The 57,671-nt window shown below is 43.5% G+C and carries 56 protein-coding genes (2 of these 56 only partly in view); 36 read left to right on the top strand and 20 right to left on the bottom strand.

Annotated features, from left to right (window positions below; genetic code table 11):
- The 6 genes from BMX95_RS02630 to BMX95_RS02605 all read left to right on the top strand — a co-directional run.
- Window positions 1–157: the final stretch of a potassium channel beta subunit family protein gene (locus BMX95_RS02630; RefSeq protein WP_081198973.1), read on the top strand. Its footprint begins 833 nt before the window's first position; 157 of the gene's 990 nt are visible here — the last part of the coding sequence; the start codon falls outside the window, past its left edge; its stop codon occupies window positions 155–157.
- A gap of 1,349 nt (window positions 158–1,506) precedes the next feature.
- Window positions 1,507–2,148 carry a TetR/AcrR family transcriptional regulator gene (locus BMX95_RS02625; protein WP_081198974.1) on the top strand — a complete coding sequence of 214 codons (642 nt, stop codon included), beginning with the start codon at window positions 1,507–1,509 and terminating at the stop codon, window positions 2,146–2,148.
- Complete coding sequence (locus BMX95_RS02620) at window positions 2,138–3,499, top strand: TolC family protein (RefSeq protein WP_081198975.1); 1,362 nt, start codon at window positions 2,138–2,140, stop codon at window positions 3,497–3,499. Before BMX95_RS02625 ends, BMX95_RS02620 begins: the two co-directional genes overlap by 11 nt.
- Before the next feature lie 30 nt (window positions 3,500–3,529).
- Window positions 3,530–4,585 (top strand): HlyD family secretion protein, encoded by a 1,056-nt coding sequence (locus BMX95_RS02615; RefSeq protein ID WP_081198976.1) that lies wholly within the window; start codon window positions 3,530–3,532, stop codon window positions 4,583–4,585.
- A 135-nt stretch (window positions 4,586–4,720) separates the two neighbouring features.
- Window positions 4,721–6,268 (top strand): DHA2 family efflux MFS transporter permease subunit, encoded by a 1,548-nt coding sequence (locus BMX95_RS02610; RefSeq protein ID WP_081198977.1) that lies wholly within the window; start codon window positions 4,721–4,723, stop codon window positions 6,266–6,268.
- A gap of 833 nt (window positions 6,269–7,101) precedes the next feature.
- On the top strand, window positions 7,102–7,923 hold the full coding sequence (locus BMX95_RS02605; RefSeq protein ID WP_081198978.1) for an SDR family oxidoreductase: 822 nt from the start codon (window positions 7,102–7,104) through the stop codon (window positions 7,921–7,923).
- 316 nt (window positions 7,924–8,239) lie between these two features.
- Here BMX95_RS02605 and lysS read toward each other — a convergent pair whose 3' ends face one another.
- The 3 genes from lysS to BMX95_RS02590 form a co-directional block, all read right to left on the bottom strand.
- A complete protein-coding gene (gene lysS, locus BMX95_RS02600; RefSeq protein WP_081198979.1) occupies window positions 8,240–9,766 on the bottom strand; it encodes a lysine--tRNA ligase in 1,527 nt (508 codons plus the stop codon).
- A gap of 69 nt (window positions 9,767–9,835) precedes the next feature.
- Window positions 9,836–10,717 carry a flavin reductase family protein gene (locus BMX95_RS02595; RefSeq protein WP_081198980.1) on the bottom strand — a complete coding sequence of 294 codons (882 nt, stop codon included), beginning with the start codon at window positions 10,715–10,717 and terminating at the stop codon, window positions 9,836–9,838.
- 11 nt (window positions 10,718–10,728) lie between these two features.
- On the bottom strand, window positions 10,729–11,739 hold the full coding sequence (locus BMX95_RS02590) for a fumarylacetoacetate hydrolase family protein (RefSeq protein ID WP_081198981.1): 1,011 nt from the start codon (window positions 11,737–11,739) through the stop codon (window positions 10,729–10,731).
- Window positions 11,740–11,982: 243 nt separating this feature from the next.
- Here BMX95_RS02590 and BMX95_RS02585 point away from each other — a divergent pair, with 243 nt between their 5' ends.
- From BMX95_RS02585 to BMX95_RS02570, 5 genes are all read left to right on the top strand, one after another.
- Complete coding sequence (locus tag BMX95_RS02585; RefSeq protein WP_081198982.1) at window positions 11,983–13,230, top strand: serine hydrolase; 1,248 nt, start codon at window positions 11,983–11,985, stop codon at window positions 13,228–13,230.
- Between the two features lie 4 nt (window positions 13,231–13,234).
- Window positions 13,235–14,395, top strand: coding sequence for a glycoside hydrolase family 9 protein (locus tag BMX95_RS02580; protein ID WP_262493565.1), 1,161 nt, complete (start codon window positions 13,235–13,237; stop codon window positions 14,393–14,395).
- On the top strand, window positions 14,316–15,707 hold the full coding sequence (locus tag BMX95_RS35610; RefSeq protein ID WP_262493566.1) for a glycoside hydrolase family 9 protein: 1,392 nt from the start codon (window positions 14,316–14,318) through the stop codon (window positions 15,705–15,707). Before BMX95_RS02580 ends, BMX95_RS35610 begins: the two co-directional genes overlap by 80 nt.
- Before the next feature lie 198 nt (window positions 15,708–15,905).
- Complete coding sequence (locus BMX95_RS02575) at window positions 15,906–17,003, top strand: fatty acid desaturase family protein (RefSeq protein WP_081198983.1); 1,098 nt, start codon at window positions 15,906–15,908, stop codon at window positions 17,001–17,003.
- A gap of 26 nt (window positions 17,004–17,029) precedes the next feature.
- Window positions 17,030–17,704: a sterol desaturase family protein gene (locus tag BMX95_RS02570; protein WP_081198984.1), complete on the top strand. Its 675-nt coding sequence runs from the start codon at window positions 17,030–17,032 to the stop codon at window positions 17,702–17,704.
- 39 nt (window positions 17,705–17,743) lie between these two features.
- On the opposite strand, the gene BMX95_RS02565 is transcribed toward BMX95_RS02570, so the two are convergent.
- Both BMX95_RS02565 and BMX95_RS02560 read right to left on the bottom strand, forming a co-directional pair.
- The gene (locus BMX95_RS02565; protein ID WP_081198985.1) at window positions 17,744–18,868 is read right to left on the bottom strand and encodes an N-acetyltransferase; all 1,125 of its coding nucleotides are present in this window, start codon (window positions 18,866–18,868) and stop codon (window positions 17,744–17,746) included.
- Between the two features lie 20 nt (window positions 18,869–18,888).
- Window positions 18,889–19,218, bottom strand: a complete 330-nt coding sequence (locus BMX95_RS02560) for a hypothetical protein (protein ID WP_081198986.1) — start codon at window positions 19,216–19,218, stop codon at window positions 18,889–18,891.
- A 211-nt stretch (window positions 19,219–19,429) separates the two neighbouring features.
- Between BMX95_RS02560 and BMX95_RS02555 the strand changes: the two genes are divergently transcribed.
- The gene (locus BMX95_RS02555) at window positions 19,430–22,150 is read left to right on the top strand and encodes an outer membrane beta-barrel protein (RefSeq protein ID WP_081198987.1); all 2,721 of its coding nucleotides are present in this window, start codon (window positions 19,430–19,432) and stop codon (window positions 22,148–22,150) included.
- Window positions 22,151–22,157: 7 nt separating this feature from the next.
- Here BMX95_RS02555 and BMX95_RS02550 read toward each other — a convergent pair whose 3' ends face one another.
- Both BMX95_RS02550 and BMX95_RS02545 read right to left on the bottom strand, forming a co-directional pair.
- Window positions 22,158–22,931: a TIGR02757 family protein gene (locus BMX95_RS02550; RefSeq protein WP_081198988.1), complete on the bottom strand. Its 774-nt coding sequence runs from the start codon at window positions 22,929–22,931 to the stop codon at window positions 22,158–22,160.
- Window positions 22,932–22,965: 34 nt separating this feature from the next.
- Window positions 22,966–24,105 (bottom strand): cystathionine gamma-synthase, encoded by a 1,140-nt coding sequence (locus BMX95_RS02545; RefSeq protein WP_081198989.1) that lies wholly within the window; start codon window positions 24,103–24,105, stop codon window positions 22,966–22,968.
- 346 nt (window positions 24,106–24,451) lie between these two features.
- Here BMX95_RS02545 and BMX95_RS02540 point away from each other — a divergent pair, with 346 nt between their 5' ends.
- Window positions 24,452–24,892: a hypothetical protein gene (locus BMX95_RS02540; protein WP_081198990.1), complete on the top strand. Its 441-nt coding sequence runs from the start codon at window positions 24,452–24,454 to the stop codon at window positions 24,890–24,892.
- Window positions 24,893–24,963: 71 nt separating this feature from the next.
- On the opposite strand, the gene asnB is transcribed toward BMX95_RS02540, so the two are convergent.
- The 4 genes from asnB to BMX95_RS02520 form a co-directional block, all read right to left on the bottom strand.
- Window positions 24,964–26,805: an asparagine synthase (glutamine-hydrolyzing) gene (gene asnB / locus BMX95_RS02535; RefSeq protein ID WP_081198991.1), complete on the bottom strand. Its 1,842-nt coding sequence runs from the start codon at window positions 26,803–26,805 to the stop codon at window positions 24,964–24,966.
- Between the two features lie 16 nt (window positions 26,806–26,821).
- The gene (locus BMX95_RS02530; RefSeq protein WP_081198992.1) at window positions 26,822–27,463 is read right to left on the bottom strand and encodes a DUF2911 domain-containing protein; all 642 of its coding nucleotides are present in this window, start codon (window positions 27,461–27,463) and stop codon (window positions 26,822–26,824) included.
- Between the two features lie 4 nt (window positions 27,464–27,467).
- Window positions 27,468–28,037, bottom strand: a complete 570-nt coding sequence (locus BMX95_RS02525) for a DUF2911 domain-containing protein (RefSeq protein ID WP_081198993.1) — start codon at window positions 28,035–28,037, stop codon at window positions 27,468–27,470.
- 196 nt (window positions 28,038–28,233) lie between these two features.
- Window positions 28,234–28,818 carry an acyl carrier protein phosphodiesterase gene (locus tag BMX95_RS02520; protein ID WP_081198994.1) on the bottom strand — a complete coding sequence of 195 codons (585 nt, stop codon included), beginning with the start codon at window positions 28,816–28,818 and terminating at the stop codon, window positions 28,234–28,236.
- A gap of 553 nt (window positions 28,819–29,371) precedes the next feature.
- Here BMX95_RS02520 and BMX95_RS02515 point away from each other — a divergent pair.
- From BMX95_RS02515 to BMX95_RS02505, 3 genes are all read left to right on the top strand, one after another.
- On the top strand, window positions 29,372–29,815 hold the full coding sequence (locus tag BMX95_RS02515) for a hypothetical protein (RefSeq protein ID WP_081198995.1): 444 nt from the start codon (window positions 29,372–29,374) through the stop codon (window positions 29,813–29,815).
- A 123-nt stretch (window positions 29,816–29,938) separates the two neighbouring features.
- Window positions 29,939–30,913 carry a deoxyhypusine synthase family protein gene (locus tag BMX95_RS02510; RefSeq protein ID WP_081198996.1) on the top strand — a complete coding sequence of 325 codons (975 nt, stop codon included), beginning with the start codon at window positions 29,939–29,941 and terminating at the stop codon, window positions 30,911–30,913.
- Between the two features lie 204 nt (window positions 30,914–31,117).
- Complete coding sequence (locus BMX95_RS02505; RefSeq protein ID WP_081198997.1) at window positions 31,118–33,226, top strand: LTA synthase family protein; 2,109 nt, start codon at window positions 31,118–31,120, stop codon at window positions 33,224–33,226.
- Window positions 33,227–33,359: 133 nt separating this feature from the next.
- On the opposite strand, the gene BMX95_RS02500 is transcribed toward BMX95_RS02505, so the two are convergent.
- The 7 genes from BMX95_RS02500 to BMX95_RS02470 all read right to left on the bottom strand — a co-directional run bounded on the left by BMX95_RS02500 (window position 33,360) and on the right by BMX95_RS02470 (window position 39,476).
- Window positions 33,360–33,716 carry a hypothetical protein gene (locus BMX95_RS02500; protein WP_081198998.1) on the bottom strand — a complete coding sequence of 119 codons (357 nt, stop codon included), beginning with the start codon at window positions 33,714–33,716 and terminating at the stop codon, window positions 33,360–33,362.
- Window positions 33,717–33,829: 113 nt separating this feature from the next.
- A complete protein-coding gene (gene rpiB, locus BMX95_RS02495) occupies window positions 33,830–34,276 on the bottom strand; it encodes a ribose 5-phosphate isomerase B (RefSeq protein ID WP_081198999.1) in 447 nt (148 codons plus the stop codon).
- Between the two features lie 41 nt (window positions 34,277–34,317).
- Window positions 34,318–35,175, bottom strand: a complete 858-nt coding sequence (tatC, locus tag BMX95_RS02490) for a twin-arginine translocase subunit TatC (protein ID WP_081199000.1) — start codon at window positions 35,173–35,175, stop codon at window positions 34,318–34,320.
- Window positions 35,176–35,343: 168 nt separating this feature from the next.
- Entirely contained in the window at window positions 35,344–36,627 is a 1,284-nt protein-coding gene (locus BMX95_RS02485) for a hemolysin family protein (protein WP_081199001.1), read from the bottom strand.
- A 50-nt stretch (window positions 36,628–36,677) separates the two neighbouring features.
- Window positions 36,678–37,244: a guanylate kinase gene (gene gmk / locus BMX95_RS02480; protein WP_081199002.1), complete on the bottom strand. Its 567-nt coding sequence runs from the start codon at window positions 37,242–37,244 to the stop codon at window positions 36,678–36,680.
- Between the two features lie 40 nt (window positions 37,245–37,284).
- Entirely contained in the window at window positions 37,285–38,589 is a 1,305-nt protein-coding gene (murA, locus tag BMX95_RS02475; protein WP_081199003.1) for a UDP-N-acetylglucosamine 1-carboxyvinyltransferase, read from the bottom strand.
- 140 nt (window positions 38,590–38,729) lie between these two features.
- Window positions 38,730–39,476, bottom strand: a complete 747-nt coding sequence (locus tag BMX95_RS02470) for a DUF4290 domain-containing protein (protein WP_242673078.1) — start codon at window positions 39,474–39,476, stop codon at window positions 38,730–38,732.
- A gap of 468 nt (window positions 39,477–39,944) precedes the next feature.
- Here BMX95_RS02470 and gldC point away from each other — a divergent pair, with 468 nt between their 5' ends.
- The 16 genes from gldC to yidD all read left to right on the top strand — a co-directional run bounded on the left by gldC (window position 39,945) and on the right by yidD (window position 53,512).
- The gene (gene gldC / locus BMX95_RS02465; RefSeq protein ID WP_081199005.1) at window positions 39,945–40,292 is read left to right on the top strand and encodes a gliding motility protein GldC; all 348 of its coding nucleotides are present in this window, start codon (window positions 39,945–39,947) and stop codon (window positions 40,290–40,292) included.
- Window positions 40,293–40,309: 17 nt separating this feature from the next.
- Window positions 40,310–40,762 (top strand): GatB/YqeY domain-containing protein, encoded by a 453-nt coding sequence (locus tag BMX95_RS02460; protein WP_081199006.1) that lies wholly within the window; start codon window positions 40,310–40,312, stop codon window positions 40,760–40,762.
- 135 nt (window positions 40,763–40,897) lie between these two features.
- Window positions 40,898–41,440, top strand: coding sequence for a CvpA family protein (locus tag BMX95_RS02455; RefSeq protein ID WP_081199007.1), 543 nt, complete (start codon window positions 40,898–40,900; stop codon window positions 41,438–41,440).
- Between the two features lie 129 nt (window positions 41,441–41,569).
- Entirely contained in the window at window positions 41,570–42,346 is a 777-nt protein-coding gene (locus BMX95_RS02450; RefSeq protein WP_081199008.1) for an alpha/beta fold hydrolase, read from the top strand.
- A 163-nt stretch (window positions 42,347–42,509) separates the two neighbouring features.
- Window positions 42,510–43,169, top strand: a complete 660-nt coding sequence (locus BMX95_RS02445) for a CBS domain-containing protein (protein WP_242673082.1) — start codon at window positions 42,510–42,512, stop codon at window positions 43,167–43,169.
- A 216-nt stretch (window positions 43,170–43,385) separates the two neighbouring features.
- Complete coding sequence (locus BMX95_RS02440; RefSeq protein ID WP_165758873.1) at window positions 43,386–44,678, top strand: POTRA domain-containing protein; 1,293 nt, start codon at window positions 43,386–43,388, stop codon at window positions 44,676–44,678.
- 28 nt (window positions 44,679–44,706) lie between these two features.
- Window positions 44,707–45,585, top strand: coding sequence for an NAD kinase (locus BMX95_RS02435; protein WP_014222725.1), 879 nt, complete (start codon window positions 44,707–44,709; stop codon window positions 45,583–45,585).
- Between the two features lie 59 nt (window positions 45,586–45,644).
- Window positions 45,645–46,502, top strand: coding sequence for a type IX secretion system protein PorG (gene porG / locus BMX95_RS02430; RefSeq protein ID WP_081199011.1), 858 nt, complete (start codon window positions 45,645–45,647; stop codon window positions 46,500–46,502).
- A 140-nt stretch (window positions 46,503–46,642) separates the two neighbouring features.
- On the top strand, window positions 46,643–47,404 hold the full coding sequence (locus tag BMX95_RS02425; protein WP_081199012.1) for an undecaprenyl pyrophosphate synthase: 762 nt from the start codon (window positions 46,643–46,645) through the stop codon (window positions 47,402–47,404).
- A gap of 105 nt (window positions 47,405–47,509) precedes the next feature.
- Window positions 47,510–50,239: a BamA/OMP85 family outer membrane protein gene (locus BMX95_RS02420; protein ID WP_081199013.1), complete on the top strand. Its 2,730-nt coding sequence runs from the start codon at window positions 47,510–47,512 to the stop codon at window positions 50,237–50,239.
- Window positions 50,240–50,284: 45 nt separating this feature from the next.
- Window positions 50,285–50,800: an OmpH/Skp family outer membrane protein gene (locus BMX95_RS02415; RefSeq protein WP_081199014.1), complete on the top strand. Its 516-nt coding sequence runs from the start codon at window positions 50,285–50,287 to the stop codon at window positions 50,798–50,800.
- 119 nt (window positions 50,801–50,919) lie between these two features.
- Window positions 50,920–51,489 carry an OmpH/Skp family outer membrane protein gene (locus BMX95_RS02410; protein WP_081199015.1) on the top strand — a complete coding sequence of 190 codons (570 nt, stop codon included), beginning with the start codon at window positions 50,920–50,922 and terminating at the stop codon, window positions 51,487–51,489.
- A 137-nt stretch (window positions 51,490–51,626) separates the two neighbouring features.
- Entirely contained in the window at window positions 51,627–52,484 is an 858-nt protein-coding gene (gene murI, locus BMX95_RS02405; protein ID WP_081199016.1) for a glutamate racemase, read from the top strand.
- 164 nt (window positions 52,485–52,648) lie between these two features.
- Complete coding sequence (gene rpmH, locus BMX95_RS02400) at window positions 52,649–52,804, top strand: 50S ribosomal protein L34 (RefSeq protein ID WP_081160029.1); 156 nt, start codon at window positions 52,649–52,651, stop codon at window positions 52,802–52,804.
- Between the two features lie 88 nt (window positions 52,805–52,892).
- Window positions 52,893–53,285: a ribonuclease P protein component gene (gene rnpA / locus BMX95_RS02395; RefSeq protein WP_081199017.1), complete on the top strand. Its 393-nt coding sequence runs from the start codon at window positions 52,893–52,895 to the stop codon at window positions 53,283–53,285.
- A complete protein-coding gene (gene yidD, locus BMX95_RS02390) occupies window positions 53,282–53,512 on the top strand; it encodes a membrane protein insertion efficiency factor YidD (protein WP_081199018.1) in 231 nt (76 codons plus the stop codon). The genes rnpA and yidD overlap by 4 nt, the downstream gene beginning before the upstream one ends.
- Window positions 53,513–53,565: 53 nt before the next feature.
- On the opposite strand, the gene BMX95_RS02385 is transcribed toward yidD, so the two are convergent.
- A complete protein-coding gene (locus BMX95_RS02385) occupies window positions 53,566–54,165 on the bottom strand; it encodes a hypothetical protein (RefSeq protein WP_090519266.1) in 600 nt (199 codons plus the stop codon).
- A 73-nt stretch (window positions 54,166–54,238) separates the two neighbouring features.
- Window positions 54,239–54,847: a superoxide dismutase gene (locus tag BMX95_RS02380; protein ID WP_081199020.1), complete on the bottom strand. Its 609-nt coding sequence runs from the start codon at window positions 54,845–54,847 to the stop codon at window positions 54,239–54,241.
- Between the two features lie 186 nt (window positions 54,848–55,033).
- Between BMX95_RS02380 and BMX95_RS02375 the strand changes: the two genes are divergently transcribed.
- From BMX95_RS02375 to BMX95_RS02360, 4 genes are all read left to right on the top strand, one after another.
- Window positions 55,034–55,762 carry a 3-keto-disaccharide hydrolase gene (locus BMX95_RS02375; protein ID WP_242673084.1) on the top strand — a complete coding sequence of 243 codons (729 nt, stop codon included), beginning with the start codon at window positions 55,034–55,036 and terminating at the stop codon, window positions 55,760–55,762.
- 24 nt (window positions 55,763–55,786) lie between these two features.
- Window positions 55,787–56,353: an RNA polymerase sigma factor gene (locus tag BMX95_RS02370; protein WP_081199021.1), complete on the top strand. Its 567-nt coding sequence runs from the start codon at window positions 55,787–55,789 to the stop codon at window positions 56,351–56,353.
- Between the two features lie 70 nt (window positions 56,354–56,423).
- Window positions 56,424–57,419 carry a FecR family protein gene (locus tag BMX95_RS02365; RefSeq protein WP_081199022.1) on the top strand — a complete coding sequence of 332 codons (996 nt, stop codon included), beginning with the start codon at window positions 56,424–56,426 and terminating at the stop codon, window positions 57,417–57,419.
- Between the two features lie 245 nt (window positions 57,420–57,664).
- Window positions 57,665–57,671: the start of a SusC/RagA family TonB-linked outer membrane protein gene (locus tag BMX95_RS02360; protein WP_242673085.1), read on the top strand. It continues 3,491 nt past the right edge of the window; only the first 7 of its 3,498 coding nucleotides appear in the window; it begins with the start codon at window positions 57,665–57,667; its stop codon lies off the right edge, out of view.

Here is a 57,671-nt window from a genome sequence, read left to right as displayed (position 1 = left end):
AAACCCCAATGTGACAACGGCCATTCTGGGCGCAACCAAACCGGAACAATTACATGAAAACCTCAAAGCCCTGGATGCCCTGAAAGTATTGACGCCCGACGTACAGGAACAAATAGAAAATATTTTACAGAACAAACCTGCGATGGACCTGGCGTAGGCCATTCAATAAATAGTTGTATCATGAACACTTATACCCCGGCTGGCCGGGGTATTTTTATTTTTCAGCGTATTTATGCGCTTTGCGTGCTTGTACTTAGCGGTAATTTCATCAACTAACGGTTATAGGTACGTATAATTACCAGTAACTAATCTACCCACATACCTGTTAAACGATTTTTACCAATATATTACTCGCTGGCCCTGGGATTATTACTATCCTCTTTTTGAAAAAACAGCAGCAGATATCCAGATAAAAAAAATCTGAAAGAATTACTTAAGATTTCTTACCCGTTGGTTGTTTCTTATATCAGATAGCCACAGAAAAAAAGAAATTAAAGTCATTATAAACTTTCTAATAGGGGTTAAATAGTGCATAGGGCAAAAAGGCCGCCTTTTTTCAAGGGCGGCATTATTTTCTGCTAAATAATTAGCAATACAAGCCGCCTCAAAAGTAATTGAGGGTATAAAAAGAAAACCGGCTTAGAGAAGCCGGTTCATACCCTGATATTATTAAATGAGAACTAAGTGACTGTGTTATAACCTACGCTCAGCTTCTTACATCCTTTCTTCACTATAGCCTGGAACCAGGTTATAGTTACAGCATGCATAGATACAAGAACTGGTGTAAAAACACCAATGAAACGATAATACGTTTCTTTTATTATGCGGTATCAATAATTTTTAATTCCTCCAGCATTATTTTAATTTAACAATGTTCGTGCGCTGAATGGGCGCGGGTTTCAGCGATTTTAGGCCCTGTATAATCAAGCTCCAACTGCATGGGGCCGGTCAACTTCACATCAGGTTTTTCGGCTTTTCGTGGAACAGTCAAATTTCTGGGATTGGGCGATTATCCTTTTGGCCATCAACAAAAAGTTTATTAGCTTAAGTAACTACCATTCCTGTGCATTCTCCACGGAAATAATAGAATCTTCATTCAAAACACCCGTTTTACTACCCCCTTATAGACCTTATAGTGATATGTTGCCTCTATGCATCCTCGATACCTCCTCATTGGCATGTCTTTGAGTTCACCATGATGTCGCTCTTGCGTGTCCACCCTCGAGAATTCAATTAGGTAGCATATACAATGGATTGGGAAAAACCAGTGCCGATGGTAGGTCGCTTGTTATTGAATTGTTATCGGAAGCCCCTTTAACCAAATCCTCTTCCGGTTCCTAAGTTAGCTCATCATCTTTAAAATCAATTGTGTAAGGTCATGTGCCGGGGCAGCTTCAGGTGGTCAATACAAATAATTGCAACAACGTTTCTGGAAAAAGTTATTTAAACGTTTGTTTAATTTAAACGTTTGTTTAATTTTGTGTCTCCAAAAGAAAGAGGTTACAAATGTCACTCACGGAAAAAGTAGATAAAAGAGCACACATTCTCTCGGTTGCAGAGGAGCTGTTCGCAGAAAATGGATTTGATGGGACTTCTGTGCGGGATATAGCGCAACTAGCTAACGTAAATCTTGCCATGATCTCTTATTACTTCGGTTCAAAAGAAAAGTTACTGGAAGCATTGATCGAAGACCGGGCCGGGTATACGCTGGGTATTTTAGAAGAGCTAAGTAAAAATCAAACACTTACTCCCTGGCAAAAGATTGACCATTTTGTTGATTTTTATGTAGAAAAGATCCTGAACAATTTCAGGTTTCATTGTATTATGTCGCAGCAATACAATGCTACCCGTTCGCCGGAAATAAAAGAACTGCTCATCAATATAAAAATGCGAAACCTGGACCAAATAAAACAGGTAATAGCAGAAGGCCAAAAGAAAAAGGTCTTTAGAAAAGTAGATGTTGAATTAACGATGGCCAGTGTTTTTGGTACCATGAACCATATCACGAATTCGAAAGCCCTGTATTGCCGGCTAATGAAAATTGATGATACCGATGATGCCAGTTACCGGAAAAAAATTTCACCGCGGTTAAAGACCCATTTAAAACAGATGTTGCGGGCGCACCTGGATATAAAAAATGAAGAATAACATTTATAATATAGAACGCATGAACTTTACAAAGAAAATAGTATCGGGACTAGCCTTATTACTAACCATTTTTTCTGCACAAGCACAAACCAGAACCATCAGCCTGGAAGAAGCAATAAGCCTGGGTGTGCAAAACAGCAAACAATTAAAACTGGATCAAAATAAAATTGAACAGGCAAACTCACAACTGGAGCAGGCCAAGGATGAAACAATGCCTACTGTAAAAGTAAGTGCAGCGTATAACCACGCGCTTATGTTACAGAGAAGCTTTGCTATTCCTTCAGATGGCGGCGGTGACCCCAAAGCCATGAAGTTCCCATTCGATAACACTTTGTACCAGGGAACCCTTAGTATCAATGAACCCATTTTTGCACAGGGTCGGTTTCGTTATGCCAAAGAATCAGCCAACATCCTGATCCAAAGCAGCAAACTGGATTCGGAAAAGGATAAAGACGAGATCGTATACAACATCATCGGCGCCTACATCAACTTCTACAAAGTTCAGCAGAACCTGAAGATCGTAGCGCAAAATATGGAAGACGTTGATCAGAAATTAACGGAGATCAAAAAATTCGAAAACCAGGGACTGGCTACCAAAAATGATGTGTTGCGTTTTCAATTAGAGAAGTCAAATATTCAAATACAACAAGTAGAACTGGAACACACCCTTAAAGTGGTGAATTATAACCTGGATATCTTGCTGGGTCTGCCTGAAAATACAATGGTACAGGTACAGGATGTGGTTTATAAACTGGACATTACCGAAGGCGCGGATGTTTACATGAAGCAGGCCCTGCAAGATAGAAAGGAGTTTGGCTCTTTGAGCTACCAGGATAAACTGGCCGATATCAACATCAAGAAAATTCGCGATGAAAAATTACCAACCCTTGGCGTTGGCGGTAGCTTATACTACATCAACCCAACCAAAGCATTGATCCCCAAAGGTGCTACTTACCTCGCCCCATTTGTAGTAGGTATTAATGCAAGCTGGGATATTACCGGTTTCTTTAAAAACAAGAACAAAGCAACAGAAGCCAGTATTCAAAAGCAGGAAGTAACCGCTACCCGCGACGTATTGACCGATCAGGTGAAAATGGATGTGAACAAATCCTACACCCAATATCATCAAACACTGGAGAAGATCAAATTACTGAACGATGCTGTGGTACAGGCTACAGAGAATGAAAGAATTACCGAATCGAAATTCAAGAATAACCTGGTTACTACCACCGACCGTATTGAGGCGCAAACCCTGTTGTATCAAACGCGTTTGAATCTGGAGCTGGCAAAAGCAGATGCTACCGCCGCTTATTATACCCTTTTGAAAACAACCGGACACATTCAACCCTAACCATTTAAAAAAGCATTAAAGAGATATTGTATGAACGACGTTAAAAAGAGCAGTAAAGGAAAAAAGATCATTTTCCCTGTTATCCTGGGTCTCGTATTAGTAGGCGCCCTGGCGTTTACAGCCAAAGAATATTTTTATGGCCAAAGCCATGAAGAAACCGATAACGCCCAGCTCGATGCCGACATCAGCCCGGTAGTTACAAGGGCAACCGGTTATATTAAAGATATCCGTTTTGTAGATAATCAGTTTGTACATGCAGGTGATACCCTGGTTGTATTGGATGACCGTGATTTCCAGATCAAGTTGCAACAGGCCCAGGCTGCCCTGGCAGTTGCCAAACAATCAGTGAACGTATCGCAATATGCAGTGAACGAAGCTAAAACAGGCATTGCTACTGCACAGGCGAATATTGAAACAGCAAAAGTACGTGTGTGGAAAGCTACTGAGGATTTCAAACGTTACGAAGCATTGTATGAAGATCATGCCATCACCAAGGCGCAGTATGATGCTGCCAAAGCCGAAAAAGATGCAGCAGAAGCTGCTCTGCGTGTAGCTCAAACCCAAGTGCCAGTTGTAAGTGAAAAAGTAAGCACCAACAAACAACAGGTGAATGCTACCGCTTCCAACATCGGTTTGCGCCAGGCAGATATTGATTATGCCAAACTGCAATTGAGCTACACTGTTATTACAGCTCCTACAGATGGTGTTATTTCAAAGAAAACCATTCAACCAGGTCAATTGGTACAGGCTGGTCAGGCATTGTTCTCAATTGTAAATGACAATGGGTTGTATTTAACTGCCAATTTCAAAGAAACCCAGATTCAAAATATCAGGATCGGTCAGGCGGTGCATATCAATATAGATGCATTCGGCGATCACCCAATAAACGGAACGGTGGAATCATTTGCTGGTGCAACCGGCGCCAAGTTCTCTTTACTGCCTCCTGATAACGCTACTGGTAACTTCGTAAAAGTTGTACAACGGGTACCTGTACGTATTAAACTGGATAAAACAGATAAAGAATTCATTAATCGCTTACGTCCTGGATTAAGTGCCAAAGTGGTAGTTGACACCAAACAGTCTTAATAGCTGTAAGCAATAAGCTTTAAGCTATAAGCAAATACAACTATGCCTTTCGCTTATGGCTTACGGCTTAAAGCATTTGGCTGAATGGTTTGAGGCGAAGTGAAAAGGATTAGGCTAAAAACAAATTAGTTTATTATGGCAGAACATGGATTTAGGAAGTGGATCATCACCATTACGGTGATCATGGCTTCCCTGCTGGAGTTGATCGATACGACGATCGTGAACGTAGCCCTGCCCGATATTATGGGTAACCTGGGTGCTACGCTCGAAGATGCCGGTTGGTTGGTTACAGGCTATGCAGTAGCGAACGTGATCGTATTGCCAATGTCGGGCTGGTTGGGTGAACGTTTTGGAAGAAAGAATTATTTTTTGGCCTCCATTCTCATATTTACGGTCGCCTCTTATTTGTGCGGACAGGCTAACTCGCTCACAGAGCTGATCCTGTTCAGGTTACTGCAAGGTTTGGCAGGCGGTGGTTTGTTATCAACTGCTCAGGCCATCCTGATGGAAACCTGGCCCCGTGAAGAGATTGGTATGGCAACCGCCCTGTTTGGTTTGGGTGCGGTGGTAGGTCCAACCCTTGGACCCACTATTGGTGGATACATCATTGATCATAAGGCCTGGCAATATATCTTCTATGTAAATATTCCTGTAGGCGCCATTGCTGCCTTTCTGGTATCGATGTTCGTTAGGGAATCGCCCATGTTTGCAAAGGGCAAACCAGTAGACTGGTGGGGCATTCTATTGCTGGCCATTGGTGTGGGCAGTTTGCAGGTAGTGTTGGAAAAAGGAGAAACCGAAGACTGGTTTCAAACACCTTACATTGCCGGGTTGACAATAGCGACCATTCTTTCCGGTATTGGTTTCGTATGGCGTGAGTTGAGCACCGATCACCCTGTTGTTGATTTTAGAATTCTGAAGGACCGAAGCTTCGCAATTGGTATTATTACCTCCTTTGCACTTGGCTTCGCATTATATGGATCGGTATTTATATTCCCGGTATTTTGTCAGAACCTGTTAGGGTTTACGGCCCTGCAAACCGGGATGATTCTGCTGCCGGGTGGTTTGGCAACTATTCTTTGTATGCCTTTTGTAGGCGCCATGCTGAAGAAAGGAGTGCCGGCACAGTTTATGGCAACTGGCGGGTTCTTCCTGTTTTTCATCTTCTGTTGGCTGCTGTCAAACAGCAACCTGGAATCAGGTACCGGCGATTTCTTCTGGCCGTTGATCATTCGCGGTATTGGTATGGCCATCCTGTTTGTACCATTGACCACATTGGCGGTACAGGGCCTGCAGGGTAAACAAATTGGCCAGGGAACAGGTTTGAACAATATGATGCGGCAGTTAGGTGGTTCCTTTGGGGTGGCCATTCTTACAACGCTCATTCACCTGAAATCGGGGCAGGTTAGAAATGAATTGATAAAGTATATCAATCCTTATAACCCGGCATATTTACAACGCAGGGATGGACAAATAGCCACCTTTATGAGTAAAGGCGCTACCCACATGCAGGCTCAGCAAATGAGCGACCGGGCCATGGAAGGGAATATTATAAAGCAAACCATGCTGGTGACCTACGACAATATGTATATGATCATCGGGGTATTTGTACTGGCTGCAATACCGGTTATTTATCTGCAGAAGTTCAAGAAGAAACCGGTCATCATTACTGATGCGCACTAAAAGAATTATTGGAAAACCCGTATATAGCTGGAACTACAAAAAGATCGCAGTAGAGAGATAGATGAGATAAAGGACCCAAAGACAACAGGTAAAAATAGACAGGTTGTAAGGTTATAGAAAGTAAGCTGAAACGTCTGAGGGTTCAAAGGATGAAAGTCCGGAAGGAGTAACCGCGAAAGCGGTCCGCTTCTTTCGGACTTTTGGTTAAGTAAAGTAGACCAATCTTTATTGAAAATTGAAACGGAGTCATTTATTGCAATCTCCCCCTCCTTCTGGAGGGGGCCGGGGGAGGCTGGGTAGGTATAAAAAGAAACAATCCCGGAGGTAATCCGGGACTGTCAAAAAGTTGTACTAAACCTTACCAAGAAGGAACAGGGTTCATCAGGAGGTACAAATTTTAAATCGTTTTCAAAGGATGCCTTGGATTCTAGCGGATCTGGATTTTGTTTTTGTCTTAATTGAATGATTCAAGAACTACGGTTTTCAGAACATTGGTTTTTACTGGTCTTTCTCTGGATCTTGGATTGTTCCCGATTTTATCGGGTTGGTTTTTCTGGATTGTTATTGGTTTTTCTCAGGATTTTTGGATCAGGTTTCTGATTTGGATATTGGTGTTCTTGTGAATCAATCAATTTAACGGTAGCAAACATATTGTTAAAATATCGACTTTGCAAGCGAATAAACGCTTGATTTGTAAATTTCAGAAATTACCTATGCAATAGTAAAACTACGTAATCGTGTAGGTGCTTATACTTCTAGTTTCAATTTAAGGCTGAATTAGAATAAATTGTAGGAGGTTTTACAATTTTTGATTCACGATAAATGAAAAGATCATGCCATTCAAAGGAAGAAAAGTACTTATAACAGGTGGTTCTCGTGGAATAGGAAAAGCGATTGCTATGCGTTTAGCAGCCGATGGTGCCGATATTGCCATAGTTGGAAAAACAGCAGAGCCTCATCCAAAACTCGAAGGGACCATACATACTGCTGCGGAAGAAATTACCAAAGCCGGAGCTGGAAAGGTTATTCCTATTCAGGGAGATATTCGCTATGAAGACAGCATTGAGCAGATTGTAAAAATTACTGAAGAACAATTGGGCGGTATCGACATCCTCATCAACAATGCCAGCGCCATTAATTTGTTGCCCACCGAACAAATGGAACCCAAGCGTTGGGACCTGATGCATGATATAAATGTCCGCGGTACCTTTTTTATGAGCAAAGCGTGTATCCCTGCATTAAAAAAGAGTACTAATGCGCATATCCTGAACTTATCACCACCCCTGACTTTAAACCCGGAATGGTTTGGCCGGTTTCTGGCGTATACCATCAGTAAATTCGGAATGAGTATGTGTGTGTTGGGGCTGGCAGAAGAATTAAAATCACATCGGATTGGGGTAAATGCCTTGTGGCCAAAAACCACCATTGCCACAGCAGCCATTCAAAATATTGTAGGGGGAGATATAATGGTGCAACGCAGCCGTAAACCGGAAATAGTAGCCGATGCTGCTTATTACATCCTGCAACGGCCAGGCGCAGAATGTACCGGTAATTTCTTTATTGATGAAGATATTCTGATACAGCAGGGTATTACTGACTTTACGCACTATGCGGTAAATCCTTCGCAAAAATTAATGCCGGATCTTTTCTTATAAAAGAACGTCCTCCCGATACAATTGGAAGGACGTTTAAGGTACAAGTCATGGCTACATGAGAGGAGGTTATTATAAGAAGCTCTGGGTAAAACAATTCCTTATGCGTAGTTGGCAATTACATTGCCAACTACGCATAATTTTTTAATTGACTATAAGTGGCAGTATTACGTATAATTAAAATATCAATTGTGTGATAGGCGTTTCCCTACGTGGGAATGATGTGTCCGGAAAGGGGAAGCATATAGCGAATCACTTTCGTAAAAAAGAACAGCCGATGCTTTTTAAACACCGGCTGTGAATATTATATAATTTCTTATTATTCTCCCGTTTTTTCAGGCCTCATCTGCGGGAACAACAGCACATCCTGTATGCTGGGTTGATTGGTCATCAGCATCACCAAACGGTCGATGCCAATACCAATGCCTGATGTAGGTGGCATACCGTATTCAAGGGCACGCAAAAAGTCATTATCGATATACATGGCTTCATCATCACCACGTTTCAACAGTTCGGCCTGTTCTTCAAAACGTTCGCGCTGATCGATGGGGTCGTTCAACTCACTGTAGGCATTGGCGATCTCTTTACCATTTACCATCAGCTCAAAACGTTCAACCAGCCCGGCTTTGCTGCGGTGCTTTTTGGTAAGCGGGCTCATTTCAACCGGATAATCGATAATGAATGTAGGTTGGATGTAATGCATTTCGCATTTTTCTCCAAACAGCTCATCTATCAGCTTTCCTTTGCCCATGCTGGCTTCGGTATGAATGTTCAGCTTTTTGCACACCTCGCGCAATTCGCTTTCGTTCATATTGCTTACGTCGAAGCCTGTATGCTCTTTAATGGCGTCGTATATGCTGATGCGCCTGAACGGCGCTTTGAAATCGATCTCTTTTTCACCTACCTGAACCTTTGTGGTATTATGCAGGGTGTTTGCGATCTTCTCGAACAATTGTTCGGTGATCTCCATCATCCAGAAATAATCCTTGTAGGCAGTATACCATTCCAGCACGGTAAACTCGGGGTTGTGCGTGCGGTCCATACCCTCGTTACGAAAGTTGCGGCTGAATTCATATACCCAATCGAACCCGCCAACGATGAGGCGTTTCAGGTACAGCTCATTGGCAATACGTAAATAAAAAGGTACGTCCAGTGCATTGTGATGCGTAATGAACGGGCGGGCAGCTGCACCACCAGGAATGGCCTGCAATACCGGCGTATCTACTTCCAGGGCGCCCTGGGCATTTAGGTAGTCACGGATGGTATTGATGAGCTGACTGCGTTTTAAAAACGTGTCTTTTACCGTTGGGTTAATGATCAGGTCAACATACCGCTGGCGGTAACGGAACTCAGGATCGGTAACCGCATCAAAGGTTTCGCCGTCTTTTTCCTTAACGATCGGTAATGGTTTTAACGACTTGGTCAGGAAGGTGAGTTCAGTAACGTGTATGGAAGTTTCGCCGGTTTTTGTAGTGAACACATACCCTTTTACTCCAACGATGTCACCGATATCAATCAGGTGTTTCCATACTTTATCGTACAGTGTTTTGTCTTCGCCCGGGCAGATCTCGTCGCGCTTGATATACACCTGAATAGTTCCGGTGCTGTCCTGAATTTTGGCAAAGGAGGCTTTGCCCATATCACGGAAGGCCATAATACGTCCGGCCAGACATACATCGGCAAAATCAGCTTTATTTTCTTCGCCCTTATATTCCTGCTTTATTTTTTCGGCAGTAATATTAACGGGGTAAAGCGGTGCGGGGTATGGATCGATACCCAGCTTTTGTAATTCCTGTAATTTCTCGCGTCTAATGATCTCCTGTTCAGACAAATGTTGTGTACTCATAATATTGCAAATGCGGCTGCAAAGTTAATATAATAAGGGGCAAGCACCAAGGCAGGGGCGGGAGCCGGTTTAGTTTAGTGCCAGCAAAACCTGCCAGGCTTCCTGAACCTTACCTTCGTTCAGCAATTTTTTGGCATAGGTATGTAGTTCGGCCTCCATTTCGTTGGGACTTACCGAGTAATACTGAAAAATGCTTTTTAGCTGTGCATCGTCAAAAGACGGGTCAATAACCGGCATTTCGTGCACATTGCCCAATTGAGCCAGGTTATTCCCGGTAAGAATTTTACTATTTTTAATGGGAACGGGCAGTGCATCGATGCCAATACCCAGTTTGGTATTGGGTTTTTCAACCATGAAAAGATTGCTTTCATCCACCTTGCAATACCAGTCGCCGCCAAGACGGGCCACATGGTGCAGCTTGCGTTGATCTATCATGCCGCTTTCATTCAGTATTTCATCGGCAATATGCATACGCAGCACCTCGCAAAGCACCAGGTTACCGGCCCCGCCTTCGGTGCCCAGGTGTTTTATTTCATGTACCCTGCATTCCAGTTTTACCTTGCTTTCTTTTACCATGGGTGGTTTTACCAGGGTGGCCGGTTCGGCAGTAAAACCCGCTTTGGTAAATTCGTTCACTTCTTTGGGGAATTCACAACTGGCCAAACTGGTTTGGTACACCATATCGTAATCAACAATGTTGATCACCACTTCAGGTACTTCCATTACATTTTGAAGGCTGTGTTTGGTGGTATTATCGCGCACCCGGCGGCTGGGTGAAAAGATCACCATGGGCGGGTTGCTGGAAAACATATTAAAAAAGCTGAAAGGACTCAGATTTATGTTGCCTGCGTTATCTATGGTACTGGCAAAACAAATAGGCCGGGGCGCTATTGCATGTTGCAGGTAGTTCTGCTTCAGTACTGGTGTGAGGTCTTTTAAATCGATGATCATATGGCAGGGAATTAAACTGATTTTTTTCTGGCCAATAAAGAAAGATCATCATCTTCTTCAACGACAGTGTTGCTGAGAATACCGAGTCCATCTACTTCCATTTCTACCACATCACCGGGTTGCAGCCATTGTTCCACGTAATTGGGATCGTTCAGTTTACCTGTGCCATTCAATTCTAAAAAGCAACCTGTGCCTACGGTACCACTGCCAATAACATCACCGGCATACAGGCTAACGCCATAGGAAGCTCTTTCAATCAATTCGGCAAAGGTCCAGTCCATATCCTTCATATTGCCATCGCTTACCTGGGTGCCATTTACCCGGCACTGCATACGCAGGTTAAAGTTTTTACCGGTATGGCCTGGTTTGGCAGGTACTTCAAAGGGTTCTAATTCATCTAAGGTAACCAGCCAGGGGCCAATTACGGTAGCAAAATCCTTACCCTTGGCAGGTCCCAGGTTCAACAGCATTTCTTCCATTTGCAAACGGCGGGCGCTCATATCGTTCATGATCATCAGACCGCCAATATATTCATCGGCCTCTTCAGCCCTGATGTTGCGGCCATGTTTGCAAACTACAATGGCTACTTCCAGTTCGAAGTCGAGTTTTTCAAAATGATCGGGCATACATTCAATGGCACCGGGTCCCTGAATGCTGTGGTGATTGGTAAAATAGAAAATAGGGTATTGGTCAAATTCGGGGATCATGGGCGCTTTGCGGTTACGGCGGGCTGCTTCTACGTGTTGGCGAAAAGCATAGCCATCCCGGCAGGAAGAAGGGTAGGGAACTGGGGCCAGAATATTGGCGCCCTCATACGCAAAGCCCTTGCTTTTAGAGATCTTGCCTTCTTTGATCATCATTTCACAACCCAGTGCCATTGGATAGGCATCTTCCCAATAATTCAGGAACATACTCATATTCTGGGGCAAATCGGGGTGTAAAGCTTCGGTATCGTATAGAAATCCGTCTACCAATATAGCTAAACGGTCATGGTCTTCATTAAGATAAGAAACAAGTTTCATGTATGGCAGTATTTATGGGGTGCAATTTAGGGTAATAAAGTAGGAAGTTGACAAGTTAACAGTTGATGGGTTGACAAGTTGAAAAGTGAGTGGTGAGCGGTGAGTGGTGAGTAAGCTCGCGAACTTTTAGATGTCCGACAATGTCGGAAGCTTACTCACCACTGACAACTGACTACTCACCCTTGCCGATTTATGCGGTATAAAAAATTACCGGGCGGTTTCAATTGTTTGTAACTTTTGCCCATGAAACAATTGGTGGTAGTAGCAGCTTTACTGGCAACTATTGGCGTAGCCCATGCGCAAAACAAAACGGATAAATGGCTTGAACAGATGATCCGCGATCAGGCCTCGCCCTTTTTGAAAGATGTTTTAAACCAGCCCGATACCTTTCATTATCAACTTATCTACACAAAGATCGATCGGGATAAAAACAATAAGCCCCATTTTACCAACTATTATTTCAGGGTGAACTGCAATGAATATTTTAATCCTGCCTCAATGGTTAAATTACCTACGGCGTTGCTGGCCCTGGAAAAGATCAATACGTTAAACAGGTATGGTGTTAACAAATACACTACCATGCTTACCGATAGCGCCTTCAGCCAGCAGACAAAAGTGAAATACGATAGCAGCGCAGCGAACTACCTGCCATCTGTAGCCCATTATGTAAAAAAGGTTTTTCTTGTCAGCGATAATGATGCCTACAACAGGTTGTATGAATTTGTAGGCCAGCAGCAATTGAATGAACGCCTGTGGCAAATGGGATATAAGGATACCCGCATTACACGCCGTTTTGTGACCATGAATGAAGATGAGAATCGCCATACCAATCCCATCAGATTTATGCAGGGCGACAGTTTGTTGTATGCCCAGTTGCCATTGTTCAACCCCGACCCGTTCGATTTTCATAAAAAGATACTGATAGGCCGGGCCCATTTTGACCGACATGATAGTTTGATAAAAGAACCCTTCGATTTTACCACGCATAACAATTTTCCGTTGGAAGATATGCAGCAGGTGCTGCAAGCCGCCTTATTTCCCGAGGCCACACCAGCTAAAAAACAGTTTCACCTCCAGCCCGATGACTACGCATTTCTGCATCGGTACATGAGTGAGCTGCCCTCAGAAAGTGATTATCCTCGTTATGATACCACCGAGTTTTTCGACAGTTACACCAAGTTCTTTATGTTCAAAGCCTGGCGCAGCAAAATTCCCGCTTATATGCGCGTTTTTAATAAAACGGGCTGGTCGTACGGCTTTTTAACCGATGTAGCCTATATCGTTGATTTCAAAAATAAAGTTGAGTTTATGGTCAGCGGCAATATTTATGTAAACAGTGATGGGGTTTTGAATGATGATAAGTACGAGTATGAAGAAACCGGGTATCCTTTTTTTAAGGAAGTAGGAAATATCATTTATCAATATGAGCTGAAACGGAAAAGAAAACACTCTCCCGACCTGAGCGCCTTTCAGTTTAATTATAGAAATTAAATGTATGCATAAGTACCGGCTTGCTTTTATTGTTTTACTGTTACACCTAACTGGTTTTACCGTTACGGCTCAAACGCAAAGCAGCTGGGTACGGATCAATTTACTGGGTTATAAACCCGGGAGTCCAAAGGTTGCAGTATGGTGCAGCAAGGAGAATATTACAATTACAGGTTTTTCGATTATTGATGCTGCCAGTGGAAAAACTGTGTTTGCCGGAAAGACCGGCAAGGCTTATGGCGGGTATGGTCCGTTTACGCAAACCCGTCGGTTGAATTTTACTGCATTTACAAATCCAGGCCGGTATATTATAAAAGCCGGCGAGGCTACTTCACCCGAATTTACCATTGGTGCTGATGTGTACAAAGGCGCGGCGAATTTCTGTTTGCGATATATGCGGCAGCAACGAAGTGGGTTTAATCCTTTCCTGAAAGACAGCTGCCATACGCATGATGGCTATACGTTATACGGGCCCATGCCCGATAGCACCCACATAGATGTAAGTGGTGGCTGGCACGACGCTTCCGACTACCTGCAATATGTAACTACTTCAGCCAACGCTACCTGGCACTTACTGGCAGCGGGGCGTGATTTTCCAGGTGCCTTTGGTGATGAACATTTGGCGAATGGTTTGCCGGGAAAAAATAACCAGTTGGATGTGCTGGATGAAGCCCGCTGGGGCCTGAACTGGTTGCTGAAAATGCATCCCCGTAGCAATTGGCTCTTTAACCAGATTGCAGACGATCGCGACCATCATGGGATGCGGTTGCCCAAAGAAGATAGTTTTTATGGCCGGGGTTTTGAACGGCCGGTTTACTTCTGTACTGCACAACCACAGGGTTTTGGGAAATATAAGAACCGGTCGACCGGACTGGCTTCAACGGCTGGCAAGTTTGCGAGTGCCTTTGCTTTGGGTGCTGTATTGTTTCAGGATACGCTGTTACAAAACCGGGCCTTATCTGCATGGGCTCTGGGAGTGGAGAACCCGGGCGTTTGCCAAACGGCACCGGGGCGCTCACCTTATTTTTATGAAGAAGACAACTGGACCGATGATATGGAGTTGGCCGGGGCTTCCCTTGCTGCTATGAATGCCGCTAAAAAAAAAATATGCAACGGCAGCCCAGGCTTATGCAAAAAAAGAGACAATAACGCCCTGGCTGGGCGCTGATACCGCCCGGCATTATCAGTGGTATCCGTTTATTAATGTCGGGCATTATGAACTGGCAAAATTATCTGTCGGCAAAGAGCGCACCTCATTGATCAGTTATTATAAACAGGGCATTGAACGGGTTTGGCAAAAAGCCCGGCAAAATGCCTTTTATCGGGGCATCCCATTTATCTGGTGCAGCAACAACCTCACCACCTCATTTGCCATACAATGTTATTGGTACCGGCTATTAAATGGCGATGCTACCTATGGCGAACTGGAACAGGCTTGTTTTGACTGGCTATTGGGTTGCAACCCCTGGGGCACCAGTATGATTTATGGGTTACCCGCGAATGGCGATACACCCACTGATCCGCATTCGGCTTTTACCCACCTGGGTCATTATCCTATAGATGGCGGACTGGTTGATGGACCAGTGTATGGGTCTATTTATAAAAGTTTGATTGGCATAACCCTGAATGAGCCCGATGAATATGCCGGCTTTCAAAGCGACCTGGTAGTGTACCATGATGATTATGGCGACTACAGTACCAATGAACCCACTATGGATGGTACAGCATCATTGGTTTATTTATTGGCTGCCAAAGAGATAGACAAGCCCAAACAAACAACCGTTACCTATGATCTTGGTGCCATTACCCGGGGAAACACCCATAAAAAACAATTGGCCCTTGTTTTCACCGGCGATGAGTACAGTGATGGGGCAGCCTATATAGCCCGGTTATTACAACAGGAAAAAACCAGGGCCTCCTTTTTCTTTACCGGTCGGTTTTATCGTAATGCTGGCACCAATAAAGTAATAGGACTGTTAAAAAGTCAGGGTAATTACCTGGGACCTCACTCCGATCAACACCCGTTATATTGTGATTGGAACCAACGTGACAGTCTGCTGGTTACGAAGCAGCAATTTGATCATGACCTAGCCAACAATTATACCGCAATGGCTGGGTTCGGCATTAATAAAAAAGATGCTTTATACTTTTTGCCACCTTATGAATGGTACAACGATTCCATTGCCGCCTGGACCAAACAACAGGGAATTCAACTGGTGAATTATACCCCGGGCACCTACAGCAATGCCGATTATACTACGCCTGATATGAAGAACTACCGCAGCAGCAAAGCAATATTAGATTCGATTATAAATTATGAGCAACGAAGTGCCACGGGATTAAATGGCTTTATTTTACTTATACACATTGGTACACATCCAGCCCGTACCGACAAATTCTATTACCAGCTTCCTGCCCTGCTTAACTATCTCCGCCAAAGAAAATATTCTTTGACCACCGTCAGTGATTTATTACAATAGCTAAAAAGTGTAGAAAAATTTCCCTAATGAGGATCATTATAATTTTTTATAACAGCCTGGCCAAACAATTTTTTACTGCTGGCTAAACATTTTTTCTGCTCGTGTGGTTATAAATATTGCATCAACTTTTCCAACTAAACGGTAGTACCCTGGCAAGCATTTATTTAAGACAGGATTAGCGCATAAAGTGAATTACTGATGGAAAAGGTAACCAAACCACGCTATGCGAGAAATGGCGATGAAGCCGTTTTTCATCAATTGCGTCAGGATGTGAGTATTCTTGTACAGCAATTGGAACCAAAACGACGGGGCAGCATATTACTGAAGGCTGTATTTTTCCCCGCCATATATCTATTTACTTATGTAACCATATTGATAGCCGGAAATCAGACTGGTATTTTCTTCACCGGTTACTTCTTATTGGGTGTTTTCCTTGTGATGATATTTTTGAATATTATTCACGACGCAGTTCACAACACCATATTCCCAAATAAAAAATTAAATCAGGGATATGTGCTCCTGTTCGATCTGATGGGGGCAAATAGCTTTGTATGGCGACAACGGCATATTCGTTTTCATCACAACTATCCCAATGTGAACGGTTGGGATACCGATATTGAACAGAGCAATCTGGCGCGTATTTTTCCTACTGGCAGCGTGCTGCCCATTCACCGGTATCAGCATATCTATCTGCCCTTGTTGTACCCGTTATACCTGTTCAACTGGTTGCTGATTCGGGATTTTAAAGACTTCTTCAATAAAAAGAAAACCATCTGGAAACTGGTGACCATTCCCAGAATTGAATACATAAAGTTGTTCGTATTCAAGGCATTCTTTTTGTTATATCTGATCGTGTTGCCCAAATTGATATTGGATGTAAGCTGGTTGCAGGTACTTGTGGGGTTTATTATAATGATGTTTACCGCCAGCGTATTTTCATTGATGGTGCTGTTAAGTCCACATGCCAATACCAGTTCGGAATTTCCATTGCCCAATGACGCGAATAGCTTGCCGCATAACTGGATGATGCATATGCTGACAACCACAAATGATGTTACAAACGACAATTGGTTTATCCGGTTCTTTATGGGTTGCTTTAATTATCATGTGGCGCATCATCTGTTCCCGAACGTTAATCACATATATTACCCGGAGGTAACAGGATTGTTAAAAAAATATGCTGAAAAATACGATTTGCCCTACCGGCAGTATTCATTGAGGACTTCTTTAAGCAAACATTATCAGTTGTTGAAAACGAATGGTGTAACAGAGGATATTTTTGAAGAAACTATGTAATTTTGCCCCTATCAACTCGATGGTTTATGAAATTTGAGAAGATACATAATAAAGGACAGGCACGGTTGTTTCAGAACCAATACCTTGAGATGCTCACCAAAACACATCCGCTGGTTATTTGGGGGATGTATGTGCCAGTGATCGTTTATATGCTCTATTACAGCCATGACCATTTTGGCTTTTCTCCGTTACGTATTACGCTTACATTTATAGGGGCCCTGCTTTTCTGGACCTTCTTTGAGTATATAGCCCATCGCTTCCTGTACCATTGGGTAAGTGAGAGCCCACGCGTGCAAAAGTTTGTATATACCATGCATGGCAATCATCACCATTATCCGCGGGATAAAGAACGGTTGTTTCTGCCCCCGGTACCCAGCATCATTATGGCATCGGCCATTTTGGGTTTAATGTACCTGGTTATGCGGGAGAACGTATTCATGTTCTTTCCGGGTTTTATCCTTGGCTACCTGTTGTATGGCAGCATGCACTATGCCATACATGCCTGGAACCCGCCTTTTAAATGGATGAAGCCGCTTTGGCGCAATCACCACCTGCATCATTATAAAAATGAAAATAGGGGCTATGGTGTTAGCACCACTATCTGGGACAGGGTTTTTGGTACCATGTTCGATCTGAAAAAGGAAAAGGAAGATAAAGAGAAGGTGAAAGACCTGATGTTTAAAGCCAAAGAAGTTATTTAAAGAAACTATATAAAAAATGCCCCCGCTCGGGGGCATTTTTTATTTGAATATATATCGATAAGTTCGGTGTATTTTATCCTGTTTAGCACCTGTAGCTTCGTGCAGGGCGATCATTTTGTCGTTAAAGTCACCCACCCAGGCCAGCTCTACGCCGGTAATAGTATTTCGCGGTAATACTTCCAGCTGCAGACAGCGAATAAGGGCCGATTCAATACCATGGTTCTGGAATTTCTTCTTGCAACCCATAATAATGATCCGCAGCCTTTCAACCCTTTGGGTTTTTGAGTACCAGAGGAATTTTAGTTTACCCCACAGGTTTAGTTTACCATGTACATGCTTCAGGATCTGGTTTACATCGGGTAAACAAAGTACTACAGCAATAGGCTCGTTTTTATAATAGGCAAACCAGATGATCCGTTCATCCATAATGGCCTTCATTTGCCGGAACGATTCTTTGATAGTACCCATTTCAATGGGGGTGAAGTTTTCGAAATTGCTCCATGCGTCGTTATAAATTTCACGGAAATCGGCCGCATACTGATCAAATTTCGATTTATCGAAATGCCGGAAGGTATAATCCGGCTTCTTCATAACCCAGTCGGCGATCTTGGTGAACCGTTCGGGCAGGGGAGTTGTGGCGTCTAAAAAGTTGGTTAACTGATCGTATAGTTTGGTAAAACCATAGGATTCAAAAAACTCTTTATAATAGGGCGGGTTGTAGTTCATGCCCAGGCTGGGTGGTTTAAACCCGTGTATAAGCAGCCCCCAGTATTTGTCGTTTTCGCCGAAATTGATGGGGCCGTCCATGGCTTCCATGCCTTTGCTTTTGAGCCAGGCTTTGGCGGTATCGAGCAGTAAAAAGGCGGCATTTTGGTCCTGTATACATTCAAAAAAACCTACCCCGCCGGTTGGTTGGGGGTTCTTATGCGATTTTTCGTAATTTATAAAGGCTGCTATACGGCCAATTATAAGGCCGTTTTTGTCGGCCAGTAACCAGCGGTTACAAAGGCCATGCGAAAAAAAAACGTTATGGGAAGGGTCAAAAATAGCTTCCACATCACTATCCAACGGGCAAATCCAGTGCGGATCATTTTTATATAGTCTTTTGGGCAGGTCAATAAAGTCACGAGCCTGCTTCCAATTGGCTACCTCTATCAGGTTCATAGAGCGAACTTAGGAATTATTCACCATTTATCGTCATCTGGAATATTGTCACTTGTCTTGAACTTTGCCCGCATTTGTTGTTTTTGGAGCTGCCGTTCTATAATCAGGCGGGCAATCAAAAGGCCGGCATCCTCATCAGCCTGCTGTTCCAGGGTTTCTTTGAGGGTATTTTCAGAGATATCTATCCGGTATAATATGTTGATAAGCCGTGCAAAATCAGTTTGTATCAATTGGTTTATGCCTTCCGCCAGGGCTTGCGCAAGCTGTTCTTTGTCATTTGTGACAGGAAGGTTAAAATCGCCGCTTAACTGCTCCTGTACTAAAGGGATATTATCTTCAGGCTTTTGCATAAGTATGTAAATAAGTTCATTTTACATTATAAAATTATCCTGCATTATCAGCACCTGGTTGGTCACCCGAATAAATATTTACTTTCAGCTTAATTCTTGTGACACCAATTGTTTAAATTTACATAGAGGATGCACCAGGAGCGAATGGTGTATTTTCAAAGCATTCGTTGACCCTCACACTTCTATAACATTTTAACCTTATTCTCCGGATATGCGTTGGAGTGCTGGGATAATTGTATGCTTTTTACTGTTTAGTACCTGTTTACAGGCACAACGAAACCGTTATGGCTCTATCAAAGGTACGGTTATAGACTCATTAAGCCGCCGTTCGCTCGAATCCTCTTCAGTGACCGTTTACCTGGCTAAAGATTCTTCTCTTGTTAATTATGCGCTAACCACCCATAAGGGCGAATTTACCGTTTCCGGCGTTCCTGTAAGTACGCCCTGTAAACTCGTTATCACCAACAGGGGGTATGAAACATTCATAATGTCTGTTAGCCTGAAACCTGATACCAAAGAACTGTTGCTCGATACAATTCAGCTGGTAAAATCATTCAATGAATTAAAAGCAGTAACTGTTACGGCACTCAGACCGCCGGTATCAGTAAAACCAGACACGTTGGAGTTCAATGTGTCTTCTTTTAAGACCATGCCCAATGCCATGATCGAAGACCTGCTAAAACAATTGCCAGGTGTGGAAGTGGATAAGGATGGTAACGTAACCATAAATGGCAAAAAAGTATCGAAGCTAATGGTAGATGGCCGCGAATTCTTTGGCGGCGATCCAAAGGTTGCGTTGAAGAACCTGCCAAAGGATATAATCGAGAAACTGCAGGTAGTTGATAATAAAACCCGGGAAGCCCGCTTTAATAAAACCAGCAATGGCAATGAAGACCTGGCCATAAATCTTACGTTGCGAAAAGAGGCACAAAAAGGCTGGTTTGGAAGATTGAGCGCGGGATATGGCACCAATGAACGGTATGAAGGAGGCGGCATGATCAACTTCTTTAATGGCAATAAACAATTCAGTGTTATCGGGAATGTAAACAATACCAATCGCGGAAGTATTTCAGGCGGTGATTTTAATATTTCCACCACCCGAAGCACCCTCGATGGGGGCGGTGGCGGGCTTACCCGCGCGGCATCTGGCGGACTGAACTTTAGCGATAATATCGGCAGCCAAATAAAAGTGAATGGAAGTTATTTTTATAACAACAGCCATACAGACAACTTATCGAAATCACAACGACAAAACATTTTTCCCGTTAGTACTACTACTCCTTTCTATTATAATGCAGACGATAACAACGTAAATGATTATAGCAACCATCGCTTAACACTCAACGCATCTTACAATATCGATACGCTTACCGAAGTGCATCTGAACTCAAATTTAAATACCTTTTTAAGTAATTCGGTAAGCAGCAAACGGGCAAATTCAAAAGCACAAAACGAGGAACTGATCAATGCCAGCGAAAATACATATAGTTCAAAAGGCGATGGCAGGAATGTGAGCACCGAGCTTTTTATAAGCCATCGCTTTCGCAAACAGGGGCGAGGTATTACGCTTGGCCTGAACTATAATTACAATGATCAGTCGGCGTTGAATGATAATATTGGACAAAATGATTTTTACAAGAACAACCTGTTGGACAGTACCGACCAGGTGAACCAACGCGGTACCGACAAAAACACAGGCAAGGTGATATCGTTTACCGCCACCTATGCCGAACCTGTAAACCAGTATATCAGTGCTATATTCCGGTATAATTATTCCCGCAATACTAATTATTCAGATAAACTCACCAACCGGTTTAATGCAACTACCGGCAAATACGACCTGGAAGACACAGCGTTCACCAATGCTTTCAGTAACATCAATGTAACGCATACGCCCGACGTAAGCTTCACGTTTAACAAGGATAAATACCGGGCTGCTATTGGATCAGGCGTACAGTTTTTAACGCAGGACAACCTTACCATTACCAGCGGTAATTTGCTGCATCAGTATTATATGAATTTTACTCCATCTGCCAATGTCGGGTACAATTTCAGTAAAACCGGTAGTGTAACTGTTTATTACAATGGGCGTAGTCAGCAGCCATCCATTCAACAATTACAACCCGTGCCCGACAACAGCAATCCTTTGTATGTGCAATTAGGTAATCCTGATCTGCGGCCTTCATTTTTTCATAACATCAATATGCAGGTACGTGAATCGAAGGGAAACAACTACTGGTTTACCGGGCTTGGCTTTAATACCACACAAAACCAGATTATTTCGCAAACCTGGTTCGATAGCGTGGGTAAACAGTATAGTGAGCCGGTGAATATAAATGGTAACTTTGGTATGTCGGGAAACGTACAATATAGCAGAACCTGGAAGAGAAGAGATGTGGTGCTGCGAATGAACCTGGGTAGCAATGGCTATTTTAACCGGAATAATACCTTCACCAACCAGGAAAGCGTGACATCCAATGCGTACAGTATTTCGCAGTCATTGGGTTTGAATTTTACGTATAAACAGGTGCTGAGCATAATGCCCACGTTTAACATCCGGTTTAATAAAACGAAATATACTGGCCAGTCGCTGCAGGATGCATCGTTCAACACTAAAACCTTTTCGTTAAGCGCCTTCTGGAACGAGCCTAAATGGCTGATATTGGAAAATAATCTGCAATACAGTTATAACAGCCAGATAGCGCCAGGCTTTAATAAAAGCGTTACCATGTGGAGTGCGGCTGCCAATGTGTTGCTATTTAAAAAGCAACAGGCCATGTTGCGGCTGGCAGTATACGATCTTTTAAAACAGAATGCCGGCGTATCCCGCACTATTACACAAACCTTTATTGAAGACAGGCAAACCCAGGTGTTGCAGCAATATTTCCTGCTAAGTTTTATTTATAATCTGAGGAAGTTTAGCCTAAAATAAACAGCGTTTAGAATTTTTCCACGACGCCCAAACCGAACAGGGCGAAATCATATTTCACCGGATCAAGGGGATCCAGTTTACGCAGGTGAATCGTGAGATCGATGGCTGCCTGCCAGTCGATTTGTTTTCTTGGCAACAGATTGAACCGTTTGGCAACCCGGGCTACGTGCACGTCAATAGGGCAAACCAATTGTGCAGGGGAGATGTTTTTCCAAATACCAAAATCAACACCGCCATCATTGGAACGTACCATCCAGCGCAGGAACATATTCAATCGTTTGCAGGTAGAGTTTTTTTCAGGTGTTGCGATGTGTTTACGGGTGCGTGCCGGCACATCTTCCAGGGAAAAAAAGTAATGGTGAAAACGGGCCAATCCATTTTCGGTGGTCTCATCGTCTTTTTCCAGACCAAGTGTAAATGCACTTTCAAGGCTGGCATGTTTTGAATAATGAAATTTCAGGAACTCAATAAAATACAACAGGTCGGTGGTATTGAAGGTGCGGTGTTTGAATGACAACAGTTTCTTCAGGTCGTTGTCGGTATGTTGGAGAATGAACTGATGCGGCGCCAGGTCCATTGCCTGCATCAGTTCACGTGATTTTTTTATAATGATGGTGCGGTTGCCCCAGGCAAACACAGCGCCAAAAAAACCGGCGATCTCTATATCGGCCTGTTGGGTAAATAAATGCGGTATACAAACAGGGTCATCTTTAATAAACGCAGGCTGGTTGTATTCCTCCGTTTTACGATTCAGAAAGTCTCTTAAAGATGGCTGTTTCATGCATTAATTAGTTGAAAAAGTTACTGTTAATCATTTATCCTATGGCGGCGTTCAAGTCATCAATAAGGTCCTCTGCGTCTTCAATACCCACACTCAACCGGATCAATGAATCGCTCAACCCGTTCTTTATGCGTTCTTCACGGGGAATAGAAGCGTGCGTCATGGTTGCAGGATGGTTGATCAGTGATTCCACACCACCCAGGCTTTCGGCCAGTGAAAACACTTTGGTAGAAGATAACAATTTCGTAGCTGTTTCCATACTGTCATCTTTTAACGTAAAACTGATCATGCCGCCAAAGCCGCGCATTTGTTTTTTGGCAATGGCATAACTTGGGTGATCTGTAAAACCACACCAGTATACATGGCCTACTTTAGGATGATTTCGTAAAAAGTGAGCAACTTTTTCTCCATTCTCACAATGGCGTTGCATGCGTACATGCAGGGTTTTTATACCGCGTAATACCAAAAAGCAATCCATGGGGCCAGGTACCGCACCACAGCTCTTCTGAATAAAATATAACTGATCGCGCAATGCCTGGTCGTTCATAACCAGCGCACCCTGAATAACATCGCTGTGTCCGCCCAGGTATTTGGTGGCAGAGTGCATTACGATGTCTGCACCAAGATCTAACGGGTTTTGTAAATAAGGCGACGCAAAGGTGTTGTCTACACAGAGCAGCACATTGTTTGCTTTGGCAATAGCTGCTACTGCTGCAATGTCAACAATATTGATCAGGGGGTTGGTAGGTGTTTCCGTCCAGATAAGCTTTGTATTCTTATTGATGTACCCTTTTATATTTTCGGCCTCCTGCATATTCACGTAATGGAATTTGATGCCGAACTTTTCAAATATTTTGGTGAACAGGCGGTAAGTGCCGCCATACATATCGTTGGCTGCGATCACTTCATCACCAGGTTGTAACAATTTTATAACTGCATCGGTTGCGGCAACGCCACTGCTGAACGCCAGTCCAAATTTCCCGTTCTCAATTACAGCCAGCGCTTCTTCCAATGCAAACCGGGTGGGGTTTTGCGAGCGGGCATATTCAAACCCTTTGTTTTTACCAGGTGCTTCCTGTACATAGGTACTGGTTTGGTAAATGGGTGTCATGATAGCACCGGTTGTGGGATCTGGTTCTGCACCGGCATGTATGTATTTAGTTCCTGCTTTCATAATTACTCCTTCTAAATATTTGATTTAATGTATGGCCATTGAAAGGATACAAAGATGCGTAAATAATACCAGCTATGCTGCAAACTAAGCTTTCATACCGGCCGGCAATCCAGATTTCCAGTTTAACAGAAGCTTAACCTACCAGTTGAAATTAAGTAAAACTGCTTGCAAACCCGTAACCAGTCTACGTTTCACGTGATAATGAGATATGCTTACCGATGGTGAATGTGCGAAAATGTTCGTATTTCTTGTCATGACCCTCCCGCCGGTACCAATTGTCTTGACTTCGGCTTTGGTTCCATATACTTTTGGTGCATCAATCACGCACTTTAAAAGTATATAAGCCATGAAAAAAGTGATAGCCATTCTCACCGCCGCGCTGATAGCGGGCAGTACTTATGCATTTAGTCCATTTGATCCGAACGAGAAAGTTTTGAAAGCATTTAATGAAACCTTTAGCACAGCTACCGAAGTTCGCTGGGAAGAATTTCCCAAATACTTTGCTGTTAGCTTTGTGAGTGGAGGCATTAGATCTAAAGTTAATTACGACAAGGAAGGGAATATGATCAGCTCTCTTCGTTATTACAACCCACAACTGCTGCCATTGTACATTTTGAATAAAGTAAGTCAGGAAAATTCGAAGAAGAAATTGTTTGGGGTAACAGAAGTTACCGTTGGTGGTAACATCGCTTACTATATTAAGCTGGAAGACAACAGCAGCTGGTATACTTTAAAAGTAGATACTGATGGCAATAGCCAGATAGTAGAAAAGTATAAAAAAGTATAAGCTACAAATTGGTTTACACCTTGAGGGTTTGGCTACGTGACAGTGCTACACGCTCAAGGTGTTTTTAAATTTTAGCGCAGTAACTGACCGGCCACCAAATAGCGCCAGTCGTAATTATCAGCCGCATGGGCCTCTTGCGGCTGAATTTTTTTTTGTAAGACCTGTGCCTTCAGTATTCCCTGTTTTACCAGTATTCGTTTTGATTCGTGTATGTATTCTTGTAACCGTGCATCATGCATCCATTGTTGCTGGGGCGGTTCAAACCCGATTTTATCGGTTCGCCAGGCCAGTCCGGCCGGTAAATTCTCTTCCATGCATTTGCGCAGCAGCCATTTGGTATAACCATCCCGCATTTTAAAACGGGCCGGTATGGTAAACAACAGTTGTACCAGCTCATGGTATAAAAAGGGAAGCCGTACTTCAATGCCATGGGCCATGGAATTTCTGTCGGCATACCGCAGCAGTTCTTCGAGTCCGTTTACAAAAGTGTTGTAATAAAGTATGTTGTTCAGTTCATCAAAGTGGGCAATGTCATAATACGATTCGCCGTATTCATCTACAAAAGAAGTATCCAGATCGTGGTGGCGAAACTGTTGGCGCTCTCGCTGGCGGCGCAGGTACCAGCCAGCGTAGGCAGGCATGGCCGCGGCCAGTTTATTTTTTAGGCCCCAGGGTTCTGTTATGCCTAATGAGCGTGCCTGGTTCAGTTCGTGGTGCAGCGTGTTTTTATTGTTCCTGAACAATTGTTGCCAGTACCAGTGATAGTATTTATGATAACCGGCCAGTATTTCATCGGCACCCTGCCCATCGAGCAATACGGTAACACCGTGCTGGCGTGCAAGTTCATACACGTAGTATTGTGCCATGATGCTGGCTGATTGAAAGGGTTCTTCCTGGTGGTAACATATTCTTTCAAAATCCTGAATAACGCGATCGGCAGTGGGTTGAACTGAATAATTATGAGTGGTGAAATGTTCTGCTACTTTTTTTATCCAGCCCGATTCATCCTTTTTGAACCCGGGGAAAATGGCCGAGAATGTTTTGTATTGTTTAGGCGCCATTTTTTGAATGGTGGCCAGCACACAGGAGCTGTCGAGCCCACCGCTTAATGAAGTACCAACCGGCACATCGCTTCGCAATCTTCTTTGTACCGACCGGGTGAACAGGCTATTGAATTGCTTAATGGCCTGCTCCTCGGTTATTGCTTCATCGGTATAATCAACGTCTATGTTCCAGTATAACGAGCGGGTAAGATGGCGGCCGGGTAAGTGGTATTCAATAAATGAACGGGCGGGTAATTTATTGATGCCGGTATAAAAAGTTTCTTCGGCAGTGGCCGGGTTTTGTGTATATCCCAGGGTGAAGTAATTGAAAAACATTTTTTCATTGATCTGTTTTTCAATACCCACCGCCCATAGGGCTTTCATTTCACTGGCAAATACAAACTGGTTATCATCGAAATAATAATAGAAGGGTTTTTCGCCAAACCGGTCCCGGGCAGCAAACAGGGTTTGTTCCTGTTCATCCCAAATGGCAAAAGCGAACATGCCATCGAAGTGTTGCAGGCAGTTTGACCGGTAGCAATCGTACGCGGCCATTATGACTTCTGTGTCTGACTGGCTGTGAAACTGATATCCCTTTTGAAGCAGGGTTTCTCTTAGTTCCAGGTAGTTATAGATCTCGCCGTTGTACGTAATGGTGTACCGGTTAAGGTAATGCATGGGCTGTGCTCCGGTTGGGCTCAGGTCAATGATCGACAGGCGGCGATGACCAAAACCTGTGGTATGCACTTCATTGATCCAGTGACCTTCGCCATTGGGCCCACGGTGAGCGAGGGCCTCCGTCATTTTCACCAGGCGTTGTACAGATAACAGACCGGATTGATTGCTTATAATACCAGCTATACCACACATGGCAACAAGATAGTAATTACCACGTAATCGGCAAGCTTGCTTTTATACTATCCCATTCCATGTTTAATTGCATACCCTTGCCGGCCTTTTCAAACTCCATGGTAAACAGCTCATAAGGAAAGCGGGTTTTTGAAACCGGGATAGTGAATTTATATTCATCTTTAGAGGAATCGATCTTCAGGCCCCAGGTGTACAGGTCGGTGTTTAAAATAAGCGTCCAGTTATTTTCCTGGGGAATGCAGTAAATAACGTAGCGGCCTTTTAAAACCTTTTTATCGGTAATGGTTACATCTTTGAAGAATTCAATTTCAGTGGCCTCATTAGCGCCCAGGCGCCAAACAGAGCCATATTTTATGAGGTCGCCAAAGATAGTGCGGTTATTTCTTTGTGGTCGGCTGTAAATAACACGTGCTACCGGTGGTTCCTTCAAAGAACCGGTCATTTTTAATTTGGGATACTCCACCGGATAATAGCACATATCCATAGGCGATTTATCCAGTCCCGGTTGCATGTCTTTTTCAATCGGTTGATTGGGCGAAGCATTAGGGTTAATGGTTACGGAGTTATTACCTGAAGTAGTGGGCCCGTCGCAACCAATTGCAAGAGCAACTATCCAGAGTAAACAGCAAAGTTTTATAAGGTGCCTGGTTTGGTACATGATTTTATTTTATAAAGGTGATCGGCAAAGTGGCTTTCACATTGTCCCAGGCCATGATCATATTGGCGCCGGCATCGGTTTTATCGAAAAGCAAGGTAAAAGCCTCTATTGGGTCTTGTTGTTTTTCCAGTTTAACATCGGTACGCAGCACATCCTTTTTTTCGTCGTATTGAAAAGCGCCCCAAATATCCGTTTCCTTGTTGAAGATCAGGGTCCACTTGTCCTGGTAAGGGATGGCGTACATACTGTAACGGCCTTTTTTCAGGCGGGCATCATTAATTTTTACATCTTTATACAGTTCAATTTCAGTGGCTTCGTTAGCGCCCAGCCGCCAAACTTTACCGTATTCGATCAGGTCGCCAAATACGGGGCGACCGTTTTTTTGCGGCCTGCTGTAACATACTCGGCACATCAGGGGTTCGCTGGCCTTATTCTGGATCTTCAAAATGGGAAAATTAGCCGGAAAATAGCTCATGTCCATGGGCGATTTATCCAGGGCCGGCGCTTTAAATTGTGCTTTTACGGTTGTATTGATTATGGTTATGGCAAGAAAAAAAACCACCAACTGCTTCATCTTCGTGTTTTTTTGATATTAAGACTATTAAATTAAGACGATCCCCTACGGTTGTAATTAATCGGCAAAAATAAAATTTAACAGTATTCCCTGCTAACACTTCTTTCTTATCATTAAACGTTTTGGAGAAAAAAAATCCTTCGGTGGGGTATTACTTTTAAAAAGATTTTAATTGGGGTAAATGGGGATACAGATATTACATGCCTTGCAGGGTATCGAATGCAAACCGGTGCAGGGACGGAAAGAAATCGGTATAATATTGCTGCAGTTTCTGGTAGTTCTCTTCAAATAATTTAAAGGCCGTTTGGCTGTCGGACAAATAAGCCGCCCGGTGAACCACCCCTTCAAAGCTCCGCTCAATACCCAGCCGGGTACGGTAATTATAGAGCCAGTTATGCCGTTTCATGTAAGGAAACAGCTGTTTAAAGGGTTCCGGCGAAACATCCAGGTATTTGTCCAGTGAAAGGTATACCTGTTGGGAGAATTCAGACAACGAATCGTCGGTAAATTGCTGGCTGTCGTTGGCCAGAAAGTGATCGTACGACACATCAATAAAAGCCGAACTGTACAACCGGTAATGGGGTTTAAAAATATTTTTGGCTTCCCGGGTAGCGGCATGCTCATCGGTAAAGGAGTCGATGGCCCGGTGCAATAAAATTCCCTTGCGTACCTCTTCGGGATATAGATTTACCTGTTTCCCTTTTACAAAGTCACTAAACAGGTTTCCTGCCAGTATAGCAGGCTGATTAAAAGACAAATATGCATGCGCCAGATAATTCAAATGCGTAAAATTGATGTATTAACAATATAACGTTTTACAACGGGTTTGAGCAGAAAAAATGAAAAAGAATTAATAAAATTTCCTCTAATACCGTGCAGCTATTTCCACAATTCCATTTTAACGATCGCTTAACCTTGTTTTAGGAAATATTTAAACAATTGGCTGTAAGGCTTACCCACACTGCATTTCAGCAGTTGCAGCAACAACCTCGCCGGTGTTTTGTTTAAACTGGCTTAACATCAGGCGCCATTAGTCATAAATTTTATAAGGGAAGTGTAACCTCGGCTACTTTTGTGTCGACTAATCAATGAAGCATCCGGTTAGTCAGCATTTAAAAGTATAGCCATGAAAAAGTTCTTTGTTCGCATATAGTGTATCGTAGCCAAAAAAGATTCGCCGTTACCTGTAACAATTTTTGAAAAGCAGCTACCTATATAACATACCGCTTAGAACATTTTCATTTAATATTTAATAAACAAAAACGGGCTGGGTATCCATATAGCCAGGATGACCTTTATTGCCCAACATTCAGAACCAAGTAAAAAGTAGCATTATGAAAAACAAAATTCTCATTGGCGTATTCGTTTTATTAACGAGCATCAGCAGTGCATTTGCCAACGGTAAAGAAGAAGTGAGTGACAGAGTCATTAAATCTTTTGAAAAAGAATTTGCCGGCGCGCAAAATGTGCAGTGGACAACCACCAAAGACTTTGTAAAAGTAACCTTTACCCTCAATGAACAGGTTGTGTATGCGTTTTATGAACCCAATGGCAACCTGTTAGGTGTAACCCGCAATATTGTATCGAGCCAGTTGCCTATTAATCTGTTCACCGATCTGAAGAAGAACTACAACACACACTGGATCACCGATCTTTTTGAAATGGCGTCCAATCACGAGAATGTGTATTATGTAACGCTGGAGAACAGCGATCAGAAACTTGTGCTAAAATCAAACGGAACTACAGGCTGGGAAGTGTATAGTAAAGAAAAGAAATAAAGTAATAATCAACCGTTTTCTTATAGTTGGTTTTAGTTGGAAAGAAAAGGCCTCCCGACTCCTCGGGGGGCCTTCATTTTGTGCCTTTTTCCTTTACCTTTGGCGGCATAAAAAAAACTGATCATGAGCAAAGGTCCTGTTTCGCAATTTATTCAACATCATTACCGGCATTTTAATGCAGCTGCCCTGGTAGATGCGGCTAAAGGTTATGAAACCCATTTACTGGAAGGTGGAAAAATGATGGTTACCCTGGCTGGTGCCATGAGTACTGCCGAGCTGGGTGTTTCTCTGGCTGAAATGATCCGCCAGGATAAAGTTCAGATCCTCAGCGTTACAGGTGCCAACCTGGAAGAAGACATTATGAACCTGGTAGCTCATAATCACTACAAACGCATTCCCAATTACCGCGATCTTACCCCCCAGCAGGAATGGGAATTACTGGAGCAGGGTTTGAACCGCGTTACTGATACCTGTATCCCCGAAGAAGAAGCTTTCCGTCATATTCAGCATAACATTGTTAAACTGTGGAAAGACGCCGACGCCAAAGGCGAACGTTATTTCCCCCACGAATTCATGTATAAGCTGTTGTTGAGTAAGGTAATGGAAAAAGATTACCAGATCGACCCCAAAGACAGCTGGATGATTGCCGCTGCCGAAAAGAACCTGCCCATCATCGTGGGTGGCTGGGAAGACAGCACCATGGGCAACATTTTCGCTTCGTACATCATCAAGGGTGAAATGAAGGCTACCACCATGAAAAGTGGTATCGAATATATGGTTTACCTGTCTGAATGGTACCGCAATAACAGTGGCGGCAAGGGCGTAGGCTTTTTCCAGATCGGTGGCGGTATTGCCGGCGATTTTCCTATTTGCGTAGTGCCCATGATGTACCAGGACCTGGAATGGCATGATGTTCCTTTCTGGAGCTATTTCTGCCAGATCTCCGATTCAACTACCTCTTATGGATCTTATTCCGGAGCAGTGCCCAATGAGAAAATTACCTGGGGTAAACTGGATATCAATACACCAAAATTTATCGTAGAAAGCGACGCTACCATCGTAGCTCCCCTGATATTTGCCTATATTTTAGGTTGGTAGAAACTATTAATCGGTTATTAATTAGGCCCGTTCGCCAATTGGCGGACGGGGCTTTATGTACTTTTATTTCAGGTTAAAATAAATTTTCATGATCAGGGCCGTCCTGATAGGGGATTTCGAAAATAACCGGTTTTATTAGCTAATTGATCAGGAGAATCAACACCTTCTGGCACATAATCAATATTTTCAGTTACATTAAGAAACATGCTCCGATTGCGATCCTTTATTCAAAAAGGGTTGGATCATCGTTTTGGCATCATCCTTTTACTGGTATTCATTAACCTGGGCATTTCGTTTGTAACACGCCTGGGTTTGTTATTGTATACCGGAAAAGGATTTGACTTTACGGTCACCAACCTCCTTGGTGTTTTTAGTATTGGCCTGATGTACGACCTCGCCATCAGTTCCTACATTGTCATTCCATTTGTGCTTCACCTGTGGTTTACCAGCGAAAAGATCTATACGCCAGCCTGGCGGAAATGGGTAATTGGCCTGTACGCCGGGCTCATGCTGTTCTTTTCCTTTTCCCAACTGGTGCCAGCTGAATACAACGTTGGCCTGCATTGGGGCGTGGTGGCGCTTTTTGGTTTGCGGTTGCTGATCTATTTGCTGCTGGCCAAAAAAGGCCCGGCATTCCGGCTTCAATGGCGTAAATACGTGTTGAGTGCCGATATTTTTCTGGTAACCTTTCTGCTGTTGTTCAATGCCGTAAGCGAATACTTCTTCTGGAATGAATTCTCAACGCGGTATAATTTCATAGCGGTGGACTACCTGATCTATACCACCGAAGTATTGGGAAATATCCAGGAGTCGTATCCGGTGGGATGGATCATTGGCGGTGTACTGATCGCCTCATTTGCCATTGTATGGTTGTTGAGGGGATATATCCGCCGTTCAGTAAAGCAGGTTGCTCCTTTCCCGCGCCGCAGCGTTGTAGCATTGTTGCTGTTGATCTGTCCGGTGATCACGTATGTGTCTTTAACCAATAAATGGAAAAAGTTCAGCACCAACGCCTATGCCAACGAACTGGCGGCCAACGGACTGTTTGAATTTGGAACGGCCTTTTTTAATAACGAACTCGACTTTTATAAGTTCTACCGGGTACTGCCCGATGTTGAAGCGTTCAACATTGTACGTAAACAACTGGAAACACCCAATGCCCGTTTGGTGAGTAATGATCCGTACAATATCGAACGTCAGGTAAGTTATACCGAGCCGCAGAAAAACATGAACGTAGTGCTGATCAGTGTAGAAAGTTTCAGTGCAAACTTTATGAAGGCCTTCGGAAATGAGCAGAACATAACACCCTGTCTGGATAGTTTAGCCGAAAAGGGCCTGTTATTCACCAATCTGTATGCCAGCGGTACCCGCACCGTACGTGGCCTGGAAGCCTTGTCGCTTGCCATTCCACCTACACCGGGACAAAGCATTGTAAAAAGGCCCGATAATGAAAATATGTTTTCATTAGGCGGTGTGTTTAAATCGAAAGGGTATATCACGCAATACCTGTATGGCGGTTATGGCTATTTCGATAATATGAACGTCTTTTTTTCGGGTAACCATTACGATGTGATTGACCGCAATGCGTTGCGTCCCGATCAAATACATTATGCTAACATCTGGGGGGTGGCAGACGAAGATCTTTTTGCATTGACCCTGCAACAACTGGATAGCAATTACAAAAGCGGTAAGCCGTTCTTTTCGCATGTAATGACGGTTTCGAACCACCGGCCTTTTACCTATCCCGAAGGAAGAATTGATATTCCACCCACCCGCCAGGCGCGTGAAGGAGCCGTAAAATATACCGATTATGCCATTGGTCAGTTTATTCAAAAAGCCAGTGAAAAGCCCTGGTTTAAGAATACAGTTTTTGTGATCGTGGCCGACCATTGCGCCGGTAGTGCCGGCAGTACGGAATTACCGGTAACGGGTTATCATATTCCTATGATCATGTACAGTCCAGGTAATATTGCCCCGCAAAAATTCGATCGCCTGACGGCCCAGATCGATATTGCGCCTTCCATACTTGGGTTATTGAAGTTCAATTACCGGTCGAAGTTTTTCGGACAGGATATATTCTCTTTACCTGCCGGTCAGGAACGGGCGTTTATAAGTACCTACCAGGGGCTCGGATATCTTAAAAATGGCGAGTTGGTCATTCAATCACCCTTGCAACAGGTAGATCAGTATAAGCCGGATTTTACTACCGGCAAGGCGGAGAAAGAACCATTAAAAGACAGCCTGGTAAAACAGGCCATTGCGTTTTATCAAAGCGCCAGCTGGTTGTTGAAGAATAATAAATATCGCAATTAATTATAAAGTAGATACAAGTAGATGATCAGGTTTACAGCACCTGGTTTTTGGGTAAAATGAAGCCCCGACTGTAATGTCGGGGCTTTTTTAAAATGCGTTATCCGTGATGGGCAGAGGCTGCCCTTACATGTCATTAGTCTTTTTTCCCATCTTTTTTGTCGTGGTGATCATTGTCGTGATGATCATTGTCGTGATGATCATTGTCGTGATGGTCTTTGTCGTGATGGTCTTTGTCGTGTTTTACATCATGTTTACCATCTCTTTTATCATCCCGGTGGTCTCTCCTCTTATCTTTGCGGTCATCCTTTTTATCGTGCTTATCATCGCGGTGATCTTTATGATCTACGCGATTGTCATGATGATTTTCTTTTTTCTCAGTAGCAGCATTGTTGGCATGGGCATCCTGCGCATAGGCAGTTTGGGAAAAAGCAACGGCCAGTGTAAAGAAGGCGTTGCAAAGAACCTTTTTTAGCAAACGGTTATTTTTCATAATAACGGATTATTTTGTTTGCCTAAAACGTTTTTGAGATCATCTTATTGCATTATTGATTAATATGTAAACGTTTATTTATGTTGGTAATATGAAAAATTTTCCAGACTTACTTACATACAGGCTATTTTGTTTACTCTTGTCTGGTGACGGCCGCCCTCAAACGGGGTGGCGATAAAGATCTCAAGCATTTGTTTGGCATACTCCAGTGAAACAAAACGCGCCGGAATGCCAATAACATTGGCATCATTATGCTGACGGATCAATTTGGCCACTTCCAGTTCAAATGCCAATCCTGCGCGTATACCCTGGTGTTTATTGGCTGTAATGCAAACGCCATTGGCACTTCCGCATAATAAAATTCCAAATGCCGCTTCCCCATCTTCTACCGCAGTGGCAACCGGGTGTGCATAATCAGGATAGTCTACTGATTTGTTTTCGTCAACACCTTTGTCAATTACCTGGTACCCTTTTTCGGTTAACCATTTTACAATAGCCACTTTATATTCAAAGCCTGCATGATCGCTGCCAATTACAATGGGTTTTGAAGGATCGAACATATTTGCTTAGTTATCTTAATTAAGGTGTTTTATTACTCGAATTATTGCCAGTTATCCTGTTCTTCCTGATCTCTTTTATACACACGTTTTGAAACGATCACGCTCAATTCATACAGGAATACCAGTGGTAGGAAAACGATCATCTGGCTGGTCCAGTCGGGTGAAGGTGTAATGATGGCTGCAACCACCAGAATAACTACATATGCGTATTTGCGGTAAGTGGTTAAAAAGCTGGGGGTAACCAGGCCTATCTTGGTAAGTACATAGGAAAGTATGGGCAGCTCAAAGGCAATACCACAGCCTAAGATAATGTTCACCAGGTTATCTATGTAATCATCAAGCGCAGGCTTGTACTCATACATATTGGCCGTACCCAGGTTAAAATTGGCCAGAAAGTTAAAGGTGAATGGGCCCAACACGAAATAGCCGAAAGCGGCCCCTAAAAAGAAGAATAGGGAAACAAAGGCTATCGCATTGCGGGAATACTTCAATTCCTTGGGTGATAAGGCGGGTTTCACAAACTTCCAGAACTCCCAGAAAATAAAAGGGAAGGCTGCTATAAAACCACCAATGATGCCAATTTGAATGGCCGACATAAATGGTCCGCTAACTGTATTACCCAGTAATTTATACCCTTCGGGAATGGGCGGCATACATAAGGCATCGCCAATATGCAGCCAATGGCTGAGGCCGCATAAATACTTGTACGACACAAAGTTGTTACGTACAGGCCCCATTACCACATTGTCAAATACCCAGTCGATATTGATAAAAATAACAATCGCAGCCACTAAAATGGCCAGCACGGAACGGATAATATGCCCACGCAGTTCCTCAAGATGATCGATAAAGGTCATCTCGCTATCATTGCTCCTTCTTTCTAAAAAGCTTAATGCCATAGGATGTTCGCCATAAAGTCTGAAAAATAGTAAAAGCCGGGCAAATTTAAGGCTTATCAGCTTGGTATCAACTAAAAGCTTGTTAAGGGGTTGAAATCGTAGGTGAGAATACTTAGTTTATAAGCTACTGGCTATTAGTATTTGAGTACTAAAGTTTTAGCAAACAAACTACCGCAGGATCTTGAGGCGTACCATTTCAATTCGGGTATCGCTTACGTTCAATACTTCAAATTCGTAATTACCAATGATAATACGTTCTTTAAAGCGGGGGATGGTTTCGTGCTGATGAATGATAAAACCGGAGAGGGTTTCCGAGTCGTTTTCTGGGAATTCGAGTTTATATTTTTCCTTCAGGTAATCCAACTCCAGCCGGCCTGATAAAATATACTCATCTTCAGAGATCATTTTTTCCTCAAATTCCTCCACATCGTACTCATCTTTTATTTCGCCAAAGATCTCTTCCAGCAGGTCTTCCATGGTAACGATACCGGCGGTACCGCCGAATTCATCAACCACCCAGGCAATACTTTTGCGTTCCTTGGTGAATTTATTAATGAGGTCTGTGGCGCTCATGCTCTCGGGGATGGCGGGAATGGGCAGCAGGATGTCTTTGACCTGTTCGGGCTGTTTAAACAGATCGAGCTGGTGAATATAACCCAGGATCTGGTCGATATTGCCACTATACACGATCAATTTGCTCAACCGGGTTGAAATAAACTTTTTGCGGGCCTCCTCCACAGTGGTATTCAGCTCAATCGCTTCAATTTCTTTACGTGGCACCAGGCACTCGCGCACTTTTATTTTCGGTAACGACAGGGCGTTTTCGAACAGCTCCGTGTTCATATCGGCGCCTTCGCTGTTGTATTCACTGGTTTGTTGAAAAAAGTGATCGAGGTCGCTGCGCGAAAAAGGTTCCTTTCGTTTATCGATGCGCATGTCGAAAATCACATTCAATATAAAAATCGACAGCTTTACGAAAGCCGCAGCTATCCAGTAAAACAAATTATCGAAGAAACCCAGCAGGCCAACGCGGGCTGAAAAAGACAGCAGGGAATCGCTTTTCGCCTTAAAAATAGCTTTGGGAATACATTCTCCCAGAATGATGATCAACACCCACGAGATCACGATCTCGAAAAACAGGCGGAATAAGCTAATAAACGATTTGGCGGAAATATCCATGGTATCCCAGTGCACCCATTGGTTCAGGCCCAGGGACATCAGTAGTACCAGGCAGGTAAGGAAAACGCTGAATCCAACTACATTGGTGCCTATAAAGCGGGAAGGGTTGTCGAACAGGTTCGACAATAAAATACCAGCAGAAGAGCCCTGTTTCTTTTTTAGTTCAATATTCAACCGGTTGGCAGACGTAAAAGCCACTTCAATGCCGGCAAAATATGCGAGCAACAAAAACACAATGGCAATGCCTATGCCTATTCCGGTAAGTAAACTCATAGTTGGGCTACGAAAATATAAAAAAAGGGACAATATCCCACCCTGGGGATTTAGCTTTCCAGAAACTGCTGTACTGCCTCTTTGGCCTGTGTACAGGCCTTTTCGAGATTGTCGTTAAGGATTATTTTAGAAAAATGGTGTTTAAACGATATTTCGTAGGAGGCCTTGTTTATTCTGGTTTGCAGGCTTTCTTCAGTTTCAGTGCCTCTCGAGCTTAACCGGCGTCTTAATTCATCAACAGAAGGCGGATCAATGAATATCGACAGCGTACCGGGATATTGTTCCTGAACGTGAATAGCGCCTTTTACATCGATATCCAGCACGGGTACCTGATTATTCTTCCAGATGCGCTCCAATTCTGATTTCAGCGTGCCATAGATCTTGCCTTCGTACACCATTTCCCACTCAACGAATTCATTGTTTTTATTCCTGTTGTGAAATTCTTCTTCAGTCATAAAATAATAATCTTTTCCTTCTACTTCGTTCTCGCGTCTTTTGCGGGTAGCCACGGAAATGGAAAATGCCAGTTGAGGAAATTCTCTTAACAGGTAATGGGTAATAGATGTTTTACCGGCTCCTGAAGGGGCTGTAAGGATTATTATTTTATTCTGATGCATGTATGCGTATGTGGTTTAGCGTGCGTTTACAGGGGGTACTTTATATTCTTTTGATCTGAGCGCCTAAGGCCTGCAGGCGTTTGTCGATGTACTGATAGCCGCGATCGATCTGTTCAATGTTTTGAATAACACTTTTTCCATCGGCACTTAATGCGGCAATTAACAGGGAGATCCCGGCCCTGATATCGGGGCTGCTCATTTGAATGCCCCGCAGGTTTTGTTTTCTGCCCAAACCAATTACAGCGGCCCGGTGGGGATCGCATAAAATGATCTGTGCGCCCATATCAATGAGTTTGTCAACAAAGAACAACCGGCTTTCGAACATTTTTTGATGTATCAGCACACTGCCGTGGGCCTGGGTAGCTACTACCAGCACAATGCTCAACAGGTCGGGGGTAAAACCCGGCCAGGGATGATCGTATATGGTGAGTACGCCACCATCGAGAAAGGTTTGAATTTCGTATACTTCCTGTGCGGGTACATGAATATCGTCGCCTTTAATTTCAAGTTGAATGCCCAGTTGTCTGAATTTTTCAGGGATAATGCCCAGGTGTTCTATGCCGGCATTTTTGATGGTGATATCGCTTTGGGTCATTGCTGCCAACCCAATAAACGACCCGATCTCGATCATATCGGGCAGCATGCGGTGTTCGGTACCGTTTAATGATTGTACGCCTTCAATGTTGAGCAGGTTGCTACCGATACCGGTTATCTTAGCGCCCATGCGGTTGAGCATTTTGCACAACTGTTGTATATATGGTTCGCAGGCGGCGTTATATATGGTAGTGGTGCCCTGGGCCATAACAGCCGCCATAATAATATTGGCGGTGCCGGTTACAGACGGCTCGTCGAGCATGAGGTAGGTACCCTTAAGGTTGGGGGCCTGTAATTCAAAAAAGCCATCTTCGGAAAGGTAGTTGAAGGAGGCGCCCAGTTTTTCGAAACCAATAATATGGGTATCCAGTCTGCGGCGGCCTATTTTATCGCCGCCGGGTTTGGGAATATAGGCTTTTCTGAAACGGGCCAGCATGGGGCCGGCCAGCATAACGGAGCCACGCAGGCGACCGCTTTTTTGTTTATAGGCATCACTGCGGAGGTAATCAACATTCACATCATCGGCCTGAAAGGTACAGGTATCGGGTTGAGGGCGGTCGATCTTTACATTCATTTCCCCCAGCAATTCAATAAGCAGGTTTACATCTAAAATGTCGGGAATATTTGTAATGGTTACTTTTTGGCCTGTTAATAACACGGCACTGATAATTTGCAGGGCCTCGTTTTTAGCGCCTTGCGGAACAATTTCACCTTTTAATTTTTTGCCACCGATGACTTCGAAAGAATTCATAGTTACTGTTACCTGGGTTTTATTTAGAAACCGAATAAATAAGCTGCAAATATAAAACCCCGACAATAGGTTTTACCGTCGGGGTTTTATTTATTTTATCTGCCTGCCGGATGGCAGGCTTTCTGAAATTCAAATCCGCTTTATTTATATCTTTTCTTGAACTTGCCACCGCTCCGGTCGTTGCGGTTATCACGTCCCCCGCCACCACCGCCGCGGTCATCGCGGTCACGGCCTCCACGGCCCTGGAATTTCTGACCACGTTTATTGCGATAATCGCCATAACCGCCACGATCGCGATCCCGGTCGCGGTTATCGCTGGGGCGATGCTGGCGTACATACGGTGTATTGGTAAAGGTGAGCTGACCTTCCGTAATATTGGTCAGTTCGCCCTGGATGGCGTCATCGTGCACGGTTTCTTTATGCCAGTTATTATAAGCCAGTTTCATGTAATAGGCGATGGCATTGGCGAAGCCCTGTCTTTTTTCGCCTTGTTCTTCTTTCAGCGCCTTGTTTATAACCAGCTCCAGGTTTTTACCCAGGTGCGAGAATTTGGGATAGCGTTTGGGATACGGCAACGGTCCTGGCCTTGATTTTAAAGTTTCCCTGGTAGGAATGGGGTAGGGGGAATCAACCGCCAGTTTAAAATCGGAGATCAGGAAAAGGTGATCCCATAATTTATGTCTGAAATCTTCTACATTTTTTAAGTGGGGGTTCAGAAAGCCCATCAGTTCAATCACAGCATAGGCATTACGCTGGCGGGTTTCCTGATCTTCGATAGTCAGCAGGTATTCAATCATCTTCTGAATATGCCTTCCGTACTCACGCATCGCCAGGTGGTTCCTGGTCGTGTTATATTCCATTTTTTCAATACTACTAATATTGTTCATTCTATAAATATAAGATTAACAAAAGTAACAAAGTAAGTTTAGAAAAAGAAAAGGCCTTTGTTTAGGCCTTTTCCTAAAAGGGATTGGTTTTTCCACAGGTTAATCAGGTATATCAAGGCCGCCAATGATTTTGGGGAAGCGTGAAGATTAGTTTTGATCAGAAAGTCATTCGGAGGATATCGAAAATAGATTCCGGAAAGGTTTTTTATAAATCTGGGAAGATTTTGAAGCGTATTCCCCAAATTATCAAATAAACTTGTATCTGCCAACGGGTTAGTACCCTATTTTTTTGGCAGTATTTTGTGCAATAGCGGTATAGTTAAAAACGTATATATGTCGTAACAATTCACACCGAATAGTGGTTTAATTTACATTTACACAAGGTGAACAGTTAGTCTGGTACCAAAACCTATTAAAAATCGGTGTACTTTTGCGGTTCAAAATATAAAAAACTGATAATCAAATAAAATGAGGCAATCGAGAATAACTATAGATGTGGCGCTTGATGATAAAAACATTCCTGAGCAAATATTGTGGAACGCCACCGACAGTACTGCAGACAATGCCCAGAAAGCCCGGGCCATGATGCTTTCTTTTTGGGATGGGGGTGATAAGTCGGCTTTGCGTATGGACCTGTGGACCAAGGAAATGATGGTGGATGAGATGGCCGATTTTTATTATCAGACCATAATGACGATGGCCGACAGCTTTGAGCGGGCCACGCACCAGGCCGAACTGGTGGACATGCTGAAAACTTTTGCCAAGGATTTTTATGGCAAGTTTCGCGACATTCAACTGAAAGAAAATAAATTGTAATCTCAAAAGCCGCTTATATGAACTTAGAACAAAAGATCATGGCTGAGCTGAAACCAGCCATGCTGGCCAAAGACGAAAAAGCATTGCGTAGTTTACGCGCCATTAAAGCTGCCATTCTGCTGGCAAAAACATCAGAAGGAGCGAGCGGTGAATTGAAAGAGGAAGACGAGATCAAGTTATTGCAGAAGTTGGTAAAACAGCGGCGTGATTCACTGGAGATCTTTACTCAGCAGAACCGTACCGACCTGGCACAAAAAGAGCAAGAAGAAATTGAAATAATAGAAAAATTCCTCCCCAAACAATTGAGCGGGGAAGAACTGAAAGCAATAATAGCAAACATCATTGCTGAAACCGGGGCTTCCTCACCTGCCGATATGGGTAAAGTGATGGGGGCTGCCACCAAACAACTGGCTGGTAAGGCTGATGGGAAAGCAATTAGTGCTTTGGTAAAGGAATTATTAGCCAAATAAGTGGAGTAATAGCCAGCAATAAGAAACTGAAGATGTAAGTTAGAAGTAGGAAAAAAGAGGCTAAAAACGGTATTGAGGCCCAAAAATTGAAGATATTCATACAACATATCTCTTTCTTCATACTTCTGTTTACCTATGATCATAGATATTTTGGTTCTAATATTTCTGGTTATGGCCGTTATAAAAGGATTACGGCGTGGACTTATAGTTGCAGTATTTTCAATTTTTGCGTTTATTGCAGGTATTGCCGCGGCCATGAAATTATCGGTAGTTGTAGCAGATTATTTAAAAGATTCCGTTAATATCTCTGCTAAATGGTTGCCTTTTGTTTCGTTTGCTGTGGTGTTTATCGGAGTGGTTTTGTTAGTACGGTTTGTTGCCAGTTTACTGGAATCAACAGTTGAAATGGCCATGATGGGTTGGGCAAACAAAATTGCAGGAGTTCTTTTATACACTATATTGTATATGTTTACACTCAGCGTAGTGCTGTTCTATGTGCAAAAGGTAAAACTCATTAGTGATGAAACACTTGTTAAGTCAATTACCTGGCCATTTTTACAGCCGCTGGGTCCCTGGGTTATAAATGGTATTGGGAAACTGATACCGATATTTAAAGATATGTTTACAGAGCTAAGTGCGTTTTTTGACGGGTTTGCCACACAAAAGGTACCACGCTGAGGTGTGCTGTAAAAACGTAAAAAATCAGTAGCTTACATTAAAATTGCAATGTAAAACTGCAAGGATGGATTATTTGCAGTAAAACGTTTATTTTAGCGATTAATTGACTGACTTGAACAGACATAGCTGATGAATTATACGATCAAACAAGTGGATAAATTCAAGTATATTGAAGAAGGCGAAGGTGAACCGTTAATACTTTTGCATGGATTATTCGGTGCCCTTAGCAACTTTGATGATTTGATCAGTTACTTCAAGAACCATAATAAAGTTGTGGTTCCCTTACTCCCTTTGCTTGATATGGACCTCTTGCATACCTCAGTAGGTGGTTTGCAGAAGTTTGTGCATAAGTTTATTGAATACCAGGATTATCAAAATGTACACCTACTTGGCAACTCATTGGGTGGCCACGTAGCCATATTACACGTACTGAAAAACCCGGAACGCATTAAATCGCTCATTTTAACCGGCAGTTCCGGTTTATTTGAGAATGGTATGGGCGACACTTATCCCAAACGCGGTGATTACGATTATATAAAGAAGAAAACGGAGTTAACCTTTTACGACCCTAAAATCGCCGACAAAGAGCTGGTAGATGAAGTGTACGAGATCGTAAACAACCGTTTGAAAGCCATCAAAATAATTGCGCTGGCAAAAAGTGCCATCCGCAATAATCTGGGCGAGGATATCAATCAAATCAAACAACCCACGTTATTGATCTGGGGTAATAATGATGCCATTACCCCGCCGTTTGTAGGCCGGGAGTTTCATCGGTTAATTCCAAACAGTGAGCTGCATTTCATTGACAAATGTGGTCATGCGCCCATGATGGAAGTGCCAGACGAATTTAACCGTATACTCCATAAATTTTTGACAAAGTTGAATGAGCCTGCAGCGGTAGCCTGAATACTATCGTCTAAATGATTATATTTGGTTAAGGTAATTACCTAACTGTTTACAAGGGTTAATGCCTATTGTGGAATTTATTTTGCATAGTAATGTAGTTGGGACAAACCAGTTGCGGACTTTTATCGTATAACATTTTATAGATAGGTAAACTCTGATTTCAGTGCTTAATAAAGAATTAATATCAGCATCGATTCCCACACTCACACTGAGTGATACGGTTATTCAGGCGCTGGACCTGATGTCGGAGTTTCATGTTATGCAGTTACCTGTAGTGGCAGAGGATAAATACCTTGGTTTGGTATTTGAGGAGGATTTGATGAACCACGATGAACGAACTTCCCTCCAATCTCTTGATACTCACTTTTCGAAAGTGGCTGTACACGCCAATACACACTTTATTGAGGCGGTACAAATGTTGAATGATTATAATCTTTCCCTGGTTCCGGTTATTGATAAAGAAAATGAATTTGTAGGAGCCATTGCAGCCATCGACCTTTTAAAAGAATTAGGTAAAGCCACAGGAGCGAGCGAGCCCGGTGGTTTAATTGTGCTGGAAATGGAACAACGTAACTTTTCATTTTCCGAACTCAGTAAACTGGTAGAGACCAATGATGCTCAAATAACCCAGTTGAATAGTTATTGGGATAATAACACCAGTTCTTTTTTTGTGGCAATAAAAATCAATAAATTCGAAATTTCCGATATTGTTGCTACATTTCAACGGTACGAGTACAACGTGAAATATTATTTTGGCGAAGAACTATACGAGAATGAACTGAGGAACAACTACGACCACTTGATGAATTATCTGAATATTTAGCACAACAGTAGGAACGGCCGGCTTATTTTTTAACACCTAGAAAACAGAGCAACTGCTTGCCAGGGCACGTGCATGGGAAAGACTTTAATTTGTATACTAACATTGTTGTGTTGTGTGGCATTGGTGCATGCCCAGCCCTCGCCTGTGGACTCCCCGTCCCAAGCCTTACCAAGTGTTTCGTCTGCATCCAATAACAACTACAATACTCCTTTTGTTGTGGGGGAAATAATAATTGAAGGAAATAAAAAAACAAAACCCTACATCATTGAAAGGGAATTGCCCTTTAAAACCGGCGATTCCATTTACCTGCCCAATCTGGTAAAAGCATTCGAGATCTCGCGTTCGCAATTGATCAATACCGCCCTGTTTAACGAAGTAGTTATTTCTTTAAAATCATTTCGTGGATACGTAGTGGATATCCTTATACAGGTAAAAGAACGATGGTATATTTTCCCCCTCCCATACCTGAAACCCGTTGACCGCAATTTGAGCGAATGGGCCAAACAGGGCTACGGGCTCGACCGGGTTAACTATGGATTCAAATTCACCTATAATAATTTTACCGGCCGCAACGACAAGCTAAAACTCTGGCTGATCACCGGTTATACACAACGGATAGAATTTCAATATGATCAACCGTATGCCGACAAGTCTTTAAAACACGGTTACCGGGTTGGGTTTTCCTATTCATTTAACCGCGAGATCAACTACGCTACTATAGATAATCAGCAGGTTTTTGTTGACTCCTTACGAAAAGGGATAAGGAACTGGTCGGGCCATATTGACTGGACGTACCGGCCGGGATTACGTACCACGCATTCGTTTTCTTTATCATACACCCACCAGGAAGTAGACTCGGGTATAAGCGGACTAAATCCGAAGTACTACAATTATGGGCGTAACCAGGTTAGTTTTCCTGAACTGGCCTATAACGTCAATTATGTAAATGTTGATTACAGGGCCTTCCCCCTTACCGGGTGGCTGGCAGAAGGGACCATTGTGAAAAGAGGTTTCAACAATGCCATGAACATGTGGCAGATCAGTACCAATGTTACCAAAGGCTGGGCATTGGGCAAAAAAGACTGGTTCAGCTGGAATGGAGCCGGCATGCTTCGTGTCCCTTTCAACCAGCCATATATAAATCAACGGATGTTCGGTTATGGCAATATGTACCTGCGCGGGCTGGAGAATTATGTAATTGACGGTTCAGCCGGTATTTTAACCAGGCAGAGCTACCGGCACCAGTTGTTCAGGTTTAATATCCCTACCTATATAAAATCAAAATCGCACGATCATATACCCTTCCGCATTTATGCTCGCCTGTTTGGCGATCTGGGGTATTCCTATAATAAGAATTTTACCAATAATTCCCTCACGAACCGCACTTTGTACACATATGGCGCCGGGATTGACGTGGTTTCTTTCTATGACTTCGTATTGCGGCTCGATTACAGCTTCAACCAATTAGGACAAAAGGGTTTATTTTTACACATCAAGAACGATTTTTAAACGACAGGAAAATATTTAACCGTATAGTATGAAGGTAGCCATTTATAGCAGGGTTATTGATGATGACCAGTATAGCAAAGTGCAACAATTGCTCGATGAACTGGACAAGGAAAATATTCACCCGGTTATATACAAGCCTTTTTATGAGATGATCCAGTCATCGGTGCGTTTTTCAGAAAAGACCACCCTGTTCAACGACTCGGGCGATCTCACCGATGCCATTGACTTTTTAATAAGCCTTGGGGGCGATGGTACTTTACTCGACACCGTTACCCTGGTTCGGGATAAGAATATTCCGGTGTTGGGGATCAACTTTGGCCGGCTGGGCTTTTTGGCCAGCATTGGCAGTAAAGAATTGCACATTGCAGTACAATCCCTGGTCAAGCGCACAATACTAATAGACAAGCGATCGTTAATTCATTTGGATGCGAGTAAACCATTATTCGGCGATGTACCTTACGGATTAAATGAATTTGCTATCCATAAAACTGATACATCACCCATGATAAAAATTCACACTTATCTTAATGGTGAATTTTTAAATACATACTGGGCTGATGGCGTAATTGTAGCAACTCCTACCGGTTCAACCGGATATTCGTTAAGTTGTAATGGCCCAGTGGTTTTCCCTGAATCCTCCAGTTTCGTAATCACCCCCGTAGCCCCACATAACCTGAATGTTCGACCTATCATTGTCCCAGATGATAATATTATATCATTTGAGATTGAGGGCCGAACAGATCATTTTATATGTGCGCTCGATTCCCGCAAAGAACTCGTAGATAAAAAAGTACAATTAGCCGTGCGCAACGAATCCTTTACGCTTAGCCTGGTACGGTTGAATGAAAACAATTTCCTGCAAACCCTGCGTAATAAATTATCATGGGGTTTAGACACCAGGAATTAACTTTTTAATACAATGAAAAATTACCGGTATATCCGGTTCTTAATGTTAAATTGCGAATTATGAAGAAATTGGTTGTAACAGCACTACTCTTTAATTCCGTACTCTGTGTGCAAAAGGTTACCGCCCAATATGAAAGTATTGTTCAGCAAGGTGAGTTTGGCATTTCGGTGGGGGCAGCACATTATTTTGGCGACCTTAATACAAGAGCGAAACTTAACAGGCCAAAACCTGCTTTAGGTGTTTTCTTCCGTAAACAATTTGGTAACTATACAGCCTTGCGTATTTCCGCGCATTATGCACGCCTGGGTTATTCAGATGTATACAATACCCAAAACGACTACCAGCATCGTCGCAACCTGAGCTTTAACTCCAATGTTTTCGAGTTGGCTCTGCAAGGCGATTTCAACTTCTTTAAATTTGTTCCGGCTGATCCATATTACAGTTTTACACCCTATATAACTCTGGGGGTAGGCGTATTCAGCTACGATCCTTATGCCTTCCTCAATGGCCAGAAATATTTTCTGCGGCCACTGGGCACCGAAGGACAGGGAACAGCGGCTTATCCTGATCGTAAACCATACAATACAATGGCCGTGTGTGTGCCTATTGGTGTTGGGGTAAAATATGCGCTGAATGAGCGAATGAACCTGGGCTTTGAAGTGGTATACCGGTATACAACCACCGACTACCTCGATGATGTTAGTAAAACCTACGTAGGATCCGATAAATTTCCACCCCTGCCCGATGGTACACCCTCCGCAGCAGGCCTGTTACAGGACCGTTCCTACGAAACCGGCGACGTAATAGGAATTGAAGGCCGCCAGCGCGGTTACAGCAAGCAAAAAGACGCTTATGTACTGGCTGAGCTTACTTTATCCTGGAACCTGACTTCATATCGTTGTCCTTCAGCCAATTAGGGCAAAGGCCCCTCGGTTTAAAAATATATTAAAAAAGCCGTCCTCCTTAAGTGGGGGCGGCTTTTAGCTTTTTGTTTAATCCCTGAAAAGGAATACGGTGTGCTTGTTTTTTGTACCTTTGTGCCCTTCAAAAAAAGGGTATGCAAAGCCTAAGGGAGCAAATTAACCTTCAACGACTACCTCGCCATATAGCAATAATTATGGACGGGAATGGCAGGTGGGCAAAAGAAAAGGGGCAAGACCGCCTCTACGGCCATTTTCATGGCGTGGAAAGCGTGCGCAATATTGTGGAAGGATGCGCCGAATTGGGCGTTGAATATCTGACGCTGTACGCGTTCTCAACCGAAAACTGGGACCGGCCCGAGTATGAGGTGACAGGTCTTATAGAGCTGTTGGTAGAAACCATTCGAAAGGAAACCGAAACCCTCAATAAGAACAATATAAAGCTGCATGTAATAGGCGATGTAAAAATGTTGCCCGAATATGCGCAAAAGGAACTGAACGAGTCGCTGCAGATAACCAGCCAAAACACCGGGTTGAACCTGGTTATGGCCCTGAGTTACAGCAGCCGCTGGGAACTGGTACAGGCCGTAAAACATATTGCCGAAGACGTTAAAGCCGGTAAAATAGACCCTGCGACCATCACTCAAAACACCCTGCAACAATACCTGGTAACCAGTAACCTTCCCGACCCGGAACTAATGATTCGCACCAGCGGCGAATATCGCATCAGTAACTTTTTATTATACCAACTAGCTTATGCAGAATTGTATTTCACCAACGTACGCTGGCCCGACTTCAGGAAGGAGAACCTGTATGAGGCCATTCTGGATTTCCAAGGGCGGGAAAGACGCTTTGGTAAAACCGGCGATCAGGTTCAAAAGGAACATATAAACGGATAATTACGAATTGGTCATGAAGAATTTATGATTCCGTCGATTAGTTTCCTTTTTAACAAACCCTTTTAAAATATCCCCCTTAATTTGCTCCACTTTAAACTCCCCGGAATGCAGCGTTCGCGTACTTTTAGTATTTTTTTACTGGTATTTGCATGTTTAACAGTCGGTTCACTCCGTGCCCAGGTAGTTTCCGATACCGTTCCAACGTCTATTGATCCGGAATTAGAAAATATACTGAACTCAAAATCTGCCAAAGAATATTATATCGGTGGTATTACAGTAACCGGTACCAAACGGTACGACCAACAACTGTTGATCTCCATTGCGGGTATAAATGTGGGTGATAAAGTGATGATCCCCGGCGGCGATAACTTCAGCAAAGCCCTGAACAACCTCTGGAATCAGCACCTGTTCTCGAACATGCAGATCTTTTTCACCAAACTTGAAGGAAATAAATTATATATAGAAATAAACGTTACCGAAAGACCTGCCTTATCCAAATTCCACATCATTGGTCCAAAGAAAGCTGACCAGGACGAGTTAAAAAATAAAATAGGCCTGGTGGCAAGCCGGGTAGTGACCGAAAACACCAAACGCAACGCCGAAGACGTAATTAAAAGATTTTATACCGATAAAGGGTTTCAAAGCGCTACAGTAAATATTGAAGAAGTACAAGACCCCAATTTGCCCAACTCGATTATCCTGAATATATATGTGCAGAAAGGCCATAAGGTGCGTATCGAGAATGTGAGCTTTTTTGGAAATGAGAACGTGAATGAACAGCGGCTGAAAAAGCAATTGAAGGGCACCAAGGAAATGACCAAGATCACTTTGTACCCTACTAAGGAAGCAAGCCCCTACGGCGAAATAAAACAACCTTCTTTCAGGGAATACCTGGGTGATATGGGCTTTTTGTCACTCACAAAAACAAAAGAATTCCTCGATCCATATTTCCGCTTCAAATTATTCAGCTCAGCCAAGTTCAGTACCAAGAAATATGAAGAGGATAAGGAAAAAGTACTGGAATATTACAACTCGTTAGGCTACCGCGATGCCGCCATTGTTGCCGATACACAATATTATAATAAGAAAGGAAACCTGAAGGTTGACCTTAAAGTAGACGAAGGCCATCAATATTATTTTGGTAACGTAACCTGGAAAGGAAATACCAAATACCCGGATTCTGTACTGGGCTCTATATTGGGCATCACCAAAGGCGATACATATAACCTCGAGATCCTGAATAAAAAGCTGGGTAAACAAATGTCACAGGAAGGTGGCGACATCAGCAGCTACTATATGGATGACGGTTACCTGTTCTTCCGTATTGACCCGGTTGAAACGGCGGTATACAACGATACCATCGATTTCGAGATCCGTATAACCGAGGGTCCGCAGGCTACTATTAAGAACGTTACCATTCAGGGTAATGAAAAAACAAAAGAGCATGTAATTCGTCGTGAGTTGCGCACGCTGCCCGGTGAAAAATTCAGCCGTCAGGACCTGATCCGTTCACAGCGTGAAATTGCACAGCTGAACTTCTTCAACCAGGAGAAGATCGGTATCAACCCTGTACCCAATCCTGAAGATGGAACGGTGGATATTCACTATACCGTTGAAGAAAAATCTTCTGACCAGCTGGAGCTGAGCGCCGGTTGGGGTGGTGGTATCGGTTTAACCGGTACACTGGGTGTTACGTTCAACAACTTCTCCATTAAGAATATTTTCAACAAAAAGGCATGGGATCCATTACCAACCGGTGATGGCCAAAAGCTGAGCATGCGTGTGCAATCAAACGGTCGCGCGTACCAGTCATACAACTTCTCTTTCACCGAGCCCTGGTTAGGTGGTAAGAAAAGGAACTCCCTTACCTTCTCTTTATATAAGAGCGTATTCCGCACGGGTGGTATCGATGCCAGCGGAAGATATTTCTTCTCAGACACCAACAGGCTGAAAAACTTTGGCGCCAGCATTTCATTGGGTAAACAATTGAAGTGGCCCGATGACTTCTTTACATTGGTATATTCACTCAGCTATACACAGTATAAGTTGCAGAACTATACCCTGTTTACACCGGATTTCAAAAACGGTACCTCAAATAACCTGAGCGTTAAAATTGCGTTGAACCGTAACTCGGCAGGTCCTAACCCGATCTTCCCAACCAGCGGATCTAACTTTTTGCTGAGCGGTCAGTTTACGCCACCGTATTCATTATTCAGGGAGAATACTACCAACCAGGATAGTTATAAATTACCAGAGTTCCATAAATGGCGACTCAATGCCGAATGGTTCATCCCCATTGGTAAAGCAATGGGTGCTGACAAAACACGTCAGTTCGTATTGCGTGCCGCAGCCAAGTATGGTTTTATGGGTCGGTATAATGCTGACCTGAATTATTCACCATTTGAGCGTTTCCAGGTGGGTGACGCCGGTTTGGCAAATGGTAGCTACATTCTGGGTTATGATATCATTGCACACCGTGGTTATCCTGTGTATGAAAATTCAAACCCCAAGATCAATCCTGATCAACAGAACGCCAGTCAGTTCTTTACCATATTTAATAAGTATACGCTCGAAATGCGGTATCCGTTCACAACCAATCCAAGCAGTACCATCTTTGGTATGGTTTGGTTTGAAGCTGCCAACGGTTGGTACGACTATAAGTCATACGATCCGTTCCGCCTGCGTAGAAGTGCCGGTGTGGGTATGCGTTTCTTCCTGCCCATGTTCGGTTTGCTTGGATTTGACTATGGCGTAGGTTTCGACCGGATCACGCCTGGTGGCCGCTTACGTGATGCAACGCGCTTTACGTTTATGTTAGGTTACGAACCTGAGTAATGTATAATTGACGTTTAACGTATAATAAACCTTAAAAGAAACACCATGAGGAAAATATTATTTATTGTCTGCCTGGTAACACTGGCCTTAGCTTCACAAGCGCAGTATGGTCGTTATGCCATTGTAGATACCAAATACATTCTGGATAAATTACCTGAATATAAAGATGCCCAGAAAGCGCTTGACCAGTTCAGCGAGGTATGGCAAAAAGAAGTGGATACCAAACAGGCAGCACTCGATAAAATGTACAAGGATTTTGAGGCTGAGCAGGTTATGTTGAGCCCCGAATTAAAGAAAAAGCGCGAGGACGAATTGTTTGTACGGGAGAAAGAAGTACGTGACCTGCAGCGCAAACGCTTTGGTTTTGAAGGCGATCTGTTTAAGAAAAGACAGGAATTGGTGAAACCCATACAGGACAAGGTTTACAACGCAATCCAGAAGCTGGCGGTGAACCGTCAATTGGATTTTATTTTGGATAAAAGTGAAGGAATTACTGTTATATTTGCCGACCCCAAATTGGATCGTAGTGAGGACATTTTAAAAGAGCTGGGCGTTAAATAAAACATAAGAGAAAAGGGGAAAGCAACCACCATTAGGTTTTTTTCAACTTAAAACAAAAAATAACCGACCACCCCGCGCAAAGGAAACTCGCTAAGGGTGCGAGACAAAATTGAAATTCAATGAAAAAGTTTTTTTCCGTAACGTTGTTCGCCCTGGGCCTGGTAGCGGCTGGTGAAGTAAATGCTCAAAGTAAAATTGGATACATTAGTTCTCAGGAACTGGTAAGTGTAATGCCAGAAACCAGAAAAGCAGATTCAACCCTGCAAGACCTGAAAAATGCATTAATTCAAAGCGCAACCGATAAGCAAAATGCTTTCTATGCTGCTGTTGAAAAATACAACAAAGACTCCGCTACATTTACTGCAGCAGTAAAAACTGTAAAAAGAGGTGAACTGACTAAAATGGGTCAGGAACTGAGCGGTGAAGAAGAGCGCATTCAACAACAATTACAACAACGTCAGCAGGAACTGCTGGGCCCTATCAACAAAAAGGCTTATGACGCTGTACAATCTGTAGCCAAAGAAAATGGATACGGTTATGTATTTGAAAAAGAGGCTCTGCTGGTAGCTCCTCCCGGCGATGATATTCTGCCAATAGTTGCCAAAAAACTGAATATCAAATTACCTACAGGCGCTAATGCACCTGTAACTCCTGGCGCTGCACCTGCTAAACCAGCTGCAAAGCAATAACTCCTGGTCCGTCAGATGGCGGAGAGGAAGTACTATAAATTATTAACCGTTCCGGCTTAGCCGGGACGGTTTTTTTATGAGACAATTTTAAGGAATTAAATTACCCCCTTTAGGAGGCCAGGAGGTAAATTTGTATCATGGTTACAACGCAGCCAATTGGCATTTTCGATTCAGGATATGGTGGCCTTACCGTAATGAAGGAAATTGTAAAAAAATTACCCCAATACGATTATATCTATCTGGGTGATAATGCCCGGGCGCCCTATGGCAACCGTTCCTTTGAAACGGTTTACCGGTATACCCTGCAATGCGTTGAGTGGTTTTTTGATCAGGGCTGCCCCCTGGTGATATTGGCATGTAATACCGCTTCCGCCAAAGCGCTGCGCACCATACAACAGAATGACCTGGCCAGGTTAGACCCCGATAACCGGGTATTAGGCGTAATACGCCCTACTACCGAGATCATTGGTCAGTTTACCCGGTCGCGCAAAATAGGTATCCTGGCTACCCATGGTACCGTACAATCGGGTTCCTACCTGATCGAGATCGAAAAGTTCTTTCCCGACATAAACGTGTACCAGGAAGCCTGTCCCATGTGGGTACCCATTGTTGAAAACAATGAGCACTTGCAGCCCGGGGCCGATTACTTTGTACAAAAGAATGTGCACCACGTAATGGCCAACGACCGCGATATAGATACCCTGTTGCTTGCCTGTACGCATTACCCGCTGTTGCGCGATAAGATCCAGCAGTTTTTACCGGCTGGTGTAACCGTGGTATCACAGGGAGAAATAGTGGCCAACAGCCTTGAAGATTACCTGAAACGCCATCCTGAGCTGGAAACCCGCTGCAGCAAACACGGCAACCGGTTCTTTAATACCACCGATTCAACAGAAGATTTTGATAATCATGCAAGTATCTTTTTTGGGGAGAACGTGCGCTCAAACCACGTAGACCTGGATAGTGGAATACCGGTAGTGGACCATATTTATTAGAACATTTTTGTTCGTGCTGTTTCATACTTAACCATTCATTTCCTACCTTTGCGGTCCTTTCATCCGCTTATGGCGGGGCGGGTATGGTGACCCGTCTGCGAAATTGGAACCTGATCCGCTTCTCCCGGATCATATTTCAACAAGTGTAAAAAACGAAATCAATTATGAAACGTACATTTCAACCGCACCGCCGTCGTCGTAAAACCGTTCATGGTTTCCGTAAACGTATGCAGGATGCAAACGGCCGTAAAGTACTGGCCGCCCGTCGTAAAAAAGGTCGTAAAAAACTGACTGTTTCCGACGAAAGGAAATTAAAATAATCTGTTAGTTTCCGCCAAAGGCGGACAGCAGTTTAAATAAATTATAGTCCCGTCTTGACGGGACTATTTTATTTTTGAGTACAACCCGATGGCTAAACAATTTACTTTAAACAAGGCTGATCGGCTGAAACGCCGTAAGGTCATTGAACAACTGTTCAGTGAAGGGCGGGCCGTTGCTGCCTTTCCCATACGGGTGCAATACAAAATGGTAGATCAGCTCACGGTTCCTTTACAGGCCGGCTTTAGCGTAAGCAGCCGCAACTTTAAAAGGGCTGTAGACCGTAACCGCATAAAGCGACTGATGCGGGAAGCCTATCGTCTGCAAAAACTGCCGCTGGAACAGGCTTTGCAAACAAAAGAACAACAGCTGGCGTTATTTTTAATTTACACCGGCAAAGATTTACCCCTGTATGCCCTGGTAAAAGAAAAAGTGGAAGTGGTGTTGAAGAAACTGTTACAAACAGTAAATGGAGTAAAATGAGAGTAGTACTTCGAATATTAAGCTTTCCCTTTATTGCATTGATAAAGCTGTATCAATGGATCATTTCCCCTATGCTGGGACCCAAATGCCGGTTCACCCCAACCTGTTCGCAATACTCCCTGCAGGCCTTTAAGAAGTATGGTGTATTTAAAGGCTTGTGGCTTACTATCAGGCGCATCGGCCGCTGCCATCCCTGGGGCGGTCACGGATACGATCCGGTACCGTAAAAACGAAGTAAGAGGTAAGATGTAAGAAGAACCCTACCTCTTAATTCTATCTGTTATTTCTTCATGCGCTCTACTAACTCAGTCAGAGATTGTCTTTCCTGTTTAGCAGTAGAGAATTTATAGATCTCAGGAGCTTTTCCGTCTTTATCAACACTTACTGAACCAGGAATAGAGCTGTAAGGGTTTATCAGCTGCGCGTTTGTGTTAGCAGTAAGCTTCTTGATAGTTTTAGGAACAATGAAATAAGTTTTGTTGGCGTCGCTGGCGTTTTGACCATTTATCAGTTGCTGGGTGCTATCGATCATATGGTCCAGTTGTTCGTTGGTGATAGAGGTAGGGGCACCACCATTGCCAAAATTCACCATGTGTCCGATGAGGGTATCGGATTTGATGTTCAGTAAATACACACCGGCTTCCGGAACTTCATAAGCCTGATCGCCATCAGGACTTTTAACGGTAACACCTTTATCTTTTTCAGACAGGGTTAATTCAGTTTCGTTGTGTTGGGTTCCGGGTTCAAGGGTAATGGTTTTAGTTGCTTCATCAACCTGGATCTTACCACTTGCCATCACTTTTACTTTTTTTTCAACACCGGGTGAACAGGCGGCAAAGCATAACATGGCAGCCATCGTACAAAAAAAGGCACATTTCATTGGGCTATTTATTTAGAAAGGTTAAAAAAAAGAATCCCGGGTTTACCGGGATCTTGTATACACTGAAGGCTTATTATTTGGCAGCTTTTGCGAAATTTTCAGCCACTTTATTCCAGTTGATAACGTTCCAGATTGCGCCCATATATTCAGGACGGCGGTTCTGGTATTTCAGGTAATAAGCATGTTCCCAAACGTCAACACCTAACAGGGGAGTACCTTTTACTTCGGCTACATCCATCAGGGGGTTGTCCTGGTTGGGGGTAGAGGTGATTTGCAGGGTACCGTTGTTGATGATCAGCCATGCCCAACCGCTTCCGAAACGGGTAGCGCCGGCTGTATTGAATTTTTCTTTAAAGCTATCGAAAGAACCAAAAACATCATTGATAGCATCGGCCAGGGCGCCGGTAGGGGCACCGCCGGCGTTGGGGGCCAGTAATTCCCAGAAGAAAGAGTGGTTCCAGTGGCCACCGCCATTGTTACGAACGGCCGGGCTAATAGTGCCGGCAGCTTTTACCAGTTCTTCCAGCGATTTATTTTCGTGGGGGGTACCCGCAATAGCTTTGTTAAGGTTATCTACGTAAGCCTGATGGTGTTTGCCATGATGAATCTGCATCGTCAATGCGTCAATATGCGGCTCCAATGCATCGTGTGCATAAGGAAGCGCCGGTAGTGTAAATGCCATAACACTAAATTTTTAATTGTTGAAGATTTATGGTTGTCCTTTCAAACGGTAACAAAAGTACAGGTCAATGGTTGATTAACCAATTCATTCTCTTTACCAAACGGAAAATTTTGAAGGGTACTATGGCAATTTTGTAGTATTTTAGATAGCGTACACGGCGTCCTAATCCTTATCAAATCAATCAAAATGTTGAATACCACTACAACAAAAAAGTTGATGCTGTTTTCTGCCACCATATTATCCAGCGTTTTTTTGGGTGCTTTTCAACCCGAACAGGAAAAAAGCAACACGTTAAGTGCAGAAGAGAAAAAAGCCGGCTGGGTATTGCTCTTTAACGGTCACAATACCGAAGGATGGCGGGCCTATAACAGTAAGCCCTACGATAGCTGGGAAGTGATAAACGGGCAGCTGTATTGTAAAATGAAGGACGTTAAACAGCGGGCAGACCTCATCACCACTGACCAATACGATAATTTCGAACTGTCTATTGACTGGAAGGTCGACAAAGGCGCCAATAGCGGCATTATTTATCGGGTAGCAGAAACCAGTGGCCCCAGTTACGAAACGGGCCCCGAATACCAGTTAATAGATGACGAAGGTTACCCACAAAAACTGGAGGCCTGGCAAAAAAGCGGTTCTGACTATGCCATGTACCCTCCTAACGAAATAGCCGCCAAACCTGCCGGCGAATACAACCACACCACCATTCTTGTAAAAGGAGCGCATGTTGAACACTGGCTGAATGGCAAAAAAGTAGTGGAGTATGAATTCTGGACACCCGCCTGGCAGGAATTAAAAGAAAAAGGCAAGTGGAAGGATGCCAAAGCCTACGGGCTGGCTAAAAAGGGGTATATCGCCTTACAGGACCATGGTGGTGGCATCTGGTTCAGGAATATCAAGCTCAGGAAACTCTAACCAACATACTGCTACTTTTCCCGGATGAATGATCAGGTGTTACATAGAAATGATCATAATGAAGAGCATTCATTGGAACTGCTCTTTGCCGATCTTTTTAATAAACACGAATACCGCCTGCATACGCTGGTGTTGAAACTGACCCACAGTAATCAATATGCACGGGATATTATACAGGAAGTGTTTTTAAAGCTATGGGAGCACCGCTATCAAATTCACACCATCCAAAACGTAGAGGCCTGGTTATACCGCCTCACCGAAAATAAGGTCATCGATTTTTTACGGAAGGCAGCCGCCGACAGCCGCTTAAAAGAAACCATCTGGAAATCCCAGCCCGATAATTTAAACGAAACCGAGGATAGGGTAATGGCCCGGGAATACAGCCAGATCATTCAAAGGGCAGTAGATCAATTGCCGCCCCAGCGCAAACTCATCTATCAGCTCAACCGCGAAAAAGGGCTGAACTACCAGGAAATAGCCGACCGGCTGGCTATTTCAAAACACACGGTAAAGAACCAGTTATCAACTGCCCTGCAATCCATCCGATTGTTCCTGCTCAGGAGCGCCCGCTTTTTTCTTCCCTTTCTTTAAAAAAATATATACCGGAATAGGAACACCGGCCGGTTGCTTCGTCTATCTATAAAAGGAACAACTTTTTTCCATGGAAGAAAGGATCAAATACCTGTTCAAACAATACCTGAACAATACTTGTACCAGGAAGGAATTCGATGAATTCTTTTCCTATATCAACGCGGCTGCCCATAATGAATTAGTAAGAGAACTGATAAAGAAAGCCTACGAAGAAACCGGTCAACCCGGTTCCTCCCTTACCTATGTTGATGAACTCGGCAACCTGGTTATAACAAAACCAGACTGGAACAAGCCGGCAGATGCCCCGATAAAGCGAAAAAGATCCCCGATGCTATGGGTAGGTGTTGCAAGCATAGCCATTTTGCTGGGCGGGCTGGCATGGTTGAATTTTCAACTCAGGCCAATGAAAAAAACTGAGCATACGGGTGTACTCGCTAAAAAAATGACCGGCCGCTCAGAGTACAGATATATGTTATTGCCCGATAGTACGCAGGTATGGCTGAATGCAGCCAGCTCGCTGGAATACCCACAGCAATTTGCCGAAGGGAAAAGAGAAGTGTACCTGACTGGCGAAGCCTATTTTGATGTAAAACATGCCGATAAACAACCCTTTTTAATACACACCGGAAAAGTGACCACCATGGTGCTGGGCACCGCCTTTAATATCAAGGCCTATCCTGGCCGGGAGAACATCATTGTATCGGTAAGCAGGGGAAAAGTAAGGGTGAACTATAACGAAAAAGAAATGGCGGTGCTCACCCAGGGGCAGCAGGTGAAAGTAAGCAACAGCATTAATGCCATAATACAAAAAAAGCAGGCCATCACCGAAGCCGCTCCCTGGCAGCAGGGTAATCTGCAATATGATGATGAAACCATCAGCGATGTAGTGGCCGACCTGGAAAGGAACTATGATGTAATCATACAGGTGCAAAGTGACGCGGTGGCCAGGGAACGCATCTCCACTACGTTCCGCCGCGAAATAGGTATCGAGCATGCATTGAAGGTGCTTTGTAACCTCACTGATACCCGACTGAAGCTGGAGAATAATAAGTATGTGATTCAATAAACTAAATACCAAAACTTAAACTGCTATGTACAATACCAACTATTCACCCCCTTAATAAAATAAAAAAGAACCGCTCCAGTTGCGACCTGGAAACGGTTCTGCATGTTTGAAAATAATCCTGTTCAAAGAATTACTTAAAACAATTCAAAGCTATGAATTTGTATGTAAAAACGTACAGGCATAGTACGTCGTGCCTATTAGCCGGCGGCCGCCCAAAACTGCTTTCGAGACACAAAGCGCTGTTCATGAGAA

The sequence above is a fragment of the Niastella yeongjuensis genome (assembly GCF_900110245.1).
Lineage (GTDB): Bacteria > Bacteroidota > Bacteroidia > Chitinophagales > Chitinophagaceae > Niastella > Niastella yeongjuensis.
This window is presented reverse-complemented; position numbering and strand designations above follow the sequence as displayed.

What these genes read in the sequence shown, in the direction of transcription:
- BMX95_RS02525 (WP_081198993.1), bottom strand. Translation starts at nt 28,037, where the DNA reads ATGAAGCAGTTGGTGGTTTTTTTTCTTGCCATAACCATAATCAATACA.
- BMX95_RS02415 (WP_081199014.1), top strand. Translation starts at nt 50,285, where the DNA reads ATGAGGAAAATATTATTTATTGTCTGCCTGGTAACACTGGCCTTAGCT.
- BMX95_RS02425 (WP_081199012.1), top strand. Translation starts at nt 46,643, where the DNA reads ATGCAAAGCCTAAGGGAGCAAATTAACCTTCAACGACTACCTCGCCAT.
- murI (WP_081199016.1), top strand. Translation starts at nt 51,627, where the DNA reads ATGGTTACAACGCAGCCAATTGGCATTTTCGATTCAGGATATGGTGGC.
- gmk (WP_081199002.1), bottom strand. Translation starts at nt 37,244, where the DNA reads ATGCATCAGAATAAAATAATAATCCTTACAGCCCCTTCAGGAGCCGGT.
- BMX95_RS02380 (WP_081199020.1), bottom strand. Translation starts at nt 54,847, where the DNA reads ATGGCATTTACACTACCGGCGCTTCCTTATGCACACGATGCATTGGAG.
- BMX95_RS02570 (WP_081198984.1), top strand. Translation starts at nt 17,030, where the DNA reads ATGAAATTTGAGAAGATACATAATAAAGGACAGGCACGGTTGTTTCAG.
- BMX95_RS02625 (WP_081198974.1), top strand. Translation starts at nt 1,507, where the DNA reads ATGTCACTCACGGAAAAAGTAGATAAAAGAGCACACATTCTCTCGGTT.
- BMX95_RS02565 (WP_081198985.1), bottom strand. Translation starts at nt 18,868, where the DNA reads ATGAACCTGATAGAGGTAGCCAATTGGAAGCAGGCTCGTGACTTTATT.
- BMX95_RS02510 (WP_081198996.1), top strand. Translation starts at nt 29,939, where the DNA reads ATGAGCAAAGGTCCTGTTTCGCAATTTATTCAACATCATTACCGGCAT.
- BMX95_RS02385 (WP_090519266.1), bottom strand. Translation starts at nt 54,165, where the DNA reads ATGAAATGTGCCTTTTTTTGTACGATGGCTGCCATGTTATGCTTTGCC.
- BMX95_RS02575 (WP_081198983.1), top strand. Translation starts at nt 15,906, where the DNA reads ATGGAAAAGGTAACCAAACCACGCTATGCGAGAAATGGCGATGAAGCC.
- asnB (WP_081198991.1), bottom strand. Translation starts at nt 26,805, where the DNA reads ATGTGTGGTATAGCTGGTATTATAAGCAATCAATCCGGTCTGTTATCT.
- BMX95_RS02375 (WP_242673084.1), top strand. Translation starts at nt 55,034, where the DNA reads ATGTTGAATACCACTACAACAAAAAAGTTGATGCTGTTTTCTGCCACC.
- BMX95_RS02420 (WP_081199013.1), top strand. Translation starts at nt 47,510, where the DNA reads ATGCAGCGTTCGCGTACTTTTAGTATTTTTTTACTGGTATTTGCATGT.
- lysS (WP_081198979.1), bottom strand. Translation starts at nt 9,766, where the DNA reads ATGAGTACACAACATTTGTCTGAACAGGAGATCATTAGACGCGAGAAA.
- BMX95_RS02610 (WP_081198977.1), top strand. Translation starts at nt 4,721, where the DNA reads ATGGCAGAACATGGATTTAGGAAGTGGATCATCACCATTACGGTGATC.
- BMX95_RS02410 (WP_081199015.1), top strand. Translation starts at nt 50,920, where the DNA reads ATGAAAAAGTTTTTTTCCGTAACGTTGTTCGCCCTGGGCCTGGTAGCG.
- BMX95_RS02365 (WP_081199022.1), top strand. Translation starts at nt 56,424, where the DNA reads ATGGAAGAAAGGATCAAATACCTGTTCAAACAATACCTGAACAATACT.
- BMX95_RS02550 (WP_081198988.1), bottom strand. Translation starts at nt 22,931, where the DNA reads ATGAAACAGCCATCTTTAAGAGACTTTCTGAATCGTAAAACGGAGGAA.
- rpiB (WP_081198999.1), bottom strand. Translation starts at nt 34,276, where the DNA reads ATGTTCGATCCTTCAAAACCCATTGTAATTGGCAGCGATCATGCAGGC.
- gldC (WP_081199005.1), top strand. Translation starts at nt 39,945, where the DNA reads ATGAGGCAATCGAGAATAACTATAGATGTGGCGCTTGATGATAAAAAC.
- BMX95_RS02515 (WP_081198995.1), top strand. Translation starts at nt 29,372, where the DNA reads ATGAAAAACAAAATTCTCATTGGCGTATTCGTTTTATTAACGAGCATC.
- BMX95_RS35610 (WP_262493566.1), top strand. Translation starts at nt 14,316, where the DNA reads ATGCCGCTAAAAAAAAAATATGCAACGGCAGCCCAGGCTTATGCAAAA.
- BMX95_RS02455 (WP_081199007.1), top strand. Translation starts at nt 40,898, where the DNA reads ATGATCATAGATATTTTGGTTCTAATATTTCTGGTTATGGCCGTTATA.
- BMX95_RS02605 (WP_081198978.1), top strand. Translation starts at nt 7,102, where the DNA reads ATGCCATTCAAAGGAAGAAAAGTACTTATAACAGGTGGTTCTCGTGGA.
- BMX95_RS02615 (WP_081198976.1), top strand. Translation starts at nt 3,530, where the DNA reads ATGAACGACGTTAAAAAGAGCAGTAAAGGAAAAAAGATCATTTTCCCT.
- BMX95_RS02580 (WP_262493565.1), top strand. Translation starts at nt 13,235, where the DNA reads ATGCATAAGTACCGGCTTGCTTTTATTGTTTTACTGTTACACCTAACT.
- tatC (WP_081199000.1), bottom strand. Translation starts at nt 35,175, where the DNA reads ATGGCATTAAGCTTTTTAGAAAGAAGGAGCAATGATAGCGAGATGACC.
- BMX95_RS02450 (WP_081199008.1), top strand. Translation starts at nt 41,570, where the DNA reads ATGAATTATACGATCAAACAAGTGGATAAATTCAAGTATATTGAAGAA.
- BMX95_RS02540 (WP_081198990.1), top strand. Translation starts at nt 24,452, where the DNA reads ATGAAAAAAGTGATAGCCATTCTCACCGCCGCGCTGATAGCGGGCAGT.
- BMX95_RS02590 (WP_081198981.1), bottom strand. Translation starts at nt 11,739, where the DNA reads ATGAAACTTGTTTCTTATCTTAATGAAGACCATGACCGTTTAGCTATA.
- BMX95_RS02545 (WP_081198989.1), bottom strand. Translation starts at nt 24,105, where the DNA reads ATGAAAGCAGGAACTAAATACATACATGCCGGTGCAGAACCAGATCCC.
- BMX95_RS02620 (WP_081198975.1), top strand. Translation starts at nt 2,138, where the DNA reads ATGAAGAATAACATTTATAATATAGAACGCATGAACTTTACAAAGAAA.
- BMX95_RS02460 (WP_081199006.1), top strand. Translation starts at nt 40,310, where the DNA reads ATGAACTTAGAACAAAAGATCATGGCTGAGCTGAAACCAGCCATGCTG.
- BMX95_RS02555 (WP_081198987.1), top strand. Translation starts at nt 19,430, where the DNA reads ATGCGTTGGAGTGCTGGGATAATTGTATGCTTTTTACTGTTTAGTACC.
- porG (WP_081199011.1), top strand. Translation starts at nt 45,645, where the DNA reads ATGAAGAAATTGGTTGTAACAGCACTACTCTTTAATTCCGTACTCTGT.
- BMX95_RS02560 (WP_081198986.1), bottom strand. Translation starts at nt 19,218, where the DNA reads ATGCAAAAGCCTGAAGATAATATCCCTTTAGTACAGGAGCAGTTAAGC.
- BMX95_RS02595 (WP_081198980.1), bottom strand. Translation starts at nt 10,717, where the DNA reads ATGATCATCGATTTAAAAGACCTCACACCAGTACTGAAGCAGAACTAC.
- BMX95_RS02370 (WP_081199021.1), top strand. Translation starts at nt 55,787, where the DNA reads ATGAATGATCAGGTGTTACATAGAAATGATCATAATGAAGAGCATTCA.
- BMX95_RS02530 (WP_081198992.1), bottom strand. Translation starts at nt 27,463, where the DNA reads ATGTACCAAACCAGGCACCTTATAAAACTTTGCTGTTTACTCTGGATA.
- rnpA (WP_081199017.1), top strand. Translation starts at nt 52,893, where the DNA reads ATGGCTAAACAATTTACTTTAAACAAGGCTGATCGGCTGAAACGCCGT.
- BMX95_RS02505 (WP_081198997.1), top strand. Translation starts at nt 31,118, where the DNA reads ATGCTCCGATTGCGATCCTTTATTCAAAAAGGGTTGGATCATCGTTTT.
- BMX95_RS02585 (WP_081198982.1), top strand. Translation starts at nt 11,983, where the DNA reads ATGAAACAATTGGTGGTAGTAGCAGCTTTACTGGCAACTATTGGCGTA.
- BMX95_RS02500 (WP_081198998.1), bottom strand. Translation starts at nt 33,716, where the DNA reads ATGAAAAATAACCGTTTGCTAAAAAAGGTTCTTTGCAACGCCTTCTTT.
- BMX95_RS02435 (WP_014222725.1), top strand. Translation starts at nt 44,707, where the DNA reads ATGAAGGTAGCCATTTATAGCAGGGTTATTGATGATGACCAGTATAGC.
- BMX95_RS02470 (WP_242673078.1), bottom strand. Translation starts at nt 39,476, where the DNA reads ATGAACAATATTAGTAGTATTGAAAAAATGGAATATAACACGACCAGG.
- rpmH (WP_081160029.1), top strand. Translation starts at nt 52,649, where the DNA reads ATGAAACGTACATTTCAACCGCACCGCCGTCGTCGTAAAACCGTTCAT.
- yidD (WP_081199018.1), top strand. Translation starts at nt 53,282, where the DNA reads ATGAGAGTAGTACTTCGAATATTAAGCTTTCCCTTTATTGCATTGATA.
- murA (WP_081199003.1), bottom strand. Translation starts at nt 38,589, where the DNA reads ATGAATTCTTTCGAAGTCATCGGTGGCAAAAAATTAAAAGGTGAAATT.
- BMX95_RS02485 (WP_081199001.1), bottom strand. Translation starts at nt 36,627, where the DNA reads ATGAGTTTACTTACCGGAATAGGCATAGGCATTGCCATTGTGTTTTTG.